General features: G+C 70.0%; 50 protein-coding genes and 2 tRNA genes (2 of these 52 only partly in view). 22 read left to right on the top strand and 30 right to left on the bottom strand.

Going from position 1 to position 55909, the window contains the following annotated elements:
• A protein-coding gene (gene tgt / locus OC550_RS20925; protein ID WP_262107878.1) for a tRNA guanosine(34) transglycosylase Tgt crosses the window boundary here: on the bottom strand, positions 1-1070 show its 5' portion. Its footprint begins 208 nt before the window's first position; only the first 1070 of its 1278 coding nucleotides appear in the window; its start codon is at positions 1068-1070; its stop codon lies off the left edge, out of view.
• A 204-nt stretch (positions 1071-1274) separates the two neighbouring features.
• Between tgt and OC550_RS20920 the strand changes: the two genes are divergently transcribed.
• Positions 1275-2339 (top strand): FUSC family protein, encoded by a 1065-nt coding sequence (locus OC550_RS20920; RefSeq protein WP_262107877.1) that lies wholly within the window; start codon positions 1275-1277, stop codon positions 2337-2339.
• A 64-nt stretch (positions 2340-2403) separates the two neighbouring features.
• Here the strand turns inward: OC550_RS20920 and OC550_RS20915 are convergent, their stop codons facing one another.
• The 4 genes from OC550_RS20915 to OC550_RS20900 form a co-directional block, all read right to left on the bottom strand.
• Positions 2404-3156 carry an SRPBCC domain-containing protein gene (locus tag OC550_RS20915; protein WP_262107876.1) on the bottom strand — a complete coding sequence of 251 codons (753 nt, stop codon included), beginning with the start codon at positions 3154-3156 and terminating at the stop codon, positions 2404-2406.
• A gap of 54 nt (positions 3157-3210) precedes the next feature.
• Positions 3211-4113, bottom strand: coding sequence for a DUF6707 family protein (locus OC550_RS20910; protein WP_262107874.1), 903 nt, complete (start codon positions 4111-4113; stop codon positions 3211-3213).
• Between the two features lie 110 nt (positions 4114-4223).
• The gene (locus OC550_RS20905) at positions 4224-4763 is read right to left on the bottom strand and encodes an NUDIX hydrolase family protein (RefSeq protein WP_262107873.1); all 540 of its coding nucleotides are present in this window, start codon (positions 4761-4763) and stop codon (positions 4224-4226) included.
• A gap of 82 nt (positions 4764-4845) precedes the next feature.
• The gene (locus OC550_RS20900; RefSeq protein WP_262107872.1) at positions 4846-5541 is read right to left on the bottom strand and encodes a VOC family protein; all 696 of its coding nucleotides are present in this window, start codon (positions 5539-5541) and stop codon (positions 4846-4848) included.
• A gap of 107 nt (positions 5542-5648) precedes the next feature.
• Between OC550_RS20900 and OC550_RS20895 the strand changes: the two genes are divergently transcribed.
• The gene (locus OC550_RS20895; RefSeq protein WP_262107871.1) at positions 5649-6239 is read left to right on the top strand and encodes a YdeI family protein; all 591 of its coding nucleotides are present in this window, start codon (positions 5649-5651) and stop codon (positions 6237-6239) included.
• Positions 6240-6311: 72 nt separating this feature from the next.
• On the opposite strand, the gene OC550_RS20890 is transcribed toward OC550_RS20895, so the two are convergent.
• From OC550_RS20890 to OC550_RS20875, 4 genes are all read right to left on the bottom strand, one after another.
• Positions 6312-7403, bottom strand: coding sequence for an ABC transporter ATP-binding protein (locus OC550_RS20890; protein WP_262107870.1), 1092 nt, complete (start codon positions 7401-7403; stop codon positions 6312-6314).
• Positions 7404-7428: 25 nt separating this feature from the next.
• Complete coding sequence (locus OC550_RS20885; protein ID WP_262107869.1) at positions 7429-9012, bottom strand: iron ABC transporter permease; 1584 nt, start codon at positions 9010-9012, stop codon at positions 7429-7431.
• 51 nt (positions 9013-9063) lie between these two features.
• Positions 9064-10116 carry an iron ABC transporter substrate-binding protein gene (locus OC550_RS20880; protein ID WP_262107868.1) on the bottom strand — a complete coding sequence of 351 codons (1053 nt, stop codon included), beginning with the start codon at positions 10114-10116 and terminating at the stop codon, positions 9064-9066.
• 133 nt (positions 10117-10249) lie between these two features.
• Positions 10250-11392 (bottom strand): glycoside hydrolase family 76 protein, encoded by a 1143-nt coding sequence (locus tag OC550_RS20875; protein ID WP_262107867.1) that lies wholly within the window; start codon positions 11390-11392, stop codon positions 10250-10252.
• Positions 11393-11571: 179 nt separating this feature from the next.
• On the opposite strand from OC550_RS20875, the gene OC550_RS20870 reads away from it, so the two are divergent.
• The 13 genes from OC550_RS20870 (at position 11572) to OC550_RS20810 (ending at position 24229) form a co-directional block, all read left to right on the top strand.
• Positions 11572-12348, top strand: a complete 777-nt coding sequence (locus tag OC550_RS20870; protein ID WP_262107866.1) for an SDR family NAD(P)-dependent oxidoreductase — start codon at positions 11572-11574, stop codon at positions 12346-12348.
• Positions 12349-12359: 11 nt separating this feature from the next.
• A complete protein-coding gene (locus OC550_RS20865; RefSeq protein ID WP_262107865.1) occupies positions 12360-12746 on the top strand; it encodes a VOC family protein in 387 nt (128 codons plus the stop codon).
• Between the two features lie 68 nt (positions 12747-12814).
• The gene (locus OC550_RS20860) at positions 12815-13501 is read left to right on the top strand and encodes an HD domain-containing protein (protein ID WP_262107864.1); all 687 of its coding nucleotides are present in this window, start codon (positions 12815-12817) and stop codon (positions 13499-13501) included.
• 140 nt (positions 13502-13641) lie between these two features.
• Positions 13642-14427 (top strand): IclR family transcriptional regulator, encoded by a 786-nt coding sequence (locus OC550_RS20855; RefSeq protein ID WP_262107863.1) that lies wholly within the window; start codon positions 13642-13644, stop codon positions 14425-14427.
• Positions 14428-14584: 157 nt separating this feature from the next.
• Positions 14585-15862: a cytochrome P450 gene (locus OC550_RS20850; RefSeq protein ID WP_262107862.1), complete on the top strand. Its 1278-nt coding sequence runs from the start codon at positions 14585-14587 to the stop codon at positions 15860-15862.
• 5 nt (positions 15863-15867) lie between these two features.
• A complete protein-coding gene (locus OC550_RS20845) occupies positions 15868-17016 on the top strand; it encodes a PEP/pyruvate-binding domain-containing protein (RefSeq protein ID WP_262107861.1) in 1149 nt (382 codons plus the stop codon).
• Positions 17017-17127: 111 nt separating this feature from the next.
• Positions 17128-19002: a PEP-utilizing enzyme gene (locus OC550_RS20840; protein ID WP_262107860.1), complete on the top strand. Its 1875-nt coding sequence runs from the start codon at positions 17128-17130 to the stop codon at positions 19000-19002.
• Between the two features lie 87 nt (positions 19003-19089).
• Positions 19090-19869, top strand: a complete 780-nt coding sequence (locus OC550_RS20835; RefSeq protein WP_262107859.1) for an SDR family NAD(P)-dependent oxidoreductase — start codon at positions 19090-19092, stop codon at positions 19867-19869.
• A gap of 27 nt (positions 19870-19896) precedes the next feature.
• Positions 19897-20217, top strand: coding sequence for a (2Fe-2S)-binding protein (locus OC550_RS20830; RefSeq protein ID WP_262107858.1), 321 nt, complete (start codon positions 19897-19899; stop codon positions 20215-20217).
• Between the two features lie 2 nt (positions 20218-20219).
• On the top strand, positions 20220-21545 hold the full coding sequence (locus OC550_RS20825) for an NAD(P)/FAD-dependent oxidoreductase (RefSeq protein WP_262107857.1): 1326 nt from the start codon (positions 20220-20222) through the stop codon (positions 21543-21545).
• A gap of 7 nt (positions 21546-21552) precedes the next feature.
• Positions 21553-22317 carry an HD domain-containing protein gene (locus tag OC550_RS20820; protein ID WP_262107856.1) on the top strand — a complete coding sequence of 255 codons (765 nt, stop codon included), beginning with the start codon at positions 21553-21555 and terminating at the stop codon, positions 22315-22317.
• Positions 22314-23864 (top strand): aldehyde dehydrogenase family protein, encoded by a 1551-nt coding sequence (locus OC550_RS20815; protein ID WP_262107855.1) that lies wholly within the window; start codon positions 22314-22316, stop codon positions 23862-23864. The genes OC550_RS20820 and OC550_RS20815 overlap by 4 nt, the downstream gene beginning before the upstream one ends.
• Before the next feature lie 56 nt (positions 23865-23920).
• Positions 23921-24229, top strand: a complete 309-nt coding sequence (locus OC550_RS20810) for a hypothetical protein (protein WP_262107854.1) — start codon at positions 23921-23923, stop codon at positions 24227-24229.
• Positions 24230-24279: 50 nt separating this feature from the next.
• Here the strand turns inward: OC550_RS20810 and OC550_RS20805 are convergent, their stop codons facing one another.
• The gene (locus tag OC550_RS20805; protein WP_262107853.1) at positions 24280-25026 is read right to left on the bottom strand and encodes a DUF427 domain-containing protein; all 747 of its coding nucleotides are present in this window, start codon (positions 25024-25026) and stop codon (positions 24280-24282) included.
• A gap of 199 nt (positions 25027-25225) precedes the next feature.
• The gene (locus tag OC550_RS20800) at positions 25226-25930 is read right to left on the bottom strand and encodes a DedA family protein (RefSeq protein WP_262107852.1); all 705 of its coding nucleotides are present in this window, start codon (positions 25928-25930) and stop codon (positions 25226-25228) included.
• A gap of 46 nt (positions 25931-25976) precedes the next feature.
• On the opposite strand from OC550_RS20800, the gene OC550_RS20795 reads away from it, so the two are divergent.
• Positions 25977-26495: an O-acetyl-ADP-ribose deacetylase gene (locus OC550_RS20795; RefSeq protein ID WP_262107851.1), complete on the top strand. Its 519-nt coding sequence runs from the start codon at positions 25977-25979 to the stop codon at positions 26493-26495.
• Positions 26496-26515: 20 nt separating this feature from the next.
• Here OC550_RS20795 and OC550_RS20790 read toward each other — a convergent pair whose 3' ends face one another.
• The 13 genes from OC550_RS20790 to tadA all read right to left on the bottom strand — a co-directional run bounded on the left by OC550_RS20790 (position 26516) and on the right by tadA (position 41995).
• Complete coding sequence (locus OC550_RS20790) at positions 26516-27418, bottom strand: FRG domain-containing protein (RefSeq protein ID WP_262107850.1); 903 nt, start codon at positions 27416-27418, stop codon at positions 26516-26518.
• 22 nt (positions 27419-27440) lie between these two features.
• Positions 27441-28373, bottom strand: a complete 933-nt coding sequence (locus tag OC550_RS20785) for an RluA family pseudouridine synthase (RefSeq protein WP_262107902.1) — start codon at positions 28371-28373, stop codon at positions 27441-27443.
• 34 nt (positions 28374-28407) lie between these two features.
• Positions 28408-30360: a DUF6541 family protein gene (locus tag OC550_RS20780; protein WP_262107849.1), complete on the bottom strand. Its 1953-nt coding sequence runs from the start codon at positions 30358-30360 to the stop codon at positions 28408-28410.
• Between the two features lie 28 nt (positions 30361-30388).
• The gene (locus tag OC550_RS20775) at positions 30389-31195 is read right to left on the bottom strand and encodes an Fpg/Nei family DNA glycosylase (protein ID WP_262107848.1); all 807 of its coding nucleotides are present in this window, start codon (positions 31193-31195) and stop codon (positions 30389-30391) included.
• A complete protein-coding gene (locus OC550_RS20770; RefSeq protein WP_262107847.1) occupies positions 31188-36104 on the bottom strand; it encodes a DEAD/DEAH box helicase in 4917 nt (1638 codons plus the stop codon). The genes OC550_RS20775 and OC550_RS20770 overlap by 8 nt, the downstream gene beginning before the upstream one ends.
• Positions 36105-36192: 88 nt before the next feature.
• On the bottom strand, positions 36193-36861 hold the full coding sequence (locus tag OC550_RS20765) for a DUF4232 domain-containing protein (RefSeq protein WP_262107846.1): 669 nt from the start codon (positions 36859-36861) through the stop codon (positions 36193-36195).
• Between the two features lie 69 nt (positions 36862-36930).
• Positions 36931-37671 (bottom strand): YcnI family protein, encoded by a 741-nt coding sequence (locus OC550_RS20760; protein ID WP_262107845.1) that lies wholly within the window; start codon positions 37669-37671, stop codon positions 36931-36933.
• 84 nt (positions 37672-37755) lie between these two features.
• Positions 37756-38343, bottom strand: a complete 588-nt coding sequence (locus OC550_RS20755; RefSeq protein WP_262107844.1) for a hypothetical protein — start codon at positions 38341-38343, stop codon at positions 37756-37758.
• Positions 38344-38426: 83 nt separating this feature from the next.
• Positions 38427-38894 carry a 23S rRNA (pseudouridine(1915)-N(3))-methyltransferase RlmH gene (locus OC550_RS20750; protein ID WP_262107843.1) on the bottom strand — a complete coding sequence of 156 codons (468 nt, stop codon included), beginning with the start codon at positions 38892-38894 and terminating at the stop codon, positions 38427-38429.
• 34 nt (positions 38895-38928) lie between these two features.
• The gene (locus OC550_RS20745) at positions 38929-40287 is read right to left on the bottom strand and encodes a flotillin family protein (protein ID WP_262107842.1); all 1359 of its coding nucleotides are present in this window, start codon (positions 40285-40287) and stop codon (positions 38929-38931) included.
• A gap of 155 nt (positions 40288-40442) precedes the next feature.
• On the bottom strand, positions 40443-41285 hold the full coding sequence (locus OC550_RS20740; RefSeq protein ID WP_262107841.1) for a thioesterase family protein: 843 nt from the start codon (positions 41283-41285) through the stop codon (positions 40443-40445).
• Positions 41286-41373: 88 nt separating this feature from the next.
• A tRNA-Ser gene (locus OC550_RS20735) sits at positions 41374-41463 on the bottom strand.
• Positions 41464-41518: 55 nt separating this feature from the next.
• Positions 41519-41995 carry a tRNA adenosine(34) deaminase TadA gene (gene tadA, locus OC550_RS20730; protein WP_262107840.1) on the bottom strand — a complete coding sequence of 159 codons (477 nt, stop codon included), beginning with the start codon at positions 41993-41995 and terminating at the stop codon, positions 41519-41521.
• 94 nt (positions 41996-42089) lie between these two features.
• On the opposite strand from tadA, the gene upp reads away from it, so the two are divergent.
• Both upp and OC550_RS20720 read left to right on the top strand, forming a co-directional pair.
• Complete coding sequence (gene upp / locus OC550_RS20725; RefSeq protein WP_262107839.1) at positions 42090-42725, top strand: uracil phosphoribosyltransferase; 636 nt, start codon at positions 42090-42092, stop codon at positions 42723-42725.
• Positions 42726-43239: 514 nt separating this feature from the next.
• Positions 43240-44094, top strand: a complete 855-nt coding sequence (locus tag OC550_RS20720; RefSeq protein WP_262107838.1) for a winged helix-turn-helix domain-containing protein — start codon at positions 43240-43242, stop codon at positions 44092-44094.
• 85 nt (positions 44095-44179) lie between these two features.
• Here OC550_RS20720 and OC550_RS20715 read toward each other — a convergent pair whose 3' ends face one another.
• The gene (locus tag OC550_RS20715; RefSeq protein ID WP_262107837.1) at positions 44180-45637 is read right to left on the bottom strand and encodes an NAD(P)/FAD-dependent oxidoreductase; all 1458 of its coding nucleotides are present in this window, start codon (positions 45635-45637) and stop codon (positions 44180-44182) included.
• 71 nt (positions 45638-45708) lie between these two features.
• On the opposite strand from OC550_RS20715, the gene OC550_RS20710 reads away from it, so the two are divergent.
• Complete coding sequence (locus OC550_RS20710) at positions 45709-46230, top strand: histidine phosphatase family protein (protein WP_262107836.1); 522 nt, start codon at positions 45709-45711, stop codon at positions 46228-46230.
• 134 nt (positions 46231-46364) lie between these two features.
• Here the strand turns inward: OC550_RS20710 and OC550_RS20705 are convergent.
• Positions 46365-46441 (bottom strand) — tRNA-Arg (locus OC550_RS20705).
• Positions 46442-46759: 318 nt separating this feature from the next.
• Between OC550_RS20705 and OC550_RS20700 the strand changes: the two genes are divergently transcribed.
• The 3 genes from OC550_RS20700 to OC550_RS20690 all read left to right on the top strand — a co-directional run bounded on the left by OC550_RS20700 (position 46760) and on the right by OC550_RS20690 (position 52708).
• Positions 46760-48598, top strand: coding sequence for a phosphoenolpyruvate carboxykinase (GTP) (locus OC550_RS20700; protein ID WP_262107835.1), 1839 nt, complete (start codon positions 46760-46762; stop codon positions 48596-48598).
• 185 nt (positions 48599-48783) lie between these two features.
• The gene (locus OC550_RS20695) at positions 48784-50211 is read left to right on the top strand and encodes an MFS transporter (protein ID WP_262107834.1); all 1428 of its coding nucleotides are present in this window, start codon (positions 48784-48786) and stop codon (positions 50209-50211) included.
• Positions 50204-52708 carry a PEP/pyruvate-binding domain-containing protein gene (locus OC550_RS20690; RefSeq protein WP_262107833.1) on the top strand — a complete coding sequence of 835 codons (2505 nt, stop codon included), beginning with the start codon at positions 50204-50206 and terminating at the stop codon, positions 52706-52708. The genes OC550_RS20695 and OC550_RS20690 overlap by 8 nt, the downstream gene beginning before the upstream one ends.
• Before the next feature lie 49 nt (positions 52709-52757).
• Here the strand turns inward: OC550_RS20690 and OC550_RS20685 are convergent, their stop codons facing one another.
• The 4 genes from OC550_RS20685 to OC550_RS20670 all read right to left on the bottom strand — a co-directional run.
• Positions 52758-53930, bottom strand: coding sequence for a globin domain-containing protein (locus OC550_RS20685; RefSeq protein WP_262107832.1), 1173 nt, complete (start codon positions 53928-53930; stop codon positions 52758-52760).
• Positions 53931-54029: 99 nt separating this feature from the next.
• A complete protein-coding gene (locus tag OC550_RS20680; protein ID WP_262107831.1) occupies positions 54030-54491 on the bottom strand; it encodes an Rrf2 family transcriptional regulator in 462 nt (153 codons plus the stop codon).
• Positions 54492-54513: 22 nt separating this feature from the next.
• Entirely contained in the window at positions 54514-54987 is a 474-nt protein-coding gene (locus OC550_RS20675) for a hypothetical protein (protein ID WP_262107830.1), read from the bottom strand.
• Positions 54984-55909 carry the 3' portion of a phosphomannomutase/phosphoglucomutase gene (locus OC550_RS20670; protein ID WP_262107829.1) on the bottom strand. 493 nt of this gene lie beyond the right edge of the window, so only the last 926 of its 1419 coding nucleotides appear in the window; its start codon lies off the right edge, out of view — the gene reads right to left on this strand; it ends in the stop codon at positions 54984-54986. The genes OC550_RS20675 and OC550_RS20670 overlap by 4 nt, the downstream gene beginning before the upstream one ends.

Genomic DNA, 55909 nt, shown 5'->3' with positions numbered 1-55909 from the left:
ACCAGCGGGGTGAAGTCGCGCTTGAACCGGGCGTTGGACAGGTTCTTGCGGCCGTCGGGGGTGTAGAAGGCCGAGTTGCGGGCGACGCGCGTGGGGGAGACGCAGTCGAAGGTGTCCGCGCCGTTCTCGATGGCGGTGAAGATATCGTCCGGCTCGGAGATACCCAGCAGGTGGCGCGGCTTGTCCTCGGGCAGTTCCTCGTTGCACCAGCGCACGATAGTGCCGAGGTTCTCCTTTTCCAAGGCGCCGCCGATGCCGAAGCCGTCGAAGTTCATGGCGCCGAGGTCGCGGCAGGCCTTGCGGCGCAGATCCTCGTACTGGGCGCCCTGGATCACGCCGAAGAGCGCCTGGTACGGCCGGTGCGAGCGTTCTTCGGTCAGGCGCTCGTGTTCGGCGACGCAGCGCTCGGCCCAGAGCCGGGTGCGTTCCAGGCTGGACTCCTGGTAGCCGCGGGAGTTCATGAGGGTGGTCAGCTCATCGAAGGCGAACATGATGTCGGCACCGAGCTGGTGCTGGACCTGCATCGAAATCTCCGGCGTGAACCGGTGGCGGTCTCCGTTGAGGTGGGACTTGAACCAGACCCCGTCGTCGTCGACGTGCGCCAGCCGTTCCTTGCCGGCGGCGACCCGGTCATCCGCGCCGGAATCAGCGGAGACGGCGTCCATATTGATCACCTTTTTGAAGCCCGAGCCCAGGCTCATCACCTGGAAGCCGCCGGAATCGGTGAAGGTGGGACCGTCCCAGTTCATGAATTTGCCGAGCCCGCCGGCCTCGTCCAGCACATCCGCTCCGGGCTGCAGATACAGATGGTAGGCGTTGGCGAGCAGTGCCTGGGCGCCGAGGTCCTTCATGGACTCGGGCAGCACGGCCTTCACAGTGGCCTTGGTGCCGACGGCGATGAAGGCCGGTGTCTGGATGGTGCCGTGCGGGGTGGTGATGGTGCCGGTGCGTCCATTGAACTCACCGCCGTTGGCCTCGATGTGTGCGGCGGTGGGGCCGGCGGTGTCGGTCAGGCGATTGCCGACGGCGAAGGAAAAGTCAGACTGGGGCACCCGTCCATTCTGCCGCATCGGCGGCGAAGCCCAAGCGGCGGCCTGAACGCGGGCCCGCAGGCTTCCTTGCGGCCGGTGGAGGCAGTTGCGCGCGGCTGTCGCCGGGCTCACGCGGGCTTGTCCGGCTGCTCACTTTTTGCCGCGAATCCCGTGCCGCCGCTGGCCGAAGGCACCGGGCAGCGCAATAGTGGGCTTATCCGAAGCAGCAGAAAGCAGGTCCGGGTGAAGGAGCATGTGCGGGAATTCTTCCGCGTCGGCCCGGCCCGGCAGGACCACATCGTGGGGCTTCGCTGTGCCGCGAGCGTCGGCCTGCCCCTGCTCGTCCTGCTGGCCATGGACCGCTTCGACCTGATGGTCTTCGCCGCCTTCGGCGCGTTCACCGGCATCTACGGCCGCGGCGAGGCCCACGGAGTGCGGCTGCGGCACCAGGGGGAGTTCGGTGTGCTGATCCTGCTGGTCATGTTCGCCGGCGCCTTGACGGCAGCGGCCGACGCCGGACCCTGGGGCATCGTCATCGGCACCACCGTGGTGGCCGGGGTGTTGTCGCTCGCGGTGAACTACTTTGCCCTGCGGCCTGCCGGAGTCATTTTCTTTACCTTCGGCTATGCTGCGATCGGCTCGATCCAGCCGATGGCCCCCCTGGGGCAGGCGATGCTGACCGGCCTCATCAGCGTGGGGCTGGCCATGCTGATCGGGGTGAGCAGCCGGCTTCGGCCGGCCTGGCGGACGTCGATGGCGCCTCCGGCCAAGCGCGTCCTGACCCCCGACCACTGGCGGGAGTTCCGGGTCGAAGCGGGGGCGAACGCGGTCGCGGCGCTCGCCGCCGGAACCATCGCGACGATGGTCGGCCTGGGGCACAACTACTGGGCGATGGTGGCGGCGGTCGCGCCCATCGCCGGTCCCAGCCTTGCCCAGCGGATCAAGAAGGGTGTGCACCGCATCCTCGGAACCTTCGCCGGTGTGGTCGCCGCGGGCCTGCTGCTGGCTCCGCACCCGGCGCCGTGGGTCCTGGTGCTGATGGTGATCGTGCTGCAGTTCGCCGCCGAGATGTTCGTGCTGCGGCACTATGCGCTCGCCCTGATCTTCATCACGCCCCTGGCGCTGATCATGACCGAACTGTCCGCTCCGACCAACCCGGAGGAGCTGATGGTGGACCGCGCCTTGCAGACCGCGATCGGGGCACTGGTCGGCATCAGCCTCGTCTACCTCATGCACCAACGCACGCTGCGGGAGAAGAACCGGCGCCGGTTCCTCAAGAGCCGCGGGGAAAACCCCGCACAGGACTAGGCGACCCGCGCCAGGGTGGTAGTCCGCGCGAGAGTAGCCCTCCGCGCCAGACCCGGCTTCCCGGTTAGAGCGGCCGCCCGACGGTCAGCTCCTCGGACGAGGGGAAGTGCCTGGTACGCCAGGAGTCCCACGCGCCCCGGATCTCGCCCAGCCGCCTGGCACCCAGGCCGTAGGTCGTGATCAGGACCTGCGTGCCGCCGTCGGGCCTTAACCGCTCATGCTTGGGCTGGGTGACGACGATGAGCAGGCCGTCCCCGTGCTCCGCATATGTCCGCACCGTCAGGCCGAGCTGCGCGTCCGTGCGGAACCAGACCTTGCCGCTGATGTTTTCGCCGGTGCTCAGTTCGGCTTCGTAGTCCTCGCCGGGCGCCGGCACGTCCTCCAGGCCGAGGCTTGCCAGGACCCCGCCCTCGGGCACCGCATCGTGCGCGAAGTACGTGGTTTGGCGCGGCGTGTTGGGATGCCGCTCAAGCGCGAAGCGCAGCTGCTGGAGGAAGCTGGTCCAGCCCTCGGTGATGTCCTGGTCCCAGTCCGCCATCTCCGAGCCGGGCTCGATCCTGCCGCGCTCCAGCGTGACTTGGGTGCCGTCGCCGACGGGCTCGAGGGTGAAAGTGTCGCCGCCGTTGGTCACCAGCTTGCGGTGGTCCGCGCCCTCGGTCGTGTTGGTGAAGTAGATTTCGTTGATCTCGTCTTCGAGGCTGTCCAGCTCCCAGCCGTGCCACTGGGCGATCCTGCTCGGCTCGCGCAGCATGACCCAGACCTGCTGGGCATCGGCGTTGATGTGGACGCTCAGCGGACTGTGGTTGCTCTCCGTCATGCGGCAGACTCTACCCCCGGCCGCTCGCGGCTGGCCAGAGCCCTGGCCCGGCGGTCAGCCGGCGGTGAGCTGCTCGTTGAGCGCGCGGACGGCGACGATCTCGTTGGCGATGCGCCGTTCGAGTTCGGCCGGTTCCAGCGTCTCGGATCCGCCGTGCGTGCGCAGGTAGGTCAGCACCGACAGCCGCTCGACCCGCCAGTCCCGCTCCGCGGCCTTGTCCGCCGCGGCCATGGCGCGGTGGATTTCCTTGTCGTAGAGGTTGGGCTCGTTGAGCTGGCGCTGCAGCACGATGGCGTTCATCTTCGCGCGCAGCGGGTCCTTCTCCTCGACCTCGTCCGGCGCCCGCATCGCCTTGGCCAGCCGCTCGGATTCCTCGGCGTTGCCGGCCTCGTGGTGGATGAAGGCGGACATCGCCAGGGCGCCCTGGATCGACTTCCACCGCCCGAAGTTCCCGTCGAAGGGAACATCGGTGATCAACTGGCAGACCCGCAGGGCATTGTCCCGGTCATCGACGTAGACGAAGAGCCGGTGGGCCAGGTCCCGCACGTCCTGCAGGTTGCTGCCGGACTTAATGTTCAGGCCCTTGCTCAGCCGCGCGGCGATGCGCTGGATGTCCATGTCCTTCGGGTGCGCCCGGGCGACGTCCACAATGACCGCCTCCGGCGTCCCCTCCTCTGCGGGTATCAGCTCGAGGTCGTCGAGGGCCAGCGCGCTGGCGGGGCCGGGGCCCGGGCGGGTGGAGGCGACGCGGAGGCTGGAGCCGTGGGCGATACGCACCTTCTTGCCGTCCTTGAGCGTGGCAATCACCAGGGCGGGGGTGCCGAAATCGTCATTGACGACGGCGGTGCCCGCCACCTCGGCGGAATGCTTGCCTCCGCGGCGGAGGAACTTGTGTCCGGGTTCGATCAACTCGGCTTTGATCGTATGGACATACGTTCGCTGCTGCTGATCGGTCATCCGGTCCTCCCTGGCTCAGGCTCAGACCACAGTATATGAATTCGTTACCTGGTTTTCCGAAGTTGCGCCGCGCGGCGCGTGTGTGGTTAAGAACTCGGGGCCGCGTTCCCTCAGCGGCACCAGCCGGCGTGCGCGAGGGCCTGGCGCAGGAGGTTGCCGCGGCCGCCGGTAAACTCCGACTGGACTTCCGGGCTGAGGGCGTCCTCGGGGCTCATCCAGGTCAGCTCCAAGGCGTCCTGCCGCGGGTCGCACTCGCCGGTGACGGGAATGAGGTAGGCCAGGGCAACGCAGTGCTGGCGGTCATCCGTCAGTCCGGTCTCCGACGGCGACGGGAAGTACTCGGCCACGGTGAACGGGGTGGGGGACGCCGGTAGCTGGGGGAAGGCGAGCGGCCCGAGGTCCTTTTCGAGGTGCCGGATCAGCGCGGCGCGGATGGTCTCGCGGTACATCACGCGGCCGGAGACGAACGAGCGGACCATGTGCCCCTGATCGGAGGCCTGCAGCAGGAGCCCGACGTCGGTTACGTAGCCCAGGGCGTCCAGCCGGACCGGGATGGCCTCCACGTACACCATGGGCAGCCGCCGCCTGGCTTCGTAGAGGTCTTCTTCGGAAAGCCAGCCTGGATTCGGGTCCGGTGTGCGCACGTTCATGTACTTGTTGTATCGCACGGCTGAGGTCGAGGTCACGCCGGAACCGCCGGTGGCGGCGCGGTTTCTCCCGAGAGCGTAAGCCTCAGCGGGGGCGGGTGACGCGCAGTTTCCCTCCGCCGGCGGCGTCCGGTCCGTCCGGGTCCGCCACCTCCAGCACAGGTCCGGCCGGGGTGTTCGACACGGCTGCTGCCAGCCCCGCATCGGTGAGTTTCCGGTGCAGGGCCGCCAGGTCGCCGTCGTACTCGAAGGCCAGATCCGCGTCCGGCGCCTGCGCCCGGCGCACGTGGATGACGCCGCCGTTCTTGGCGGTGAAGTCCGCGGCGTCGGGGCCCGAGCTGCGTTCGCGGGCACCGATGTCCGCGAGCACCTTCGCGGCTCCGGCGACGTCCGGGGTGAGCCAGACGGCGGCCACGGTCAGGGCCGGGTCCGCATTGTGCTCGTCGGCGGACTCGTTGACGGGGTCCACGATGAACTCGAGTCCGTCCGGCGGCATGACCTTGACCCGGACGCCGTGGTCCGCGGAGAAGGGCGCGGCGTGGCTGCCGGCCTCCTCGGTGCGCCGGCGGAAGGTCTCCAGGTCGCGGGCCTCGAACCCAAGGGCGGTGGTGGCGTCCGCGGTCGAGGCTGCGGGCATGGCGTGCAGGGCCAGGCGCCCGTGGCCGGCGTCGAGTTCGATCCAGGTGCCATAGTCCGCGGTGACGGCCATGCCGAGCGTCGTCAGCAGCTGCCTGAACTCCTCGGGGCGGGACGTGTAGTGGACCGGGCGGACTCGCAGCATGGCTCCTCCTTGGTTGCGGCACCGTGGCTTCGAAGACCGGCGTGCCGCCGGCCTCGTTTGCTTCCAGACTATGGTGCGGCGGCCGGATGCGCCGCTAGTGTTTGTCCATGCCCGCGGAACTTCCCGAACTGCTGCTGCCCGACGCCGATGCCTGGCGCGCCTGGCTGGAAGAGCACCACGCGGCGTCGGCCGGGGTCTGGCTGGTGCTGCACAAGAAGGGCGGCAACGTGACCGCGCTGGACTATGCCGGGGCCCTCGAAGAGGCCCTGTGCTTCGGCTGGATCGACGGGCAGGCCCGGCGCCGCGACGGGGAGTCCTCCTTCCAGCGGTTCGGCCCGCGGACCAAGCGCAGCGTCTGGTCGCTGCGGAACGTGGAACGGATCGAGGGGCTGGAGGCCGCCGGGAAAATGCACGGCGCCGGCCGGGCGGCGGTCGCGGCGGCGAAGGCGGACGGACGCTGGGAGCGGGCCTATGCGGGCCCGGCCACTGCGGAAGTGCCCGAGGACCTGGCGGCGGCGATCGCGGCCGTACCCGAGGCGCAGGCGATGTTCGACGTGCTGACCTCGCAGAACCGCTTCGCCCTGATCTTCCGGCTCAGCCAGCTGCGCACCCAGGCGGCGCGGGAGAAGAAGATCGCCGGCTTCGTCGAGATGCTGGCGCGGCACGAGGCGCCGCATCCGCAGCGGAAGAAGCCGTAGCCCAGGGCCGCCGGGCAGCCGCGTGGCCGCAATCCAGCCATTACCGGCCAATCGATGCAGGCTGGGCTGCGGTCAGGCCGGGAAGGCCACGCCCTCGCCGATCACGCGCAGGTACAGTTCGGTACCGGGTTTGGTCAGGGTCGCGTTCCAGTGCCGGATGGTGATGGTCTGCTTGTGCCCGTTGCTGGCGGCGGGGCCGTGGAGTTCCAGCTTGACCGTGACCTCGGGGCCGAAGAAGTCAGTCTCCAGCACGGTGCCGCGGATGGCGCCGGTCTCGGCGATGCGGATCTGCTCGGGGCGCAGCATCAGGTGGACCCGGCCCTGGCAGGTCGGGCGCCGGACCGGGATGCCGCCCAGCGCGCAGGTGGCCAGCGAGCCCTGCAGGTCGGCGTCGAGGATCACCGCGTCGCCCAGGAACTCGGCGGTCTCCCGGTCGCTCGGCCGCGTGTACACCACGAACGGGTTGCCGATCTGGGCCAGCACCCCGCGGCGCATGACGGCCACCTGGTCGGCGAAGGAGAGCGCCTCGCCCTGGTCGTGCGTGACCAGGATGGTGGTGACGCCGGCGGCGGCCAGGGTGCCGGCTACGGCCTTGCGGGTAGCCACGCGCAGGCCCGCGTCCAGCGCGCTGAACGGCTCGTCCAGCAGCATCAGCTCGGGTTCGCGGGCCAGCGCCCGCGCCAGGGCGACGCGCTGCTGCTGGCCGCCGGAGAGTTCGTCCGGCCGACGGTCCGCGTAGTCGGGATCCAGCGAGACCATCGCCAGCAGCTCCGCCACCCGGTTCCGGACGGCGGCGCGGCCGGCGAACTTGCGCCGGTCCAGGCCGAACGCGATGTTCTCGCCGACGCTCAGGTGCGGGAAGAGGGCGCCGTCCTGCGCGACGTAGCCCACGTTCCGGCGGTGCGCGGGCACCAGCGTCGTGCCGTCGGCCACCACCTTGCCGTCGAGCATGATGGACCCGGAATCGGGCGCCTCGAACCCGGCGATCAGCCGCAGCAGCGTCGTCTTGCCGCTGCCCGAGGGCCCGACGATCGCCGTCGTAATTCCCCGGTGCACCGAGAGGCTCACGCCGCGCAGGACCTGGGTGCTGCCGAAGGACTTCGTGACGTTGTCGATGATGAGATGGCTGTCCGGGGTGGGGGTATCAGCCGAGGCCGGGCTCACGGGGCGCAGCTCCTTCCAGGCGAGGTCATTGGCCGGCCGCCTTCTGCGACTGGGTATACAGCAGGTACGTCATGGGCAGCGAGAGCAGGATCAGGATGAGCGCGTAGGGCGCCGCCCCGCCGTAATCGATTTCGGAGCTCAGCGACCAGAACCGGGTGGCCAGGGTATTGACGCCGGTGGGGGCCAACAGCAGCGTGGCGGTCAGCTCGTTGGCGATGCCCAGGAACACCAGCGCGGCGCCTCCCGCGGCGGCCGGCGCGGTCAGCCGCAGGGTCACCCGGAGGAACGTCTTCAGCGGCGGGTTGCCCAGGGACTGCGCCGCCTCCTCCAGCTCGCGCGGGGCCTGCGCCAGCCCGGCGCGCAGGTTGACCAGCGCGCGCGGCAGGAACAGCAGCACGTACGCGGCAATGACCAGCGGAACCGTCTGGTACAGCGGCCGCAGGTAGCCGACGGCCACGGTGACGAACGCGAGCGCCACCACGATGCCGGGCAGCGAGGAGGTGATGTAGTTGGTGCCCTCGAGCAGCTTGGTGAACCCGCTCGGATACCGCACCGCCAGCCAGGCGATCGGGAAGGCCAGCAGCACGGTCAGCAACGCCCCGGCCAGGCCGAAGGCGAGCGTCTGCGCCAGCGTGTGGGCGATCTCCGGCAGGTCCCAAATGTCCGCCCCGCCGGCGACCAGCCAGCGCACCACGTTGCCCAGCGGGACGCCGAGCGCCAGCGCGGCCAGGGCCAGGACACCGACGACGGCGATCGGACGGTAGCGCCCGAGCGGCAGGATGGGCGGACGGCTGGCGACGCCGGAGCCGATCCGGGCGTAGCGGGCGTTGCCGCGGATCCGGGACTCGAGCAGCAGCATCGCCAGGCACAGCAGCACCAGCACGCTGGCCAGCATGTTGGCGGCCACGCCGTTGAAGGTGGACTGGTACTGCTCCATGATCGCCGTGGTGAACGTGTTGAACCGGATCATCGAGAAGGCGCCGAACTCGGCCAGCAGGTGCAGGCCCACCAGCAGCGAGCCGCCGGTGATCGGCAGCCAGAGCTGCGGGAGTATGACGCGGAAGAACGCACGCCAGCGGCCCAGGCCCAGCGAGGCGGCCGATTGCTCCAGCGCGGGGTCCATCCGGCGCAGCGCGGCGGCGGCCGGTATGTAGACCAGGGGGTAGTAGGAGAGCACCGAGACCAGCGTGCCGCCGGCGATGCCGCCCAGCGAGGGGATGGTGCTGACCCAGGCGTAGCTGTTGACGAACGCGGGGACGGCCAGCGGGGCCGCCAGCACGAGCGACCAGAAGCGGGCGCCCGGCAGCCGGGTGCGCTCCACCAGCCAGGCCGCGGCGACGCCGATGACGATGCACAGCGGAACGGTGGCCAGCACCAGGCCGACGGTGTTGAAGAGCAGCTCGCCCACGCGCGGCCGGAAGACCAGCTTCACCGCGGTGTCCCAGCCGGTGGCGACGGTCATGATGATGACGAAGCCCAGCGGGATGAGCGTCGCCAGGGAAATAGCGACGGCGGCGGCCACCACCGGTGCCGGCGGGCGGGAGCGGGTGCCCCGCGCCTTGGACCGGATGTTCGAGGGGCCGCTGGAAGTACCGGTAGCCGGGGTCATCGGACCCCGGCTACCGGTAGGGAAGTGCTCACCGAAATAGACTACTCCGGCTTAGAGCAGGCCTGCGCTGGTCATCAGTTCGACGACCTTCTGGTTGTTCAGCTTGGCCGCGTCGACGGGCGGGGCCTGCAGTTCCTCGAGCGGGACCAGGCCCTCGCGCGGGGCGACGTCCTTGCCCACCGGGTACTCGTAGTCCTCGCCGGTGCCAAGGAGTTCCTGGCCCTTCTTGGAGGTGATGAACTCCAGGAACTGCATGGCGGGTTCCTGGTTGTCCGAGGACTTCAGCACGCCGCCGCCGGAGATGCTCACGAAAGCGCCCGGGTCTTCGTTCTTGAAGTAGTGCGGGGCAACATTGCCGGAGTTCTCGCCGGTCTTGGCCTGGTCCGCCGCGTAGTAGTAGTGGTAGATGACGGCGCCGTCGACCTCGCCGGAATTCACGGCCTTCATGGCCGCGCCGTTCTTCGGGTAGACCTTGGCGTTATCCTTCATCGCCTTGAGCCAGTCGGCCGTGGCCTGCTCGCCTTCGAGCTCGAGCATCGCGGAGACGATCGCCTGGAAGTCGGCGCCGCCGGGGGCGGCGCCCCACTTGCCGGCCCACTCCGGCTTCGCCAGGTCCATGATCGACGCCGGCAGGTCGCCTTCCTTGACCGCTTCCTTGTTGTACACGAAGACGGTGGAGCGGGCCGCGACGCCGGTCCACATGTTCGACGACGGGCGGTACTGCTCCGGCACGTTCTCCTGGACCGCGGGGGAGACCTCGGCGAACAGCCCGGCGTTCTCCACCTGCGTCATCGCGGGGGAGTTCTCGGTGATGAAGACGTCGGCGGGGGAGGCGTCGCCTTCCTGGATGATCTGGTTGCTCATCTCCGTGTCGCTGCCCTGGCGGACGTTGACCTTGATGCCGGTTTCGGCGGTGAACTCGTCGACCCAGGCCTGCGTCATGGACTCGTGCTGCGCGTTGTAGACGGTGATTTCGCCGGCGGCCGAGCCCTCAGGCGCCGATGAACCCTCGGGGGCCGAGGAACCGGAGCCGCAGGCGCTGAGCGTCAGGGCCGCCGCCGCGGCGATGGCCGCGGCAGGCAACTTCGGGAAGCGGATCTTCATGGAAAGCCTTTCGGGAATGCGGGCCGCGCGGGCCCGGCCGGGCGCCGCTGCGGAAGTAAGGCAAGCCTTTGCTTGCCCGGCCATTGTGGACTACCGCACACTCAATACACAACACGGATGTTACGTAATGACGTTAAGCAAGCGTGGCGGCGGCCTCCAGCACCATCCAGGCCTGCAGCTGCGTGGATAGCTCCACGGGTTCCCCGGGCGGGTAGGACGTCTTGGCCGCTAGCGCCGGATCCTTGGCGAAGACCAGCACCTCCCAGCTGCGGTGGTTCTCGATCCGGCGGCCGGCCCAGAACCCGTCCGCGGTGTTCGCCACCAGCGACCGGGCGAGCGTCCGCGTGGCCTCGGGCAGCCGGGCCGAGTTCGCGGCCAGCGCCAGGTAGCGGGCCAGGATGCCGGTGAAGAGCCCGCCGTCCCCATCCCCGTGCGTGCGCAGCACCGGCCTGCCCTCGTGCCGCACCGTCAACTGCCCGGCGACAGCGTCGATCAGCCCCGCAGCATGGTCCAGGTCCTGCGGCCGGCCGAGCTCCAGCAGCGCCCCGAGCACCGGCCCCTGGTTGTAGGTGTAGATGTCGGACACCATCACCGCCTCGCCGCCCGCCATCCGCAGCCCGTCGAGGTAAAGCCCGGCACCGCCGTCGTACAGTTTCTCCCGCAGCCAGTCCACGAGCGCCTCGGCGCGCTCCCCCTGGCCGGAGCGGGCGAAGAACAGCGCCGCCGGGGCCGTCGCCGGGACGTTCTTGAAGTCCCGCTGGGTGCTCCAGAACAGGCCGCCGCCCAGATCTTCGGTGTGCGCCGATTCGAGCGCCGGACGGAGCGCGCGCAGCGCAGCCCGGTTGAGGCGGCGCGGCTTCCCGGCCGCCTCCGCCAGCGCGTCGAGGCGCCCGGCCGCGAGGGCCAGCCAGGCCATGTCGTCGTAGTAGGAGTTCGTGAAGTTCAGCAGGTTGCGCAGCCGGATGGTGCGCAGGAGTCGCGCGCCGAGGGCCCCCGCGTCGAAGCCGACGTCGTAATACTGGCCCCGCTCCATCTCCCGCCAGCCCGCGTCCACCAGGCAGTCCAGGTAGTGGGCCTGCCACCAGTAGTGCCACGGCCGCCCGAACGGCCAGAGCCCGCCCTCCGGACGGCGCACGGCGCCGATGTGCGTGAAAGGAAGGCCGAAGAGGCGGTGGCCGAAATGGCCGATGACGGCGCCCGCGGCCTCGTCCGCGCGGCCGGAGGCACGGGTCGTGACGGATGCGCCAGGAGCGGGCGGACGGATTTCGGCAGCCATGGTCCCACCCTAGCGGCCGGCCGCGGCCCGCCGGAGGGGCATTGGGCCTTGTCCGGGGCCCGGTTCGCTGGCGCCGGCTTCCGGCCGGATCCTGAGCCTGCCGGAATCGTGGGACGGGCCACACTATGCTGGCAGTGCGGCCGTCCGAAACGGCCGGGACCGCCGAGCGAGGAGGAATCTTGGAGCTGACCGGAGCCGTAGCCCTGATCACCGGAGGCGCGTCGGGCCTAGGTGCCGCGACCGCCCGGCGGCTGTACGACGGCGGTGCCTCCGTGGTGCTGGTGGACCTGCCGCAATCCGCTGGCGAGGCTTACGCGAAGGAACTCGGCGAGCGTGCGGTGTTCGCGCCCGCGGATGTGACGAGTGAAGCGGACGTGCAGGCCGCGGTCGATGCGGCCGCGGGACTCGGGCCGTTGCGCGTGGTGGTCAACTGCGCCGGCGTGGGGACGCCCGGGAAGGTGCTCGGGCGCAACGGGGTGCTGCCGCTGGCCGACTTCGCCCGGGTGGTGCAGATCAACCTGATCGGCACCTTCAACGTGGTCCGCCTGGCGGCCGCCGCGATGGCGGAGACCGAGCCGGTCGCCACCAGACTCGGTGGCCCCGAGCGCGGCGTCATCGTCAACACCGCCTCCGTGGCGGCGTTCGACGGGCAGATCGGCCAGCCCGCCTATGCGGCATCGAAAGGCGGCGTGGCGGCCATGACCCTGCCGCTCGCCCGCGAATTTGCGCGCTCGCTGATCCGGGTGGTCACCATCGCTCCCGGCATCTTCGAAACGCCGATGATGGCCGGCCTGCCGCAGGAGGCCCAGGAGTCGCTCGGGCACCAGGTCCCGCACCCCTCCCGGCTCGGCCGGCCTGCGGAGTACGCCAGCCTCGCGGCCCACATCGTCGACAACGCCATGCTCAACGGCGAGACCATCCGGCTGGACGGCGCCATCCGCATGGCCCCCAAGTAGGCGAGGCCGGGATGATCACGGCAGTGCACGCTCTGATCTACTCCGAGGACGCGGAGGCTACCCGAACCTTCCTGAGGGACGTGCTGCAATGGCCCTCGGTGGAGGATCCTTCTTCCGGGGCCGGCTGGCTGATCTTCCGGACCGGTCCGGGCGAGCTGGGCGTGCATCCGACGGTCGGGATGTGGGAAGGCGAGGAGTATTCGCACCCGCCCGGGCACCGGATTGCGCTCATGTGCGATGACCTGTCCGTGACCATGGGCGAGCTGGCCGGCCGGGGCGCGGCCTTTACCTGCGGGCCCGAGGATATGGGCTTCGGTGTCGGAGTGATGCTGCAGCTGCCCGGGGCGGAGGACATCCTGCTGTACGAGCCGCGGCACCCCACGGCCTATGGCCTGTAGTCCGCCGCCTTCCGGCCAGCGGAAGAGGGCGCTTGCGCGGCGGCGCCCTGCAGGGCCACGGTGGGAGCATGACGAAGATGAGGCCATCGGCGAACCACTTCGGCGGCGACGTGTCTGCTGGCATCGAGGAAGAGCCGGACGGCGTCATCGCGCTGGAGCCCGAGCTGGCGAGGGTGTGGAAGCTGGCGGCGCCGCTGCTGGCGGTCCGGGACAACGACGCGCACACGCTCTACGCCCTGGGCCTGGCCCGCACCCTGCTGCACGCGCACCCCGAGGCGGATGCCGCCGTCGTGCTTCCCGCGATGATGCTGCACGATGTCGGCTGGTCCCGGGTGCCGCCGGAGGAAGTGCTGGCGGCCATCGCGCCAGGCGGCGGGAGGCCGGACCTGGTGCTGCTGCACGAGAAGGAAGGCGCCCGGCTGGCCGCGGGGATCCTCGAGCAGGTCGGCTGGGACGCCGCGCGCGTGCCGCAGATCCTGGAGATCATCGACGGCCATGACTCGCGCAAAGAGGCGCTGTCCATCGAGGACGCCATCGTGAAGGATTCGGACAAAACCTGGCGGCTGAGCCCGCACGGCATCGACACCGTCATGGAGTGGTTCGGGCTGGAGCGCGGACAGGCCCTGCGGCTGTGCAGCCAGCGGGTGCACGGGCACCTGTTCACCGAGGAGGCCGCGACGATCGCCCGCGCTCTCTCTGCGCTGGAGTCCGTGACGCAGTGGCCCGAACGGCAGGACCTGCTGGCCGGAAGCTGATCCGCGGGCCGTCTTCCGCCTTCGAGTCGCGGAGCCCTCCGGCCGGCGACCAATCGTTCCGTCCGCTTGCCGCGCCGGGACACTGTGGGCGCGGCTAGACTCGTCGGTGCCGGCGAAAACGGCGACGGAGAGGAGGCTGCGTGGCGGGCGGAAACCGGGAACCCGGGAGGACGGTGACGTCCAAGGTCCTCGCTGTTCTGGAGGCGTTCGAGAAGTCCCGCGGCGCCCTGAGCCTGACCGAAATTGCCGAGGGCTCCGGGCTGCCGCTGAGCACGACGCACCGGCTGGTCGCCGAACTCACCGACTGGGGCTTCCTCTCCCGCAGCGCCACTGGCCGGTACCAGCTGGGCATCCGGGTCTGGGAACTGGCACAGAACACAGGACGGCAGCTGCGCGAGGCCGCGCGGCCGTTCGTGCAGGACCTCTTCTCGCTGACCGGCGAGACCTCGCAGCTGGCCGTCCGGGCCGGCAACGAGGTGCTCTACATCGAGCGCATCTACGGGACCAAGCGGGTGCCGCGTGCCTCCCGGGTCGGCGGTCGGCTGCCCATGCACGCGACAGCGGTGGGCAAGGTGATCCTGGCCTACGAAGAGGTGTGGGTCCGCGATGCGTACCTGCACCGCGAGCTGGAGCAGGCCACTGCGCATACGCACACCAATCCACGCCGGCTGGCCGAGGAACTGGTGCAGATCCGCGAGCAGGGCTACGCCACCACCCTGGAGGAGGTGCGGCTGGGGTCCTGCTCGATCGCAGTCCCGGTGTTCCACACGAAGAGGATCGGGGCCGGCCTCGGGCTGGTACTGGCCTCGGCGCAGGCGGCCTCGATGACCCGGCATCTGCCGGTCCTGAGGGGAGTGTCCGCCCAGATCGAACGGGCGACGGCGCACATCCCGCTGGAATCGCTGCTGGGCCTGAGCCGGCGCTGAACCCGCCGCACAGCCAAGCTGCCACCCGGTAATCCGGTTTCTACTCAGTGGAAGGCTGTGGTGCGCATCTCAGGGTGATATGCGCAACACTGGATAGCGAACGAACCGCCGACGGCATCCCCTGCCGGAAGCGGGAGACGATATCCAAGGAGCACAGATGTCACCCTCGACTGAGACGGCCCCCCGTTGCCCGTTCGGCCACGGCGCCGAGGCCCCCGCGGGGCACCACGGCTACCAGCCGTTCCAGATGAAGGACCCGTTCCCGGCCTACGCCGAACTCAGGGCAGAGCAGCCGGTTATGTTCGACGAGCGCATCGGCTACTACGTGGTCACGCGCTACGACGACATTAAGGCTGTCTTCGACGACTGGGAGACCTTCTCCAGCGAGAACGCCCAGGCGCCGGTGCGCGAGCGCGGCCCGGATGCCAAGAAGATCATGGAAGAGGGCGGATTCACCGCCTACTCCGGCCTCTCCGCCCGGCGCCCGCCGGAGCACACCCGGATCCGTTCCGTGGTCCAGAAGGCCTTCACCCCGCGCCGGTTCAAGGTGCTGGAGCCGTTCATCCGGCAGAACGTCGTGGACCAGCTGGAACGGATGCTGGCCAACCCGGAGGGCCGCGGCGACATCTTCCGCGACCTCGCGTACGACGTCCCCACCGTCACGATCCTGACGCTGATCGGCGCCGACGTGGAGCAGGTGGATAAGTTCAAGCGCTGGAGCGACTCGCGCGCAGCGATGACCTGGGGCGACCTGTCCGACGAGGAGCAGATCCCGCACGCGCACAACCTGGTCGAGTACTGGCAGGAATGCCAGCGGCTGGTCCGCGTGGCCCACGAGGAGGGCGGCGACAACCTCACCGCGGACCTCGTGAAGGCCCAGCAGGACGGCGCCGAGATCACCGACCACGAAATCGCCTCGGTCCTCTACAGCATGCTGTTCGCTGGCCACGAGACCACCACCACGCTGATCTCCAACGCCGTGCGCGTACTGCTGGCCCACCCGGAGCAGTGGCAGCAGCTGGTGGCGGATCCCAAGAAGATCCCGGCCGCGATCGACGAGGTCCTGCGCTACGCCGGTTCCATCGTCGGCTGGCGCCGCAAGGCGCTGAAGGACGCCGAGGTCGGCGGAGTCAAGATCCCGGAGGGCGCCGGCCTGCTGCTGCTGATGGGCTCGGCCAACCGCGACGAGACCCGCTTCACCGGCGGCGAGGAGTTCGACATCTCCCGCCCCAATGCCCGCGAGCATCTCTCCTTCGGCTACGGCATCCACTACTGCCTCGGCAACATGCTCGCCAAACTCCAGGCGAAGATCGCGCTGGAGGAAATCGTCCGGCTGGCACCCAACCTGAAGCTGGACCACCCGGAAGCGATCGAGTTCCGCGAGAACCTCTCCTTCCGCGTTCCCGAATCCGTCCCCGTGGCTTGGGAGGCCTAAGCACCATGGAAAGCAACCAGTACATCCAGTTCTTCGACGGCGGCATCGAGCCCACGCTTGAGGCGCTCGGCGGCAAGGGCTCGTCCCTGGTCACCATGACCTCGGCCGGCATGCCGGTCCCTCCCGGCTTCGTCGTCACCACCGCGGCGTTCGACGAGTTCATGTCCGAGGCCGGCATCACGCAGGAGATCCACGACCTCTTGGAAGGCCTGGACCCGGAAGACGTCGCCGAGATGGAGAAGGTCTCGGCCGGCATCCGCGCCGACATCTGCTCCAAGCCCGTGCCGGAGAGCCTGCGGGCCCAGACCCTGGCCGCCTACGAGGCCCTGATGGCCCGGTTCGAGGAAGCCGTCCCGGTGGCGGTCCGCTCCAGCGCCACCGCCGAAGACCTGCCCGATGCCTCCTTCGCCGGCCAGCAGGACACCTACCTGTGGCTCGAAGGGGCCAAGGCCGTCACGGAGCACATCCGGCAGTGCTGGGCCTCGCTCTTCACCGCCCGCGCCATCATTTACCGGCTGAAGAACGGGATCCCCAACGAAGGCCTGTCGATGGCCGTCGTGGTCCAGAAGATGGTCAACTCGAAGGTGTCCGGGGTCGCGATGACCCTCGACCCGGCCAACGGCGACCGCTCGAAGATCACCATCGACTCGTCCTACGGCGTCGGCGAGATGGTCGTCTCCGGGCAGGTCACGCCGGACAACATCGTGCTAGACAAGGTGACGCTCGCCGTCGTCAGCGAACACCTCGGCGACAAGCATGCCGAACTGGTCCCGGACCGCTCCGCCCACACCCTGGTGGAGCGCGAGGTCGACGAGGATCGCCGCGGTCGCCGCAGCCTGAGCGACGACGAACTGCTCGCGGTTGCCTCGATGGCCAAGCGTGCGGAGAAGCACTACAAGTGCCCGCAGGACATCGAGTGGGCGCTGGACGAGGACCTGCCCGACGGCGAGAACCTGCTGCTGCTGCAGTCCCGCCCGGAAACCGTGCACTCCTCCAAGCCGGCCGCGCCCAAGGCCTCCACCGGCGGCTACGCGGCTGCGTTCGGCGCGGTCCCCGCTGGAACCGCCGGAACCGCCGGATCCGGAACCCCGGCCGCGGGCACCGGCTTCAGCCTGGGCAGCATCACCGCCTCGCTGCTCAAGACCACCGCCTGAGCAGCACCGGGTGAGCAGCACCGACCGACCAGCACCGTCGAACCACAGCACCACTGCACTGCAAGTTTGCCAGCCAGGGCCCGACGCCGAGCCCGCACCGAAAGGACGCCCATGTCCATGAAGTCGTTCCCGAAGCCTTCCGAGCTGCCGGTTCCCGCCGGCGCCGAGGGCTGGGAGAAGCTGTACCCGTACTACCTGGTTTTCCAGGACAAGCTCAAGGAGGCCGAGGACGCGAAGTTCTGGTTCTGCGATAGCCAGCACTGGCCCACGGTCTTCAAGCCGTTCGAGACGATCGGCGGCGAGTTCGCGGTCAAGTGCCTGGGCCAGTACAACGCCCGGCACCTGATGATCCCGAACGCCAACGGGATCGAGTTCCGCATCCACCTGGGCTACCTGTACATGTCGCCGATCCCGGTCCCGGAGGAGAAGATCGCCGCGCGCGTGCCGCTGTTCGAACAGCGCGTCGGCCACTACTTCCAGAACTGGGAAGAGCTGCTCAAGCAGTGGCACGTCAAGGTCCGCGGCACGATCGACGAGATGGAGACGCTGTCCTTCAACAAGCTGCCCGACATGGTCCCGATGGAGGACATCACCACCGGCAAGGCCAAGGACGGCTCGGAGGTGCTGCTGGAGAACTACGACCGGCTGATTCAGCTGGCCTACCAGAACTGGCAGTACCACTTCGAGTTCCTGAACCTGGGCTACATCGCCTACCTGGACTTCTTCAACTTCTGCAAGGAAGTCTTCCCGAACATCCCGGACCAGTCGATCGCGACCATGGTCCAGGGCGTGGACATGGAGCTGTTCCGCCCGGACGACGAGCTCAAGCAGCTGGCCAAGCTGGCCGTGGAGCTGGGCATCCAGTCCGCGTTCGCCAACACCGACGACGTCGAAGCGACCCTGGGCGCGGTCCGCGCCTCGGGCGGGGGAGAGCGGTGGATCAGCCAGTATGAGGAAGCCCAGGACCCGTGGTTCAACTTCACGGTGGGCAACGGCTTCTACGGCCACGACAAGTACTGGAAGGAACACCAGGAGATCCCGCTCGGCTACATCGCCGACTACATCCGCCGGCTCGACGAGGGCCAGGAGATCATGCGGCCCACCGAGGAGCTCATCGCCGAGAAGGACCGCATCGTCGAGGAGTACCGCGACCTGCTCGAGGGCGAGACCCAGGCCCTCTTCGACGCCAAGCGCCAGCTGGCCGCCACCGCGTACCCGTACGTGGAGAACCACAACTTCTACATCGAGCACTGGACCATGGGCGTGTTCTGGCGCAAGATCCGCGAGCTCTCCCGGATGATGCACGCCGAGGGGTTCTGGAACGAGCCGGAGGACCTGCTCTATCTGGGCCGCAACGAGGTCCGCGACGCGCTCTTCGACCTGGTCACCGGGTGGGGGGTCGGCGCGCAGCCGATCGGCCCGACCTACTGGCCGGAAGAGATCGAGCGGCGCCGGGGCATCATCGACGCGCTCAAGACGGCCCGCCCGCAGCCGGCGCTGAACACCCCGCCGGCCTCCATCACCGAACCGTTCACCCGGATGCTCTGGGGCATCACCACCGAGCAGGTCCAGCAGTGGCTGGGTGCCGGCGAGGAGGTCGAAGGCGGCGGCCTGCGCGGCATGGCGGCCTCCCCGGGCGTGGTCGAGGGCCTGGCCCGCGTCGTGACGGACTCGGACCAGCTCTCCGAGGTCCAGCCCGGCGAGATCCTGGTCGCGACCGTGACCGCCCCGAGCTGGGGCCCGATCTTCGGCAAGATCAAGGCCACGGTCACCGACATCGGCGGCATGATGAGCCACGCCGCGATCGTCTGCCGCGAGTACGGCCTGCCGGCGGTCACCGGCACCGGCTCCGGCTCCACCACGATCAAGACCGGCCAGCGGCTCCGGGTGGACGGCACCAAGGGCACCGTCCAGATCCTGGACGCCGAGGAAGCCGGCGAACCGGCCATCGCCGGCCCGGGCGCGCACAGCCACAGCCACGTCTGAGCCGTTCCCCCAAGCGGCCAGGCGTTCCCCGCCGGACCGGGGCGGCACCCCCATCGCCCCGGTCCGGCCCCTACCGAAAGATCTGACATGACGCAGGAAACCACCCCGACCGCCCCCGGAGCGCACAGCGCGCGCACGGTGCTGATCACCGGCGCCGCCGGCGGACTCGGCCGGGCCTTCGCCCTCGGCTTCGCCGGCCGCGGCTACCGCGTGGCGGTGGCGGACGTGAACCTCGCCGGCGCAGAGGAGACCGCCCGCCTCGTCCGCGAGACGGGTGCTGAGGCGGCAGCCTTCGAGGCCGACGTCACCAGCGCCGAATCCACCAGGGTCCTCGCCGAAAGGTGCGCCGAATTCGGCAACGGAGGGATCGACGTCGTCCTTAATAACGCCGCGATCTACGCCACCGTGACCCGCAGCCCGTTCGAGGAGATCGACCCGGACGAGTGGGACCTGGTGATGAACGTGAACCTCAAGGGCCCGTGGCTGGTCACCCGCGCCGCGAGCAAGTACCTGGCCGAGGGCGGCCGCGTCATCAACCTCTCCTCGGCGACGATCTTCTCCGGCTCGGAGCAGTGGCTGCACTACGTGGCCTCGAAGGGCGGCGTGGTCGCGATGACCCGGGTGCTGGCCAAGGAACTCGGCCGGCGCGGCATCACCGTCAACGCGATCGCCCCGGGCTTCACGCTCACCGAGGCCAGCTACTCGCTGATGGAGAACGCGGAGAACTACGGCGTGGACCGCGGCGCCCTGAAGCGGGCCAGCCAGCCCGAAGACATCGTCGGCGCCGCGCTGTTCCTCGCCGGACCCGACTCCTCCTACATCACCGGCCAGACCCTGGTGGTCGACGGCGGCCGGCAGTTCATCTAGACCTACACAACCGAGAAGGAGATCCCCATGCCTACGGTTCATTTCACCGACGCTGAAGGCGCCGTCCGCGACATTGAAGGCAACATCGGCGACTCGGTCATGGAGACCGCGGTGCGCAACGGCGTGCCCGGCATCGTCGCCGAATGCGGCGGCTCGCTGTCCTGCGCCACCTGCCACGTCTTCGTCCGCGAGGACTGCCTCGACCAGCTCCCCGAGATGGAGGAGATGGAGGACGAGATGCTCTACGGCACCGTCGTTGACCGCGAGGACAACTCGCGCCTGTCCTGCCAGCTGCGCCTGGCCGAGGACACGGACCTTTACGTGACCACCCCGGAAGCCCAGGTCTGACCATGGATGCCACCAAGACAAGCACGACGGCGGCACACTCCGCAGCTGCGGATGGCACCGTCGCCGACGGCGCCGTGCGCACCGGGCTGCTGATCGTCGGGGCGAGCCAGTCCGGCGTGCAGCTGGCGGTGTCGCTGCGGGCGCTGGGCTTCGACGAGCACATCACGCTGCTCGGCGAGGAGGACCACCGGCCCTACCAGCGCCCGGCCCTGTCCAAGGAATTCCTGCAGGGCACGGTGGAGAGCGAGTCGCTGATCTTCCGGTCCAACGAGTACTGGGACGAGCACAACGTCGCCCTGGTCAAGGGCGAGCGGATCGTGCGGATCGAGCGGGAAGCCGACGGCTCCGGCGTGGCGCATGCCGCCTCCGGCGCGCGGTTCCCGTTCAAGCGGCTGGCGCTGACCGTCGGCGCCCGCGCCCGGAAGCTGGACCTGCCCGGCGCGGAGCTGGACGGAGTGGTGTACCTGCGCAATGCGGATGACGCGCTGGCCCTCAAGGCGCAGCTGGACGGCGTCCGCGAGGCCGTGGTCATCGGCGGCGGATTCATCGGGCTCGAGGCCGCGTCCAGCCTGCACAAGATGGGCAAGGCTGTCACCGTGCTCGAGTACGGGCCGCGGCTGATCGGCCGCGCTGTCGGCGAAGAGACCAGCGAATACTTCCTCAACGCGCACCGCGAACGCGGGATGGACATCCGGCTGGACGCCCGGATGAACCGCCTGGTGCCGGCCGAGGACGGAAGCCGGGTGGCCGGCGTCGAACTTTCCGATGGCACCGTGGTGCCCGCGCAGCTGGTGCTGGTCGGCATCGGCGTGGTGCCGAACACCGAGCTGGCTGAACAGCTGGGCCTCGACGTGGACAACGGGATTGTCGTGGACCGGCATGCCGTGGCCTCCGACGGCACCACCGTGGCCGTCGGCGACGTCGCCAACATCCCGAACCCGCTGCCCGGCGCGCCCGAGGGCGAGCGCATTCGGCTCGAAAGCGTCAACAACGCAATCGAGCACGCCAAGGTCGCCGCCTACTCGCTGATGGGCCGCAGCGAGGAGTACGCCGGCATCCCGTGGTTCTGGTCCAACCAGGCGGACCTGAAACTCCAGATCGCCGGGCTGACGCTCGGCTACGACAGCACCGTGGTCCGGCGCGACAACGAGCGCGGCAAGTTCTCCGTCCTGTACTACCGGGACGGCCGGATCATCGCCGCGGACTGCGTGAACGCGCCGCTCGACTTCATGGCTGTCAAGAACGCCCTCGCCAAGGGCCAGAACATTCCCGCGGACGCGGCGGCGGACCCCGCCGTGGTCCTGAAAACCATCGTCACGGACGGCTGAGGAACTGATGAGCACCCCCGAAACGCAGACGCACACCAACGACGGCGCGCCCGCCTGGCCCGGGCAGGACCCCGGCGCCCACGCGGCGGACCCCCGCGCCCGGGCGTTCGCCGAATCCCATCCGGTCCGTCCGGTTCCGGCCACCGGCCCGGTGGACACCTCGCCGGCGTCGCTGACCCCGGCCGCGACGGACCTCGATCGGCTCTGGAAGACCGTGGTGTCCGAGACCCGCGCCCGCGGCAACGACATCCACCTGCCGATCTCGCTGGCCTACGCCGAGCGGCTCTGCCGGGCCCACCCGGAGGCGGACGCGGAGCTGGTGCGCGTGACGATCGTGCTGCACGACACCGGCTGGGCGCACGTGGACGAGTCCCGGATCCTCTCCGAGGGCTTCACCGGCGACTGGCGCAAGGCGGCGATCCGGTACGAGCATGAGGCCGAAGGCTGCAAGGTCGCCCGCCGCGTGCTGCCCGGCCTCGGGTACTCGGCGGAGTTCATCGAGCGCGTCTGCGAGATTATCGACGGGCACGACACCCGGCACGTGGCGTACTCGATTGAGGACGCCCTGGTCCGCGACGCCGACCGGCTGTGGCGCTTCGACCACGCCGGTATCGCGCTGGCCTCGTCCTGGTTCGGGATGACCCCGGACGTCTACACGGACCGGCTTGCCGCCGAAATCATCCCGGAACTCATTACCGATGCCGCGGTGCAGATGGGCACGGCGGACCTGGCGCGCTCCAACGCGCTGCTCAAGACTGGAGTGATCCGATGACTACCATCCCGCATGCCCCGCAGGCAGCCAACCCGGCACCCGGCCAGGCGCCGTCGTCGTTCTCCGGCCCGGCGATCGACGCGCGCGCCGCGCTGTCCCTGCCGTACACCCACGTCGACGACGTCTTCATCGACGGCGCCTGGAGGACGGCGGCGGGCACCGGACGCAACGACGTCACCGACCCCGCGACCGGCCAGGTCTGGGGCTCCGTGCCGGACGGCACCGCCGAGGACATCGACGCCGCCGTCGGAGCCGCGCGCCGCGGGTTCGACGGCGAATGGCCACGGCTGGCGCCCTCGGAACGCGCCGCCTACCTGCTGCGGATCGCCGATGAGGTGGAGAAGCGCGCCACCGAGCTGTCGCTGACCAACACCCGCGAGAACGGCCAGCCTGTCTCCGAATCCTCCGGCGCGGCTGCGAATGCCGCGGGCATCCTCCGGTACTTCGCCTCCCTGGCCGACTACCTTGAGCGCGAGGACGTGCGGCCCTTCCCGCGTGGCGGCGGCGAGTCCGTGGTCCGCCGGGATCCGGTGGGGGTCTGCGCGCTGATTGCGCCGTGGAACTTCCCGATCAACCTGATGGTGATCAAGCTGGCGCCGGCGCTGCTGGCCGGCTGCACCGTGGTGATGAAGCCGGCATCCCCGACGCCGCTGTCCTTCCGGATTATTGTCGACGCCGTGGCCGCCGCGGGCGTGCCCGCCGGCGTGGTCAACCTGGTCACCGGGTCGGGCAGGCTCGGCGACGCGCTGGTCAAGCACCCGGGCGTGGACAAGGTGGCGTTCACCGGTTCGACCCCGGTGGGCCGGAAGATCGCCGCGGCCTGCGGTGAGCTGCTGCGCCCGGTCACGCTGGAGCTCGGCGGCAAGTCCAGCGCCGTGGTGCTGCCGGACGCCGACCTGGACGCCATGTCCCAGGTGCTGATCCGTTCCTGCATGCGCAACACCGGGCAGACCTGCTACATCTCCACCCGCATCCTGGCCCCCGCCGGACGCTATGACGAGGTGGTCGACATGGTCACGGCGACGATCGCGGCCGGCCGGCAGGGTGACCCGCTGGATCCCGCCACGGTCTTCGGCCCGGCGGCCACCGCGTCGCAGTACCGCACGGTGCTCGAGTACGTGGAGTCCGGCCTGGCCGAAGGCGCCCGCGCCACCACCGGCGGCCGCGCCGCCCGGCTCGGCGGCGGACTGGAGCACGGCTACTTCGTGGAGCCCACGGTCTTCGCCGACGTCACCCCGGACATGCGGGTCTCCCGAGAAGAGATCTTCGGCCCCGTGATCTCCGTGCTGAAGTACTCCGACGTGGACGAGGCCGTCGCGCTGGCCAACAACACCGAGTTCGGACTCGGCGGGCTCGTGTTCGGCCAGGACCAGGATGCGGCCCTGGCGGTCGCGGACCGGATGGACACCGGCTCGGTCGGCATCAACTTCTTCGCCTCGAACCACTCGGCACCCTTCGGCGGCCGGCACGATTCGGGCCTCGGCACCGAATACGGGATCGAGGGGCTGAATGCCTACCTCTGCTACAAGTCCATCCACCGGAAGTAGCCGGGCGCTGCTCTTCGCAGCTCTTCCTGTCCGCCCGCGTTCGCTACAGTAGGCCCATGCCGTCCTTCCGAGCCCGCCTCGACATCACCGGGCTCCGTCCGGACCACACCCCGCCCAGCGTGATGGAGGCGGCCACGGACGCCGTCGGCTCCTCCCATGTGGTGGAAGGGCACCAGCTGGATGTCGTGGGCGGAGTCCCGCGGATCACCGTGCGCTTCACGGTGGAGCCGGGGGCGTACGACGACGAGAACCGGCAGGCGCTCCGGGCTGCCGGAGATCTGCAGGACGCCGTGGAAGAGGTCGCGCACAGCCGGAACCTGACCGTGCTGCGCCGCAGCCGCGGCCGCTGGCATCCGCTGGCCTGACGGCGTTGGCGACGCCGCCGCTAGAACTTAAGAGCCCGGCGCCGCCGTCGCTATTGGGGGAGTGACCAGGCGGTGTCCGGGTGTTCGAGGCGTTCGCCGTCCACCACGAGGTCGGTCCGTTCGCTGAAGAAGGCCAGCAGGTCCTTGATCTTGGGGTTCTCCGGGATGGGCGCCGGATAGCTCCAGGCGGCGTCGGGGACGAACGTGTCCCCGGCCCGGATGGACCAGTAGCGGGCCTCGCCCTTGTACGGGCAGCTGGTCACCGTGTCGCTGGCTTCGAGCAGCTCAGTGCGCACGTCCTCGAAGGGCAGGTAGTAGCGGGTCGGCAGGTGGGTTTCGAAGAGCAGCAGCGGCCGGATGCTGTCGGCGATCAGCGTGTCCCCGGCATAGACCTGGACGCGGCGCGAGCTGCGCAGGGTGTCCACGCGCTTGTACGGATCCCTGGCATGGACGAGGACGCGCTCATCCTCCTCGTACCACTCCAGTTGGCGCCAGGAGAAGGTGACGTGGCCAGCCAGCGCCGCCGTGGGGCCGCTCGGATCGGGGTAGGTCCACGCCGCAGCGTCGGCGCGCTTGTTCCCGGCCGTGACGGTCCAGCGGGTCTGTCCGCCGGCCGTCGATTCCCCGGACAGGGCGTCCGGACGGACATCCTCGAGCGGCAGGTAATAGGTCGGCAGGCCGGTCTTGCCGTACTGGACCAGCAGCAGGGCGCGGGAACTGTCGGCGATCAGGGACCCGCCTAGGCGAACCCGGATCCGGCGCGGGGAGGGCTCGGCAAAAGGCTCCGGTGTATACATGCGCGGCAGTCTACGCCGCTGCCCGGCCCCGCGCACGGGTTGAGGGGCCGAGCAGCCCGGCACCGCGGGCGCCGGCCAGCAGGCAGAGCACCAGGCCCAGCGCCACCGCGGCCCGGAGGACGTTGTCCGTGGCCAGGACGCCGCGGGCGCGGCGGAAGTAGGGCCTAACGGAGCCGGGGAGCGGAACCGACGGAAGCGGCTACCGCGGCTCGGAGGCGGGGCAGGGACTGTGGCCGGGCCGGCGGGGACTGTGGCCGGGCCGGCGGGGACGGTGGCGCGGTCGGTGGGGACGGCGGCAGCCCGCCGGCACCGCCCGGAGGGCAGCGGACCGGCGGCGCAGGCGGATGACGGCGGCAAGGACCATGCCCACCAGTATGCCGACCAGCGTCCCCAGCGCAACGTTGGCCCACAGCGGCAGGTCCGTGGCGAGTCCGCTCGCGAGCCCCAGCCCGGTCATCCACACAGCCCAGATGGCCGAGCCCGATGCCGAGGAAATCAGGAACGGCTTCAGCGGCACCTCGGCCAGCCCGGCGGCCGCCACCGACGCGGTCCGGCCTCCCGGAATAAAGCGGGCCGCGACGATGGCTGCGTAGGTGGAGGACTCGCCGGCCTTCTGCAGCGCCGCGGTCACGCCGCGGTCAACCAGTCGGCCCCAGCGCCAGCGGTTGAGCCAGGCATTGAGGCCGCCCCGGAACAGCAGGAACAGCAGCGCGTCGCCGCCGAAGCTGCCCGCGAAGGCGGTAAGCACCACCAGCGGAAGGAGGAGCTCGCCGTGGGCCAGCAGCGTGCCACCGCCGATCACCAGGACTTCCGAGGGCGACGCCGGCACGGGCGCGTCCGCGATGACGAGCACCAGGGTCATCGGATAGTAGAGCCATTGCCACGGCCCCTCGGGGATCTCCACCCCAACAACCTACCCCGCGGCCCAGCGCGGTGACAGACTGGGGAGCGTGGAGATCCGGATCCTCGAAGACGACATCACCCGGCGGCACGTGGACGCGATTGTCAACGCAGCCAACTCGTCGCTGCTCGGCGGCGGGGGAGTGGACGGCGCCATCCACCGCGCCGCCGGGCCCGAACTGCTCGCCGCCTGCCGCGAACTGCGGACCGGCCCCTACCCGCAGGGCCTGCCCACGGGCGGCGCGGTGCATACGGAGGCGTTCAACTTGCCGGCCCGCTGGGTCATCCACACCGTGGGGCCCAACCGCCATGCCGGCGAGACCGATCCGGCGCTGCTCGCCTCCTGCTTCCGCGGCAGCCTCGAGGTCGCGGACCGGCTCGGCGCGCTCTCCGTCGCGTTCCCGGCCATCAGCGCCGGCATCTACGGCTGGCAGCCGGACACCGTAGCGCGGGTCGGGCTGACGGAGGTTTTGGCGTACGACGGCGGTGTGCAGGTCGTGGAGTTCGTGCTGTTTTCGGCCGGGCTGGCCGAGGTATTCCGCTCGGTGCACGCCGAGCTTGCCGCGTAACTGCCCCGCAGGGGGAGGGGCTAAGGAGCCGGCGGGCCCGGTAACTCGGGGACCGCGGGCATGACACGTTGGACTGAATCCGAGGCGCCGCCGTCGTTGTTTTGTTGCTGCAAGTCCTGGTCCCGCCTGCTGTAGTAGCGCCGAAGCCACAGCGACAGGCCGTCCAGCCCGGGGAACAGCACCCGTTCGGTGACATTCACTTGGTCCAGATGGTCCCGGACGCGCCACTTGAGCCTCGCCGGAATGATGACTTTCCGGTGCAGCTCCGGATGGCGCGCGAGCCAAGCGCCGAGCCCGGCTTCGGGGCCGGACATGGTGGAGAAGATAGCCGCCTGGTTGACAATCCGCTCGTCCAGCGAAGGTGGCTCGAAAAACAAGGGGATGCGCTCGCCGTCGTCGTCCCGGAAACGATCGAACTCCGTGAGGGTGTAGGCCGCGCGGGACAGCGTCTCGGTAGTGAACAGGCCGCCACCCAACGGCTCGACGACGCTTCGCAGTTCGTCGGGCAGCAGCTCGTGCACCGCCGCGTAGTCCACGCACCAGATGGCGCCCGCCTCCTGGTTTCGCTCGGGCAGCCGCGTCGCGAAATGCAGGGCGACGTAGGGCGAGTGGGACCAGTCCAGCAGGCGGGTGGGCAGGCCGTGGTGCTGGGCCACGCTGAGCCAGTTCCAGTCCGAATCGCCGGGTGAGGTGTCACGGTGCGCGTATTTGCGGAAGTTGCGCAGAATATGGGGTTCGACGGCGGCGCTTGAGTCCCCGCGCAACCGGAACAGCCCGGTGTTCAGGTCATGGGCGGCGGCAGAATGGCCGCGGTAGGCCACCGGGAGGCGTGTCCGGTGTCGCGAAGGCTGCCAGTCGCCGCTGGTCAGGACCTCCAGGAGGCCGAACAGGTCATTCTCATCCACCTCGACGACGTTGTCCATGGCGGCTCCCTTCGCTTCCTGATCAGCCGGCCAGCGCCGGCTCCGGCTCGGCGGCCCGGGCCCATTCGGAGAGTTCGAGCCGGCTGCGGAAGCCGGTTGCGCGGCCGGTGAGCGGGTCCGTGAATTCGATGCCCCGGGCCAGCAGCTGCAGCGGGCGGGTGAAGTCGTCCGGCGCCTTGTCCAGCAGCACCGGGTAGAACGGGTCGTGCAGGATGCCGATGCCCAGCGACGCCATGTGGACGCGGAGCTGGTGCGTCTTGCCGGTGTGCGGCAGCAGCCGGTAGCGGCCCAGCCCCTGGTGCTCGGCGGCGAGTTCGAGGCGGGTTTCGGCGTTCGGTTCGCCGTCGACGACCTCGGCGAGCAGGTAGGTCCGCGACTTCACCATGCGGTTCCGGACGATCCGCGGGAACTCCAGCTCCTCGGATACGGGGGCGATCGCCTCGTATTCCTTGGCGACCTGGCGCTTCTCGAACAGCACCTGGTACTTGCCGCGCGTGGCCGGGTTGGTGGAGAACAGCAGCACCCCGGCGGTCAGCCGGTCCAGCCGGTGCATGGGGATCAGGTCCGGCAGGTCGAGCTGGCGGCGGAGCCGGACGAGCGCCGACTCCTGGATGTAGGTGCCGCCCGGGGTGGTGGGCAGGAAGTGCGGCTTGTCCACGACCAGGATGTTCTCGTCCTGGTGCAGAATGCCCAGCTCCACCGGCAGGCGCTCCTCGGCGGGCAGGGTGCGGTAGTACCAGATGAAGGTATGGGCTTCGAGCGGCGTGCTGCGGTCGAGCCGGACACCGCCTTCGCCGACGATCTCGCCGCGGTCGAAGCGGTCCAGGATCCCGTCCGGGTCGACGTGGCCCCAGCGGTGCAGCATGTAGTCCAGCGCCGTCTCCCACGGACCCGTCGCGGGCAGGCGCAGGCGGGTGGCGTTGACGCCATCGCGCACGGGAAGCGGGGATTCCATCACCCATCAAGGGTACCGGCTCGGCCCCCGCACCTCAGCCGCAGCCGACCACCTGGTACAGGGCGGCACGGCCCTGGGAATCGATGAGCTTGAAACCATTGGCTTCGGTGAGGTCCTGCAGCCCGGCGGCGACTGAAGTCTCGCCCGGGTGCACGGAGCTGTTGCCGAAGTCCAGGACGTACCGGACGCTCTGGTCGCGCGCGGCCTCGCAGATTGCGGGATCCCCGGTCATCTCGTCGAGCCGGCCCATGATGAGCTGGCCCTCCGTGGTGGGGGAGCTCTGGCCGGAGGGAACGAGGGTGGGACGGTCCGTGTAGGAGTACGAGAGGGAAGCGCCGGTCATCGGGTTGCCCGCGATCACGGCTCCCGGCGGAACGTGTTCGGGGATGCGCTTGATCAGGGCGAGTTCGTCCGTGGTCAGCAGGTACGAGCTGTCCGTGAAGCGGTACTTGAACTCCGCGTCTTCGATACCGCGCTGGGCGGCGAAGAGCGGTGCGACCGCCAGCGCGACGACGGTGAGGACTGCCGCGGCCACCGGCCGGAGCCACGGCGGCTGTTTCTTGTCGCGGCGCGCGAGCCAGGCGCGGAAGAAGGACCGGGCGGTGCCGGCCAGGGCGACGCCGCCGAGGGCCGCGATGAGGATGCCGGCCACCGGCAGCATGGCGCTGATGCGGAAGAAATCGTTGTACCAGATGCCGGAGACCAGCCAGCGGAACTCCGGCGCTTCCTTCCAGTTCCCCACGACAAAGAGCACCGCCGCGACCAGGTAGACGCCGATGGTCCAGCGGTCCCGGCGGACATTGAGGACCACGGCGACGCCGACGATGGTCAGCGCGGTCGCCAGGACCGCCATCGGGCGGTCGAGCGGGGCATGGAACACGACTTCGTAGAGGGCCCGCAGGACGTTGCCGAGGTCGTCCCAGTTGGCGGAGCTGCTCCTTGCGGGCCGCAGCAGTCCCCAGAGGAACCCGGCGACGACCAGGTAGGCGACGGCGCCGAGCGCGGCATTGCGCTTGTCGCGGCGGGTGCCGCCGCGGTAGAGGCCGTAGGCGGCAGCGATGACCATGGGCGTGGCCAGGGCCAGCAGCCCCATGATGGTGGCGGGGTGCGCCAGCGCCAGGCCGGGCAGCAGGCCGGCGAGCAGGACGAGGTTGCCCTCCACCGAGATGGACGACGGCTGGCCTATCCGCAGCAGCTGGATGACCAGGCCGAGCGCCACCGGCAGCATGGCGATGGACAGCATGAACGGATACACGACGCCGAATTCCAGCAGCAGGTACGGGAAGCTGCTGTAGGCGGTGGAAAGGACCGCGGCCACCAGCAGCGGCATCATGCGTTCGCCGGTGAGCCGGCTGACCAGGAAGAGGCAGCCGGTGCTCCAGATGCCGGTGATGATGACCAGGTTCGTCACGTTGATGGCCACCGGGACCGGCACGCCGCTGGTAATCATCACCAGCGAGACGACGTCGTGCCAGCCGGCCGGGTAGAAGATGCCCGCGTCGATGGCGCCCAGGTAACCCAGCTCCAGCGAGGAGGCGTTGGACGTGTCCGCGATGTAGCGGATGGCGTTGAGATGGAAGATGTTGTCGTGGGACTGCGCGATGTTCTCCGGGGCCCCGATGATCCACAGGATGTAGGCGGCCAGCGGGAGGGCGGAGACGGCCCACGTGATGAGCACGGTCCGCCACGGAGCCGGGCTCGCGCCCGCCACATGTGCGTGGTGCAGGCGGTTGCGCATAAGCCGGCGCAGCAGCCAGAGCGCGGCCGCCACCAAGACGGTGACCGTCAGCACCAGCGGCCACGACCAGGGCAACCCCGTTAGATTGCCCAGCTCGGCCGCGACCACGATGGCGGTGACGCTGAACGGCCCGGCCACCGCTACCAGCGTCAGGCGGCGCAGGCCGAGGACGGCACCCCAGATCAGGCCGGGGCCGAAAATGAGCACCACGGCCACCACAAAGGCCGGAATGGTCTCGACCCAGGTCATTGTCCCCCTCGTATGTTTCTGCTGCTCATCATATGGTCTCGGGCTGGCAGCGCGGGCAGAAGTACAGGTCACGCTCGGTGAGCTCGGTGTCGCCCAGCAACGTGTGGACCACGGGCGTGCCGCAGCGCAGGCAGGGTTTTCCGGCCCGCCCGTAGACCCAGACCGGGCTGGCATTCCGGCCGCCTGGCCCGCCGACGGTGTTGCGGCGGCTGCGGTCCTTGTTCGCCTCAAGCAAGGTCTTGGCGAGCTGCACGATCCGCGGCAGCTCCGCCACCCGGCCGACGGGGGCCAACGGATGGACCCGGGCCAGGAAGCACAGCTCGGCGCGGTAGACGTTGCCGATCCCGGCCAGGTTCCGCTGGTCCAGCAGCGCAAGGCCGACGGCCCGGTCCGGCTGTGCCGTCAGCCGGCGGAGCGCCTCGGCGGCGTCCCAGTCCGGTCCCAGCAGGTCCGGTCCGAGATGCCCGACGGCGCTGCCTTCCTCCGCCGTGGGCAGCAGGTCGAGGATGCCGAGCAGGAAGCCGACGGCGGTGGCCTGCGCCGTCCGCAGCACGATCCGCGCCTGGAAGGCCGGTTTGTTCCAACGCTGGTCCGGCGCGTAGACCCGCCAGCTGCCCTCCATCTTCAGGTGCGAGTGGATGCTCAGGGCACCGGCCGGCCCGCTGGTGCGGATGAGCAGGTGCTTGCCGCGCGAGACCGCCTCGTCCACCGTGTTGCCGGCCAGGTCCGCCGTGGCATAACGCGGCACGCGGAAGTCCGACGCCGTCAGTTCCTGTCCGGCGAGGGCACGCTGCAGGACCCCGGCCGTGCGCCAGATGGTGTCCCCTTCAGGCACGGAACCTCAGTCCCCGCGGCGTGGTGTAGAAACCGGCGCCGGTCAACGCCCGCGCAGCCTCCGTGTCCAGCACCGGGACGCCGTTGACCTTCTCCACGGCCATCTTGTCCGCGGCCCCGCGCCGGATCACCGCCACCAGGGCCGCGGCGCAGAGCGAGAGGTCCTCCGGATCCTCGGTGAAGGTTAGCAGCGTCTTGCCGCCGCGCTCCACGTAGAGCACCAGTTCGCCGTCGACGAGCACCACCAGCGCGCCCGCCTTGCGGCCGGGCCGGTGCCCGCCGTCCTGCGCCGGCCAGGGCAGCGCGGCCCCGTAGGGATTCGCCGGGTCCGTGGCGGCCAAAGCGACGGCGGCCCGCGGCTGCTCGGCCAGCTGGGCGTCCCGGTTGAAGGACCGCAGCCGGTCCACCGTCGCCGGGACCGCGAACTGCGCGGCGCCGAGGTGCTCGATGAAGTAGCCCCGGCGGCAGCGCCCGGTCTCCTCCAGTTTCGCCAGCACCTTGTACAGCAGCCCGAAGCCGCCGGGGACCCCCTCGCTAACGACCGACCCGCGGGTTACCACGCCGTAGCGGTCCAGCAGGAGCTCGGCGGTCGCGTGGGCGTGGACCGTCGTATCCGGCTCGGGGGAGGGCAGGAGCGACCAGCGCCCGCCGGCCAGCGGGGGTGCACCGCGTGGCGGCTGGCCGCCCGCCTGGCCCGGCCGCAGCCCGGACCCGCCGAGCGTGTGCATCCGGCCGATCCGTCCCAGCCGGGCGGAGCGTGCCCGCGGCGCGGACGGCCGCTGCCGGTGCGCCGTGCTCCCGCCGGCGAGGAGCGCCCGCACGGGGGCAAAGGTGTCATTGGTGATCCGCCCGGCCCAGACCAGTTCCCAGAGGGCGGTAACGACGTCGGTGTCCGCGGCCTGGGTGCCGGCCGCGGCGAGGGCGTCGGCGAGCTGGCGGAAGAAGAACGCGCCGCCGCCGTACTGGCCCTGGGCTGAGAGGACGTTCAGCAGTTCGTACTGCAGCACGCTCGGCTCGAAGTCGGGTTGCGGGTTCAGCGTCAGCGGCGCGTTCTCGGCCAGCTGCAGGCTGATCCAGCCGTCGTTGCCGGGGAGCGAGCCGGCGCCGGACCAGAGCACCTCGCCGGTGGCCATGAGCTCGTCCAGCATCGCCGGCGCGTAGTTCGCCACGCGGGAGCCGAGGACCAGCGGCTCCCAGGCCGAGGCCGGGATCGGCACTCCGGAGAGCTGGTCGACCACGGTGGCGATTCCGTCCAGCCCGCGCAGGCCGGAGCCGACGTTCTGCCATACCGGCAGGAACCGGCCGTAGGTGGCGGCGTCCACCGGCTCCACTTCCTGGCGCAGCGCGGCCAGCGAGCGCCGGCGGATCCTGCGCAGGACTTCGACATCGCACCACTCGGTCACGCCGGGCTGCGGCGGCCGTTCGCTGTCCGGCGGCCGGAACTCCCCGTCCGCCACCCGGCCGTCCTTGAGCAGCCGCCGGAGCGCGGTGTCCACCACGGCCACGCCCAGCCCGAGCCGCTCGGCGCATTCCGGCGCGGTAAACGGACCGTGCGTGCGCGCGTACCGGCCCACCAGGTCCCCGAGCGGATCCGCGACCGGCTCGATAAAGGCCAGGGGCACGCCCATCGGCAGCGGGACGCCGATGGCGTCGCGCAGCCGGGCGGCATCCTCGATGGCCGCCCACCGCTCAACGCCGGCGATGCCCACCTTGAGCGCGCGGTTGGCCTGCGCCAGCTCCGCCAGCAGCGGCTCCACATCGGCAGCATGGGCCGAGCCGGCCGCAGCGGCAGCGGCGCCGTTCGGCCCGATGTCCCCGGGCCCGGCGCCGTTCGGCCCGATGTCCCCGGGCCCGGCCCCCTCCAGCGCCTCCGGGCCACCGGGCCCGGCTCCCTCCGTCGTCTCAGCCTCCGGAGGCCGGACGCGCTCGGCGACCTCCGCCGTCGTTAGCGGTCCCAGCAGCCGGAGCAGGTCCGCGATGCCCTCCGCGCCGCGCACCTTCCGGTCCTCCGTGAGCCGCTGCAGCTCCCGCTCCGTCCGCGCGATGATGCCGGCGTCCAGCAGCTCGCGCAGTTCGGCGCGGCCCAGCAGGTCATTCAGCAGCGTCGGGTCCAGGGAGAGCGCCGCGGCGCGGCGCTCCGCCAGCGGCGAGTCCCCCTCATAGAGGAAGGAGGCGACGTAGCCATAGAGCAGCGAGCGGGCGAACGGCGAGGGCTGCGGCGTGGCGGTCTCCACCAGCCGCAGCTCGCGCCGCCCGATGGCCGCGGCCAGGTCCTTCAGCGCCGGCAGGTCGTAGACATCCTGCAGGCACTCGCGCACGGTTTCCAGCACGATCGGGAAGGTCGGGTACTTCCGGGCGACGTCCAGCAGCTGGGCCGACCGCTGGCGCTGCTGCCACAGCGGCGTGCGCTTGGCCGGGTTCTGCCGCGGGAGCAGCAGGGCGCGGGCGGCGCATTCGCGGAAGCGCGAGGCGAACAGCGCCGAGCCGCCCACCTCGGCGGTGACGATCGCGTCCAGCTCCTCCGGGTCGAAGAGGAACAGGTCCGCACCCGGCGGCTCATCCTCCATCATCGGCACCCGCAGCACGATCCCGTCATCCGCGGCCATCGCGGAGCCGTCCATTCCGTATCGCTGGTGCAGCCGGGCGCCCACGGCCAGTGCCCACGGCGCGTGGACCGGCAGCCCGAACGGGCTGTGCAGCACCACCCGCCAGTCGCCGAGCTCGTCGTGGAACCGCTCGACCACCAGCGTGCGGTCGCTCGGGATGACGTCCGTGGCCTGGCGCTGCTCGGCCAGGTAGGCGGTCAGGTTGTCCGCGGCCCAGTCGTCCAGCCCGCTGGCCCGCAGCCGCTCGAGCGCGGTCTCCGGCGCGGCGGCGGTCACTTCCCGGACGAACGCGCCGAGGGCCCGGCCGAGCTCCACCGGGCGGCCCAGAGAGTCGCCCTTCCAGAAGGGCAGCTTGCCGGGCTGGCCGAACGCGGGGGAGACCAGCACCCGGTCATGCGTGATGTCCTCGATCTTCCAGCTGGTGGCGCCGAGCGCGAAGACATCCCCGACCCGGGACTCATAGACCATCTCCTCGTCGAGTTCGCCGACCCGGCGGCCGCCCCTGCTCTTGGAGGTGCCGACCGTTCCCGGGTCCTCCGAGCCGACCAGGTAGACGCCGAAGAGCCCGCGGTCCGGAATCGTGCCGCCGGAGGTGACGGCCAGCCGCTGCGCTCCGGGCCGGCCGGTGATGGTGCCGGCGACGCGGTCCCAGACGATCCGCGGGCGCAGCTCGGCGAACTCGTCGCTGGGGTAGCGCCCGGCGAGCAGGTCCAGGGTCGCGTCATAGGCGGAGCGCGGCAGGGTGGCGAAGGGCGCGGAGCGGCGTACGACGTCGAACCATTCCTCCACGTCGATGCTTCCCAGGGCGGTGGCCGCCACGGTTTGCTGCGCCAGGATATCCAGCGGATTCGCCGGGATGAAGAGCGGCTCGATCTTGCCCGCGAGCATCCGTTCCACCGTGACCGTGGTGTTGACCAGGTCCTGGCGGTGCTTCGGGAAGAGCACGCCCTGCGAGGTCTCGCCGACCTGGTGCCCAGCGCGGCCCACGCGCTGGAGGCCGCTGGCCACCGACTGCGGGGACTCCACCTGCACTACCAGGTCCACCGCGCCCATGTCGATGCCGAGCTCCAGGCTCGACGTGGCGACGACGCAGCGCAGCCGCCCGGTCTTCAGGTCATCCTCGATCTGGGCGCGCTGGTCCTTGCTGACTGAACCGTGGTGCGCCCGCGCCAGCACCGCCTCGGCGCCGGACGTCGAACCGGCCTGGGCCATGATCTGAGCCGGCGGGTTGGCCGGGGCAGGAACCGGGGCGGTTCCAGCCTCGGCAGCCGGCCCGTCCGGGGACGGGGAAGGCGCCGCCTCATCCCAGACGGAGGGGGCCAGCCGCTCGGCCCAGATCTCGTTCAACCGAGCCGTGAGCCGCTCGGCCAGCCGGCGGGAGTTGGCGAAGACGATCGTCGACCGGTTGGCGGCGATCAGGTCCACGATCTTCTCTTCGACGTGCGGCCAGATCGACGCCGGCTGGGCGCCGGGGCCGAGTTCTTCCTGGCTCGGCGCGGCCAGGGCGGTCATGTCCTCGACCGGAACGGTGACAGTCAGGTCCCAGGACTTGGTGGCCGGCGGCGCGACAATTTCCACCGGCGCGCTGCCGCCGAGGAACCGGGCGACGGTGTCCAGCGGTTCCACGGTGGCGGACAGCCCGATCCGCTGCGCGCGGCCGGGCAGCATCGCGTCCAGCCGCTCGAGGGACACCGCCAGGTGGGCGCCGCGCTTGGTGCCGGCGACGGCGTGGACCTCGTCGATGATGACGGTGTCCACCGCCGCCAAAGTCTCCCTCGCCTTGGAGGTCAGCATCAGGAACAGGGACTCCGGCGTCGTAATCAGGATGTCCGGCGGGTGGGTCAGGAGCCGGCGCCGTTCGTTGGCCGGGGTGTCCCCGGAGCGGACGCCGACGGTGATGTCCGGAGCCGGCAGGCCGAGGCGCTTGGCGGTCTGCGTGATGCCGATCAGCGGGGCGCGCAGGTTCCGTTCGACGTCCACGCCGAGGGCCTTCAGCGGCGAGATGTACAGCACCCGCGTGCCGGTGTTCCTGGGCGGCTTCTTCCGGGCAGGCTTAAGGTCCCCGGGCGGTAGTTCGGCCGGAACCTCCGCCTTCGCGATGAACGTGTCCAGCGCCCAGAGGAACGCGGCCAGGGTCTTTCCCGAACCGGTGGGCGCAACGACCAGGGCGTGCGAGCCCGAGGAGACGGCCTGCCAGGCGCCGGCCTGGGCGTCCGTGGGCGCACGGAATGCGCCGGCGAACCACTCGCGGGTGGCCGGCGTGAAACGGTCCAAAACCGCTGCGGCGGCTGGCTGCTGTCCCATCGTGCCCAGCCTACGCCCGGGGACCGACAGTATTCGGATTCTCCCGGCCGCCGGCAGCCGGAGAATCGGGGCCGCGCTGCATGGTGAGTCAGGCCGGCTGGAAGGTTCCCACGGTCATCAGCACGATCTCGTCGTTGGCGCAGCCGACCGTCTGCTGCGCCGCCTCCAGCCAGGCCGTGTCGTTGGGCGGGTAGACGCGCACCGCCGCGACGTCCGTCCGGTCGCATTCGGGGCCGTAGTTGTCCGCATTGGTCTGCTGCAATTGGGCCACGGCAGAGGCGCCGGGAGCCAGCGGCACGGTCACCGGCTTGGCCGCCGGATCGCGGTCCGCGGGTGCACCGATCTGCTGGTCCGCGGCCCCCACATAGGAAACGCCGGGATAGCCGCGAACTGTGCAGTCGGCGGAGCCCGTGTTGGTGACGATGAAGCTGCGGTAGACGCTGCCCGCCGCACCGCCGCCCGGCTCCGTGCGGATTTCCGCCGCCAGCTGGTCGGCCTTGCACTCGCCGCTTTTCGCCGCCGAGGTGGTTTCCGGCGCAGCGGCGGTAGTTTCCGGCGCAGCAGCAGTCGTGCCGGGGACGGATTCGGCGGCCGGAGCGGAGGACGAGTCGGACCCCGCCGGGGTGGAGGCAGGAGACGACGCCGGTGTGGTCTCGGCCGGCGCGGTTTCCTGAGGCTGGCCGCAGCCGCCGAGCAGGAGGGCCAGACCGACTACCGATACCGCGGCGGATGCCTGCGCAATAACTCGTTTCACCATGCCTCCACCCTTACCGCGCCCCGGGCCCGAGTCAACGGAAGCGGACCCGGGACGCGCCGAAAGGCAGGATTATTTCTTCAGCCCGCGGGTCCGTGCCAGCGCCGTGGCGCCGGCGGCGAGCCCCAGCAGGCCGGCGCCGAGCCCGACCCAGCCCGCGGCGCCTGCGCCGCCGTCGCCCGCCGGGCTGGTGGACGCTGCCGCCTCGGTACCGGTACCAGCGCCTTCCTGTGCGGCCGGCTCAGCCGCAACGTGGCCGTGGTCCTCGGCCTGCGCGGCGGTGACAATCAGGGTCGGCGCCGGGGATTCGAGGTTGTGGCCGTCCTGTCCCTCTTCGGCCACCTGTGCCCAGTCGGTGGAGCCCTTTTCGCAGGTCTGCAGCACCGGGAACGCCAGCGTCTCGCCCTCGGCGTTGGGCAGCTGGACCTTCACCGAGAGCACGTCCCGCACGCCGTCCGCCAGCGGCTCCTTCGCCGTGTAAACGATCTGGCTGACACGCTCGGTAACGGAGGCACCGCCCTCGACCTTCTTGGGTGCGTCCAGCTTTTCGGTCACCTTCTCCACGGTCCAGCCGGGGTGGGCGGTGGGCGTCGCATCGTCCAGCTGCTCGGGCAGCGTGATGGCGATCTTGGTGGTGGGCGATCCTTCGCAGCCGTGGGCGAAGTCGAAGCCGAGCACTGAACTGGATCCTGCGGCGGTGCTGTCCGGATTGACGTGGACGTGGGCGGAGGCCGAGCCCGCGCCGAGGCCGGCCAGGCCGATTGTGGCGGCAGCGGCGAGCGAGGTGCGGATGGCCAAGCGGGTGGTTTTCATGGCAAGTCCTTTCAGGGCGCGCCGGAGTGGCGCAGGGTGCGCCGAGGAGGCGCGCGGTGATGGTGCCCGAACGGGCGGTATTGCTTACTGAAAGGACGGCGCGGGCGGCCCGCGCAGCGGATGGAGTTCGAGCTGGCACAGCGTGCGCAGCAGCCGCGGCGTCGCAGCCGGGCTGGGGCGGCCGGGCACAGGCTGGACGACGGCGGAGGGCAGCCGGACCAGGGGGCGCAGCCAGGCTGCGAGCGCCCAGAGCGCTTCTTCGCCCCGGGCCAGCATTAGTCCGATGAAGGCCGTGGCGATCACATGGGCGGCGAGCATGGCTGCCCCGTGATCGGCAGCCGAGTGCGAAGCCGCGGCGACGCAATCGAGGGACCCCGCCCCCGCATGGCTGTGCCCGCCCGCCTCGGTGCAGTTCGACGTCGAACTCAGGACGGTAAAGGCCTGGTGCAGGAGCAACTGGCTGGCGCCGAGGGCGGCGGCCGTGGTCGCGGCGCCAAGTTTCCGTCCGGCCAGCACCATGACCGGCAACAGGGTCAGCGCGCCGAGGGCAACAACGACGGCGGTGGCCGGCAGGGTGCCTCCGCCGGCCACGTGGGCGGCGGCGGAGAGGCAGAAGGCAGCGGCGCTGAACCCGCCCGCGCGCAGCAGGCGCAGCGGTGCCTTGCTCTCCATGGCCGCCTCCTCTGCGCCCGTTTCTACAATTCGTAAAAGTCTAGCTGCATTAGCCGCGGACTCCGTAGCCGCGGATTCCGCGGCTACTGGTGATGGTAGGGACGGCCGCTTGCAATTTCCTGAGCCCGGTACAGCTGTTCGATGAGGATCAGCCGCACCAGCTGGTGCGGGAAGACGAGCTTGGAGAGGGACCAGACGAAGTCCGCGCGCCGGTGGATGGTCTCGTCCACTCCGTAGGCCCCGCCGATGATCAACGTGACGTTGCGCGAGCTGTCCAACGGGGCCTGGAGGGTCCGGGCGAGCGAGGGGGAATCGATGTTCCTGCCGCGCTCGTCCAGGAGGATGACGAAGTCGCCGGCGTTCCTGCCGGAGAGCTTGGCCAGGAGCTGGGTGGACTCTTCCTTCCGCGCCGCGTCATTTTCGCGGGCGGAGTGGGGGATCGGCAGCCACGTGACATCGAAGGGCTTCTTCAGCCGTTTCTCGTAGCGGTCGATCCCTTCGGCCACCCAGCTCTCATGCTTTCGGCCGATGGTCAGGATGCGCAGGGACATGGACCCATTGTCCCAGCCGCCGACCGGTCGGGAATCAGTGGCTCCTTTCCCCGTTCGAGGAAAGGACCGGGGCCTCCGAGAAGCGCTCGGGCGCGGCGGTCCGGCTGCCGTCCTTGTGGGCGAGGTTCCGCGCGAGGTCGGCCAGGTCGACGCCCGTCAGCGACTTGAGCATGGAGAGCGTCTCGGCGAGGTTGGCGGTCACGCTCTGGCTGAGCTTGCCCGCGCCGTCGTTCGATATGACCGTCAGGTCCTTGATCTGGCCGTACGGAGCCGCGAGCTCGCGGGCGACCTCCGGCAGCGTGGCCAGCATCCGGTCGAGTACGGCGGCATCGTTAAACTGCTTGTACGCCTCGGCCTTCGCCAGGGTGGCGGACGCCTCGGCCTCGCCCTGGGCACGGACGGCCGCCGCGTGCGCGGCGCCTTCGAGCTCGACCGCCTGCGCGTCCGCCCGGCGGCGCGCCAGCTCAGCCTCGGCGGCCAGGAACGCGGCGGCCTTCGCGGCTTCGGCGATCTGGACCTGGCGGTAACGCTCGGCATCGGCCGGACGGCGGACCTCGGTGTCCAGCTGCTTGGCCTTCAATTCGGCCTGCCGGACGGCCACCAGCTCCTCCTGCTCGAGGATGCGCTGCTGCTGGGCGGCTTCGGCCAGCGGGCCGGCGGCGTTGGCGCTGGCCAGGCGGGCGTCCGTCTCTTCCTTGATCTCGGCCTGCTTCAGCGCCAGCGTCTGCTGAGCCACCGCGACCTTCTCGTCCGCCAGGGCCTGGGCCTCGGCGGCTTCCCGGGTTGCCTGGGCCTCGGCAATGGCGGCCAGCTTCGCGACCTCGGCGGCCTGCGGGCGGCCCATATTGGTGATGTAGTCGCCCTGGTCGTCGACCGACGAGATCTGGAAGGTGTCGATGACCAACCCCTGGTTGTTCATCGAATGTTCCGCTTCCTCCGAGACGGAGGCGGCGAAGGAGGCACGGTCCTGGATGATCTGTTCCACTGTGAGGGTGCCGACGACGGCGCGCAGCGAACCGGCCAGGATTTCCTGGGTGTAATGGTCGATCTGGTCCTGCTGGTTGAGGAAGCGCTGGGCGGCCCGCCGGATGGAGACGTCGTCCCCGCCGACCTTGACCTGGGCCACGCCGGTCAGCTGCAGCTGGATGCCGTTTTTGGAGATGCCTTCGATGTCCACCCGGATCTGCCGGGAGGCCAGCGACATGCTGTAGGCCCGCTGCACGAACGGATAGACGATGACGCGGCCGCCGGAGACGACCTTCTGGTCCTCCTGGCCGCCGCGGCCGGTGATGATGAGTGCCTCGGACGGGCCGGCGACGCGGTAGGCACGCATGATGCCCACCAGGACGACGAGGACAATGACGACGATGGCGGCCAATAAGCCAAGTTCCATGGCGATGCGACTTTCGTTGAGACTGGACGGATGATGCGGTGACCGCCGCGGATTCGCATCACGCCGGTACCCCCGCTTCCGATCCTAGCCGCCGGCCGATTGGCGTTATCGTCCCGTGATTCCGGCTGTGGAAAGGGCAAGCCGCACATGCCGGCCTAGCCTTCGGGTGAGGGGAACTTCCGGACCGTGAGGATCTGCGCGGCGCGTCCCACGAGGCCCTGTTCGTCGAAGAGGTCCGAGGCCGTCAGCCCGACCCCGTCGGGCCCGAAGTGCACGCGCGTGTCCAACCCCGTCCAGCCGCCCGCAGGCTGGCGGAACAGGTGGACGGTCAGGTCGACGTTGGGGAACATGTACTCCCTGGGATCCTGGCGGACGGCGATGCCGTTGGCGGTGTCCACGAACGCCAGGAAACGCGCCACGGGCTCGGAATCCTCGCCGTCGACCAGGGTGTACGGGCCGCGGACCCAGACTGCCCCGTTTCCGGGACCGCGGTCCGCGACGCTGCGGAACTCGGTCGAATGGATGAACCCGCCGTCCCAGACGGAGCTGACCGCAGCGGGCGGACACTCATGCGGCGCAGGCAGGGCGCCGCCGTCGCCCCCGGCCACCTCCGCCGTGTCCCCGGTCAGCAGCCGCCAGACGAAGGCCCGGATGGCCGGACGGCCGTTGCCGCTCATCGTCGCCTCGATCAGTTCAATGGTGCGCCCCGGGCGGATCACCTCGGTGGTCACCTCGACCTCGCCGCCCGGAATGATGCCCAGGATCTCGAAGGTCACCTGGCTCAGCGCCATCTCAGGCCGCGGATGGTTGCGCTGCACGGCGTGGACCAGCAGGCCGGACGCCGGCGCCATGTGCTGTTCGTGGTCGTTCCAGGCGCCCTGCGAATGCAGCGTGGAGTGGAAGCGGGTGGCGTCCAGCCGGACGTAGTAGGAATCCGGAACAGGTTCGCTCTGCGCGCCGATGTGCTCGGTGGCAGAGGTCATGATGGAGTCGGCCATCCTCCCACTGTAATGACAGGGCGGGGCAAAGGCGCCGGACAAAGCAGCAGCCCCGCACCGGATAACCGGGGCGGGGCTGTGCACTAGCTGGCGGTGACGGTGGGATTTGAACCCACGTTGGCTGTTACACCAAACAACATTTCGAGTGTTGCACCTTCGGCCGCTCGGACACGTCACCAACGCAGACCAACTTTACCGGGTGATGGCCCAATGACCCAAAACGTCCTTGTCGGCTAGCTGTGCTGGCCCCGGTGGGCCTCGAAGAAGCGGCGCAGGACGTCGCCGCACTCGTCCTTGCGCACGCCGGGGTAGACCTCCACCCAGTGGTTGAGCCGGCGTTCGCGCAGGATGTCAAAGACGCTCCCCGCCGCTCCGGCCTTGGGATCCCATGCCCCGAAGACCACCGAGGGGATGCGGGCCAGCACCGTGGCACCGGCGCACATCGCGCACGGCTCCAGCGTGACCACGAGGGTGCAGCCGTCTAGCCGCCAGGAACCCAGCACCCCGGCGGCCTCCCGGATGGCGACCACCTCGGCGTGCGCGGTGGGGTCGTGGCGCGCCTCGCGCTCGTTGCGCCCGGTGCCGATCACCGCACCGTCCGGGCCAATAACGACGGCGCCGATCGGCACGTCTGCCGTGTCCAGTGCCGCGCGGGCCTCGGCCAGGGCCAACTCCATCCAGGCGCCGTGCCGGCGGTCCATTTCGGTCATTGCCCCATTCTCGCCCAGCACCGCGGGCAGCATTTCCGATTCGCGTGCAGGAGCGATGTTTGTGCTGGACAGGGGCCGCCGGTAGTTTTGTGGCATGCGCGTTCTCGAAGTGGACCACCCCCTTGTTGCCCATAAACTCACGGTGCTCCGCGACAAGACCACCCCATCGCCGGTGTTCCGCCAGCTGACCGAAGAGCTCGTCACGCTGCTGGCGTACGAGGCGACCCGGGATGTGCGCACCGAGCCGGTGGAGATCGAAACGCCGGTCACCCGCACGGTGGGCACCGCCTTCACCAAGCCAACGCCGCTGGTGGTCCCGATCCTTCGCGCCGGACTCGGCATGCTCGAGGGCATGACCAAGCTGGTCCCCACCGCCGAAGTCGGCTTCCTGGGCATGGCCCGCAACGAGGAAACCCTCGAAGCCATCACCTACGCCGAACGGCTGCCGGCCGATCTCACCGGTCGGCAGGTCTTCGTGCTGGACCCGATGCTCGCCACCGGCGGCACCCTCCGCGAGGCCATCAAATTCCTGTTCCGGCGCGGCGCCGCGGACGTGACCTGCATCTGCCTGCTGGCCGCACCCGAGGGCCTGAAGGTGCTTGAGGAAGAGCTCGGCGGGACCAACGTGACCATCGTGGTGGCCTCCATCGACGAGAAGCTCAACGAGAAGGCCTACATCGTTCCCGGCCTCGGTGACGCCGGCGACAGGCTCTACGGCGTCGCGGGCTAACCCGCGACCGGCTTCGCGGAACCCGGCGGAAACGCCGCCCCAACGGGACATGTCCGGATATTGAACGGCTTGCATGCTAAGCCAACTTGTGTTCGTTCAAAAATGAAGCTATTTCACCCGGCCTGCATAACTATTCAGCCCAAGCCGCGGGGTTTCATCCACAGATGGCCTATATTTATTCACCCTCCTGATTGTGACTTGCAGCACGTTATGCGCTGAACTGTCCGAATAGTGAGACAAGCCGTCTATTGTTACTTGCACGTACGGAATATTACGGCGAAACTCAGAGACGTGAACAACATTCCAGCCGCACTTGCGCAGGCAGAAATCCATCCCGGTTCCGATACCGGCTGGACGAAGTGCTGTTGTCGAATGCAGGCCTGACTCACCACCCCTTCGAGATCATTCAGGCAATAAATCCAGCGTCCCAATGGCGGGCAAAGAGCATCCCGTGCGGGGCACACCATGCATTCGCGCCGCGATGACGGCCATTCACACAAAGGTTTTAGGGAACATGTCAGTTTCATCCGGATACGTCCACATCTCCGTACGCAACGCCCAGAACCGCGCCGCCGCAGCGCAGCGCCAGGGTGCAGCCCGGCCGCCCTACGGCGGCCAGCAACCCGCGGGACATCCCGGGCAGCAGCAGTACCGCGTGCTGCGTTCTGTTCCCGGGCAGTACGACGGCGACAGCGCGGCGCCCACCACGGCGCCGACCCCGGTGGTCACGCCTAACGGCCTCCCGGGCCCGCAGGCGGTCTCGGCTGACACAGTGGCCCGCGGGTTCGTCCTCTATGTAGGCCTTGACGAGTCCGCCGCGGCGGCGGCCGGCACCTCGCTGACCAAGCTCGCGTCGCAGATCCGCTCCTACGTCCAGAGCCTGGTGCCCGGAGCGCAGAGCCACGCCGCCGTCGCCATCGCTCCGGCCGATGCGCCCGGCGAGAATATCGACGTCGTCCGCCAGGCCCTCGGAGACCCGACGGCCGGCCGCCGGCCCCGGACAGAGGTGCAGCGCACCCCGCAGCCCGCCCAGCAGTCGGCCCGGCCCAGCGGCGTGCTGATCGACCTCTCCCGCCGCGAAGTCCACCTCGACGGGGAGTCCCTGAACCTCACGTTCAAGGAGTTCGAGCTGCTGAACTACCTGGTCGAGAACGCCTCGCGGACCGTCGGCCGCGATGAGCTGCTCTCCGGCCTGTGGAAGAACGCCGAGGAAGTCCCGAACGAACGGACCATCGACGTCCACATCCGCCGCCTCCGCTCCAAGCTGGGCCGCCTGGCCAACACGGTGCGGACCGTGCGCGGCCAGGGCTACCGCTTCTACGAGCACCCCGAGGTCGTCGTCTGGGCGGCCCCGGAGTACTCCATCTAGGTCCGGCCCGAACCTCCGGCCCGCCCGCAGCCCCTTCCGGAACCGGCTAAAGCAGCCGCCCGGCCGGTTCTGCGGGCGCGTCCGCTTAAAGGCCGTACTCCTCCAGCAGCCGAAGCCACACTTCGCTGATGGTCGGGTAGGCGGGCACGGCATGCCAGAGCCGCTCCAGCGGCACCTCGCCGACGACGGCAATGGTGGCCGCATGCAGGAGCTCGGACACATCGGGGCCGGCGAACGTGGCGCCGAGCAGCACCTTGCGGTCCTCGTCCACGACCAGCTGCGCCCAGCCGTCGTAGCCGTCCGCGTGCAGCGCGGATCCGGCGACGGCGATCGGGAGTTCGGTTGCCGAGGCGTCCAGGCCGTGCTCCCGGGCCTTTTCGAGCGTCAGCCCGACCATCGCCACCTCGGGATCCGTGAAGACGACGGACGGGACTGCCCGCTCGTCCGCCGTCGCCGTGTACTTGCTCCAGGCGGCCGGTTCGTTGCCGGCGGCCAGCCTCCCGGCGGCCCGCGCCGCGATCGCGTCTCCGGCGGCCCGGGCCTCGTACTTGCCTTGGTGGGTCAGCAGTACCTTGCCGGCGGCGTCGCCGACCGCGTACAGCCATTGTCCGGGGACGCCGGCGACCAGCCCGGTGGCATCCGTCGTCAGCTCCTCGGGGACGAGCCCCACGTGTTCCAGGCCCAGCGCGGCCAGGGCCGGCCGCCGCCCGGTGGCGACCAGCAGCCGCTCTGCACTAACCGGGCTAACCGCGGTAGCCGTCGTGCCGCCGTCGCTAGCGGCCGGAAATTGCGCCCGTACGCCCGCTCCTTCCCGCGCCACCGACTCCGTCGCAGTGTGCAGCCGCACGTCCACGCCGTCGGCCCGCAGCCCGGCCTCGACCAGCCGCTGTGCCGGCTCCGGATACGCGGACAGCAGGCCTCCGCGGGCGACCAGCGTGACCGTGGAACCGAGCCGCGCGAAGGCCTGCGCGAGCTCGGCGCCGGAGACGCCGCCGCCAAGCACCAGCAGGCTCCGCGGCACCTCCCGCGCTGCGGTGGCCTCCCGCGTTCCCCAGAACGGCACCTCGTCGAGCCCCGGGACCCGGGGCACCGAGGGTGTCGAACCTGTTGCCAGAACGACGGCGTGGCGCGCCTCGATCGCGGTCGTGCCTTCGTCCGTGGCCACCTCGACCTTGTTCCTGCCCGCCAGGCGCGCCGTCCCGCGCAGGAGCTCTATGCCGGCGCCGCGGACCCAATCGACCTGGGACGAGTCCTCCCAGCCTGAGGTGAAGGCGGTCCGGCGTGCCAGGACGGCGTCGCGGTCCAGCACGCCTGTGGCGGCCTGCCGGGCTCCTTCGACCCGCCGGGCGGCCGCCAGGGCGGTTCCGGGGCGCAGCAGGGCTTTGGAGGGCATGCAGGCCCAGTAGGAGCATTCCCCGCCGACCAGGTCCTTCTCCACCAGGATGGTCTTCAAGCCGGCCGCCGCGGTGCGTCCCGCGAGGTTCTCGCCGACGGCGCCGCCGCCGATCACCACGACGTCCGCGGCCAGTGTCTGGTTGGTCATGGACCGAGCCTCGCAGGTGGGGGAGGGCGGCACAAGGCCCTATCGGGGGCGGGCGGAATAGACTGGCGGGCATGAGCGCCCACCATCTACGGAAACTGATGATCATGCGCCATGCCAAGTCGGCGTGGCCGCTCGGCGTGGAGGACCACGAACGGCCGCTGGCCCAGCGCGGGAACAATGAGGCGCCGATGGTAGGGCGGTGGATGGCCAAGCACCACCATGTACCGGACTTCATTCTGTGTTCGTCGGCGCTGCGGACCCGGCAGACCTGCACGTGGGTCTGCAGCGAGCTCGGCGACAAGGCGCCGACGGCGATGCTCTCCGACGCCCTCTACGACTCGACTGCCACGCAGGTGCTCAGCGAGATCAACCAGTTGCCGGACACGATCACCAGCCTGCTCGTCATCAGCCACATGCCGGCGGTGCAGGACCTGGCCATGCGGCTGGCCTCGGTGGAATCGGACGAGGAGGCGGTGATGAACATGGCCTCGCACTATCCGACATCGGGCCTGACGGTCCTGGAGCACGGCAAGAGCTGGGCGGAACTGGACGGCCGGGATGCGAAGGTCACGGCCTTCATCGTGAAGCGCTGACGCTGGCCCCGACCCGCTGCGGGGGCAGCGGCTTCGGCCACGCCCCCCGCAGCGGCCGAAGACCTGGCCTGGGAGCTGAACCGACGGTCGTCGGGAAACGCAGAAGGACCCGGCCTAAGCCGGGTCCTTCTTGATGGTGCGCCCAGAGGGATTCGAACCCCCGGCCTTCTGTTCCGTAGACAGACGCTCTATCCAGCTGAGCTATGGGCGCTTGGCCTCGCGGCCGGATATAACTCTAGCCTGTTTACCTCCCGGTCACCAAATCGGCAGGGGTGTGATCTGCGCCGCCCCTCTGCAGCCGCGGAATTCCGGGGCTTTGGGCCCTTCCGGTGTCCGATTGGCTCAATATGAACTAGACCGGTCTATATGACCTTAATCACATAACCAGTACCTGCGAGACGTGGAAATCCGCGGAATCTCGCGGGCGAAGCAAAAAGAGGGGCGGAATGTGACGGACAACAACAATTCCGCCCAACAGTGCGACCCCTAACATCAATAAACACCACTGGCCCGATGGAAGGGAAGAGTCATGGGCATTACCGCGCGTCAGCCGCTTCTTGACGAATCGCTCGAGAACGCACCAACTACACACGCCAAGCTTCTGGCCTGGGTTGCCGAAGTTTCCGAGCTGACGCAGCCTGACTCTGTCTATTGGGTCGACGGTTCCGAAAAAGAGAACACAAGGCTCACGGACGAACTGGTCGAGGCGGGCACATTGCAGCGCCTGAATCCGGAACTCTTCCCCAACTCCTTCGCCGGTTCTTCGGATCCGAAGGACGTCGCCCGGGTCGAGGAGCGCACATTCATCTGCTCGGAGAACGAGCGGGATGCGGGATTCACCAACAACTGGATGGATCCGGCCGAAATGAAGGCCATCCTGACGGAGCGCTTCAAGGGCAGCATGCGCGGACGCACGATGTATGTGATTCCGTTCGTGATGGGCCATCTGGACGCCGAGGACCCGAAGTTCGGCGTGGAGATCACCGACAGCGCCTACGTGGTGGCGTCCATGCGCATCATGGCCCGCATCGGCACGGACGTGCTGCGGAAGATGGAAGAGACGGACGCGTTCTTTGTCCCGGCCCTGCATTCCGTCGGCGCCCCGCTGGAGCCGGGCCAGAAGGATGTCCCGTGGCCGTGCAATGAGGAGAAGTGGATCGTGCACTTCCCGGAGGAGCGTTCCATCTGGTCCTTCGGCTCCGGCTACGGCGGCAACGCGCTGCTGGGCAAGAAGTGCTACTCACTGCGCATCGCCTCGGTGATGGCACGCGATGAGGGCTGGCTCGCCGAGCACATGCTGATCCTCAAGCTGACCAGCCCGGAAAACAAGAGCTACCACATCGCGGCCGCCTTCCCTTCCGCCTGCGGCAAGACGAACCTGGCCCTGCTCGATCCCACCATCGACGGCTGGAAGGCCGAGACCCTGGGCGACGACATCAACTGGATGCGTTTCGGCAAGGACGGTGAACTGCGCGGGGTGAACCCGGAGGCCGGGCTGTTCGGCGTCGCTCCCGGAACCGGGTGGAGCACCAACCCGAACGCCATGCGGGCCATCGCCAAGGGCAACTCCATCTTCACCAACGTTGCGCTCACCGACGACGGCGGTGTCTGGTGGGAAGGCATGACGGAGGAGACCCCGGCACACCTGACCGACTGGCAGGGCAACGACTGGACCCCGGAATCCGGCCGTCCGGCCGCGCACCCGAACTCCCGGTTCTGCACGCCGATCGAACAGATCGACATGCTCGCCGACGACTACCACGACCCGGAGGGCGTCAAGATCGACGCGATCCTGTTCGGCGGCCGCCGCAAGACGACCGTTCCGCTGGTCACCGAGGCGCACGACTGGGCGCACGGCATCTTCATGGGCGCCACACTGTCATCGGAAACGACCGCAGCGGCCGCCGGCGCCGTCGGTGTGGTCCGCCGCGATCCGATGGCGATGCTGCCCTTCATCGGCTACGACGCGGGCGACTACCTCAAGCACTGGATCACCGTCTCGGGCAAGAGCGACCCGGAGCACCTGCCCAAGATCTTCCTGGTCAACTGGTTCCGCCGCACGGCCGACGGCGGCTTCGCCTGGCCGGGCTTCGGCGACAACTCGCGCGTGCTGAAGTGGGCCATCGAGCGCATCGAAGGCAAGGCGGACGCCGTCGAGACCCCGATCGGCTTCATTCCGACCCCGGATTCGCTGGACCTGACCGGCCTGGACATGACTCCGGCCGACGTCGAGGAAGCCGTCAAGGTGGACCCGACGGAGTGGCACGAAGAGGTCAAGGGCATCGAGGAGTGGTTCGCCCGCTTCGGCGACTCCCTGCCGGCCGAACTGGCCGCGCAGCTGGACGAGCTGAAGGAGCGCTTCGCCTGATCCGTCCCGCAAAGGCGGCCGAGACTGACTGAGCACGGCCGCCTGGACACCTCAGGCTGGCAAGGAGAGGACCTCCGGCGGACAACGTCGGGGGTCCTCTCCTTTGTCGTCCTGGTTCCTTGAGCCCTCCCGGGAGCCGGCGTAGCTTGTAGGAACCACCCGTTTCCGAAGCCGAGGCGAAGCACATGAAGGCCACCGCCGGCCCAGGCCGCCGCGTCGCGGTGCCGCCGGCGCTGCGGAGGGCCCTGCCGGGGCTTTTGGCCGTCATGATCCTGGCGGCCCTCGACCAGACCATCATGGCGGCTGCCCTGCCGGCCATCGCCGGGGACCTCGGCGGGCTCGACCAAATGTCCGCCATCATCACCGGCTACCTCGTCGCTGCGGCGGCCGCGATGCCCCTCGGCGGCAAGCTCGGGGACGCTTACGGCCGCAAGCGGGTGCTGCAGGGGGCGCTGGTGGTGTTCCTGGCCGGCGCGGCGCTTTGCCCGCTCGCCCGGTCCGTCCTGGCACTGGTCGGCTCGGCCTACATCGCGGCTGCGGTGGCGGGGCCGCTGGCCGGCGGCGCCGCCGTGGACCTTCTCTCCTGGCACTGGATTTTCTACGCGTACCTGCCGCTTGGCCTCGCGGCGCTGCTGGTGGTCTCGCTGACCCTGCATCTGCCGGCGGTTCCGCGCGGCCGGAAGATCGATTTCCGCGGCGCCGCTCTCCTGACGCTGGCCATCGTCGCCTTTGTCCTGCTCTGCAGCATGGGGAGCTACCCCGGTCCTGCCTGGCTCGCACCGGCGCTGGCCGTGCTGGCCGGGGCGGGAATAGCCGGCTGGCTGCTCTCGTCGCGGCGGGCCGCGGATCCGATCATCCCGCTGGTCCTTTTCCGGGAGCGCGGGTTCGCGATCCCCGTGGCTATCAGCTGCCTGATCGGCTTCACCATGTTCGGCGCCGTCAGCTACCTGCCGGCCTTCCTGCAGGTCGGTATGGGAATGTCGGCGACGGGCTCGGGCGGCCTGCTGCTCGTGCTCATGCTGGCGGTCCTGTTCTCAGTCGTTGTGTCCGGGCTGCTGATCACGCGCACGGGCCGCTACAAGATCTTCCCGATCGCCGGCACACTGTCGGCCGCGGGCGGGATGCTGGTCTTCGCCGGGGTGCGGCCGGGCAGCAGCCTTGCCCGGATCGTGCTGTCGGTAGCGCTGATCGGCCTCGGCATCGGGCTGGTCATGCAGGTCACGGGCCTGGTGGTGCAGAACACCGTCCCCCGGACGGACCTCGGCGCGGCCACCTCCATGGTGACATTCCTGCGGCAGATCGGGGCCGCCGTCGGCGTCGCCGTCCTAGGGACCCTGATCACGCTGCGGTTCAACGCCGCTCTTCCCGACGCGGTGGCTGCGGGCCTCAGCGGCCGGCTGGACTCGGTCACGCCGGAACTGCTGGCGCAGCTGCCGGCGGCGGCCCGGGCCGCGGTGGCGGTGGCTTTCGCCGATGCCGTTCCTCCGCTGTTCGGCTATACCGGCGCGATCCTCGCGGTGGCCTTCGTACTGACGCTGTTCCTGCCCGAGCGCCGGCTCCGGACCACCGCGTATTCCGAGGAGCTGCCGCCGGAAGGAACCTCCGATGCGTGAGGAGCTGACGGCGCCGCTGGCGGACTTCGGGGCGGCCGACGTGGCGGCCGCGGGCGGCAAGGGGGCCAACCTCGGGAAGCTGGTGCGCGGCGGCTTCCCGGTGCCGCCGGGCTTCGTCGTCACCACCGCCGCCTACCGGCTGCTGCTCGCAGAGACCGGGCTGGGCGGGGAGCTGGCGCGTCTGTTGGAAGCCGGCGGCGAGTCCCGCCCGCCGGGTACGACGCGCAGCGGGGCGGACGGGATGGCTGCCGGGCCGGCGGGGCAACCGGCCACCGGCCCGGACGGCGCGGCGATCCGGGATCTCTTCGCCGGCGCCAGCATGCCCGACCGGGTGCGCGCCGCGGTCATCGCCGCCTACCGGGAGCTGGGCGGCGGCCCCGTGGCGGTGCGTTCCAGCGCGACGGCGGAGGACCTGCCCGGCGCTGCGTTCGCCGGCCAGCAGGACACCTTCCTCGACGTCGACGGCGAGCAGGCCGTGCTCCGGGCCGTGGCCGGGTGCTGGACCTCGCTCTGGACCGACCGGGCCATGGCCTACCGGACCCGGAACGGGATCGACCCGCACGAGGTGGGCATCGCCGTCGTTATCCAACGCATGGTGCCGGCGGAGGCCGCGGGCGTCCTGTTCACGGCGAATCCCGTCACCGGAACGCGCGGTGAGCTGGTGGTGGAGGCGGCCGCCGGACTCGGCGAGGCCGTCGTCTCCGGAGCGGTCACGCCGGACAGCTACGTGCTGGACGTCCACGGCGCGCTGCTGCGGTTCACGCCGGGGCAGGGCGGGGCAGTGCTGGGCCCGGCGCAGCTGGAAGGGCTGGCCCGCCTGGCCGGGCGCGTGCAGGAGCTCTTCGGGCGCCCCCAGGACATCGAGTGGGCCCTGGCGGACGGCGGCCTCCACGTGCTGCAGGCCCGGCCGATGACCGCGCTGCCGCCCGAGCCACCGCGCCTGAACCGCCTGCAGCGGCTGGTGGGGCCGTTCTTCCTGGAGATGTTCCAGCAGCGGCCGTACCCGCTGGATGTGTCGGGCTGGATGCAGCACGGGATCGGGGCGATGCTGGAGCGGATGGCTGGCAGCGTGGGCGCGCGGTTTCCGCCGCTGCCGCGGCTCCTGCCGGAGGAAGACGGCGTGGTGGTGCAGCTGATCCTGCCGCTGCCGCGCCCAACGCTGCGGATGCTGGCAGCGCCGCTGTCCGTGCTGCGCCGCGCGCGCCGGTTCGATGCGGCGCAGTGGACCGAGGACCCGCGGTTTGCGGCTTTCCTGGCCGAGGTCGAGCGGCTGCGGGCGGGGGACCTTGCCGCGCTGCCGGCGCGGGCCGTGCTGGGCGCGGCGGAGGATGCGCTGTCGGCGATGGCGCTGATTACCGAGCTGCGGGTGTCCTATCTGCCGTCCGCGTTCCTGCCGCTGGGGAAGCTGCGGCTGCTGCTGGCCCTGCTGGGCGCCGGGCGGCTCGGATCTGCGCTGGTTGCCGGCGCCGAGACCCGCACCAGCCAGGCCAACCGCGGGCTGGAGGCGCTGGCCGAACGGGTGAAGGCCCGGCCGGCCCTGGCGCGCGCCTTCCGCGAGCTCGAGCCGGCGCAGCTGCTGGTCCGGCTGCGGCAGGACCCGGAGTTTTCCGGCTTCCGGGAGGCCCTCGACGCGTTCCTGGCCGAGTACGGGCACCGCGAGACCGTGAGTATCGTGCTCAGCAGCGCGCCGACCTGGGCCGAGGCGCCGGAGGTGGTGCTCGGCCTGGTGCGCACGATGCTGGGGGAGCGGCCCGCGGCGCGCGACCGGTCGGGGGAGGCGCTGGCCCGGCTGTGTCGGCACCCGGCGCTGCGGTTCGCCCCGCTGCGCCGCGCCGTCCTGAGCGCCGTGGCGGAGGCGAAATGCGGCATCGCGTTCCGCGAGAATACGCACTTTTACGCCACCATGGTGCTGCCGGTGCTGCGCCGGGGATACGCCGAGCTCGGCCGCCGGCTGGGCCGCGCGGGCGTACTGGCGGACCCAGCGGAGGTGTACCACCTGCGGTTTGGCGAGCTGGGGGAGTTGACCCGGCAGGCGGACGACGGCGGCGCGCTGCCTCCGGCGGCGGCGGAGCGTTACCGGGCGGTGGTGCGGGCGCGGGCGGCGAAGCGCCGCGAGCTGCAGGGCGTCCCGTTGCTGGATCCGGCGGTCCTGTTCGCCCGCCGCAGGCCGCAGCCGGGGTCGCTGGTGACCGGGACAGGCGCGAGCCGCGGCCAGGCGGCCGGACGGGTGCGGCTGGTCCGGGGACCTGAGGAGTTCGGACTCCTGCGCAGCGGCGAGATCCTGGTCTGCCCGTACACCAACCCGTCGTGGACGCCGTTGTTCCGGCGGGCGGCGGCCGTGGTGGTGGACTACGGCGGGCTCGGGTCGCACGCGGCGATCGTGGCGCGCGAGTACGGCATCCCGGCGGTGATGGGGACCGGCAACGGCACCGCCGTGCTGCGCGACGGGCAGCACATCATGGTGGACGGCAACCGGGGCACCGTCACCGCCGGTTAAACGAGGGCGGCCGCCCGGAGGGGTTCCGGGCGGCCGGTGCGGGCCGGGACTAGTTGGCGGAGGCCAGCCACAGGTCGGGTCCGAAGACCTCGTAGTGGATCCTGGTCGCCGGAATGCCGGCTTCGATGGCCTGGCTGCGGATGGACTTCATGAAGGGCAGGGGGCCGCAGACATACACGCTGGCCTCGGCGGGCAGTTCGACGTCCTGCAGCGACATGAAGCCGCTGTTGTACCCCTCCGTCGGCTCCTCCAGCCAGAGCTGGAGGTTGGCGCCGTCGAGCTGCTCGATGTCGCCGACCATCTGCTCGCGCAGCGCCCAGGCCTCGAGGCTCTTCTCGGCATGCAGCACCATGACCTCGCGGTCCGAGCCCCGCTGCGCCAGCGAGCGGAGGGCCGAGGCCGAGGGGGTGCAGCCGATGCCGGCCGTCGCGAAGACCAGCGGACCGTCGCCGTCGTCCAGGGTGACGTCGCCGTACGGGTTGGACAGCTCCAGCACGTCGCCCACCTGCACGTTGTTGTGCAGCACCGGGGAGACCTCGCCGCCATCGTCGCGCTTCGTGGTGAAGACGCGGCGCGTGGTCGAATCCACGTCGGCGGAGAGCGAGTACTGCCGACACTGCCGCAGCCCGTCGGGCAGGGCGACCTTGACGCTGACGAACTGGCCGGCAACGGCCCGGGTGACCGGGGTGTCGTCGGCGGGTTCGAGGACGAAGGTGACGCAGCCTGCGCCGGCAAGGGTCTTCTCGACGACCTTCCAGGGGGCCCACATCTTGTCGTTGGCCTGCCGGGCGTAGAGGCCCTTTTCGATCTTGATCAGGGCGTCGGCCATCAGCCAGTACACCTCGGTCCAGGCCTCCGCGATCTCGGCGCTGATGACGTCGGCGAGTTCTTCGGCGATGGCTTCGAAGAGGTACTTGTACACAATCTGGTACTGGTCCTCGGTGATGCCCAGGGAGGTGTGCTTGTTGGCGATGCGGCTGAGCATCTGCTCGGGTGCGAGGTCCGGGGTGGCGACCAGCGCCGACGCGAACGCGGCGATGGAACCGGCCAAGGCCTTCTGCTGTTCGCCGTTGCGCTGGTTGGCGCGGCTGAACAGGCCGTCTAGCAGTTCGGGGTGGGCAGCGAACATGCGCCGGTAGAAGTTGGGGGTGATGGCCCCGAGCCGCTCGCCGACGAGGGGAAGAGTGGCTTCGATGATGGGGCGGGACTTCTCCGAGAGCATCGTTACTCCTTGGGTCAGAGGTGTTTGACGCCTCAAAAGTAGCACCGGAAATGCGGGTTTAAATCCATGTTTCTACAACGTGTAGAAAAGTCCTTTGAATTAGCGGGGAAGCTCCGGCCGGCGTGTGTGCAACATCACAAAAACCGGCTCCATTTGTGACTGGTGCGGCAGGCTCGAGACGACGATGCCGTCGAGCTCACGGTAGAAGGCCTCGCGGGCCCGGCGAAGGGCCCCGCGCAGGCCGCAGTTGTGGTTCAGCGGGCAGCTCCTGCCCTCGGTGCTCTCGCACTCGACGAGGTCTTCGCGCTCGTCCAGTTCGCGCAGCAGCCAGCCCACCGTCGTCGTGCGTCCCCGCGCGCTCAGCCTCACGCCCCCGGAACGTCCGCGGACGGCCTCGACGAGTCCCAGCGAGCGCAGCTTGAGGACCGCCTTGCTGACGTGGTTGTACGGGGTGCCGACGCCGTCGGCGATCGCCTGCGTCGTCAGCAGCTCGCCCTCCGGCGACGCGCTGAGCAGCATCAGGGCGCGCAGGCACACGTCGGCGAAGGCATTGATCCGCATGCTGGCATTTTAGCCCCGCGGGTCAGTTGCTGCCGCCGCCGGCCGGCCAGACGATGCGTTCCTGCGGGTCGATGAAGGGATCGGGATAGATCCACCGGCCGGTGTCATCCGTGCTGTAGGGCTGGATGGCGGCGATGGCCGTGCCCCAGCTGTGTTCGGTGGCGACGTGGATCGCGTCCGTGTCGTGGTCCGGCAGGTAGATGTCGCTGATCACGGCGACGGCGCGGAAGCCGTCCTTCTGCTGCTGCAGCGCGGCGTAGATGTCCTGGATCATCGCGTCCGCGTCGACTTCGCCGGACTCTTCGCCGTCCCCCGGCTCCGGCGGCGCGACGGCGATCAGGCGCAGCTCGCCGTCGTTGTCCAGGACCAGGGCGGCGGGCAGGAAGGCGCCGTGCTCTTCCAGCTGCTCCTGCGCCATGCCCAGGCCGGTGCCGAAGAGGGTGTCGATGTCTTTCAGGATTTCGGGATCGACGCCGTCGCGCCAGGACACGCTCATGCGCCCTGCCTGACGAGGGCGAGGACTTGGTCGCGGATGCGTTCCATGGTGGCCCGGTCGCGGGCTTCGCCGTTGTAGCGGAGGAAGGGTTCGGTGTTGGAGGGGCGGAGGTTGAACCAGAAGGAGCCGTCGGTGGCGGTGACGGTGGTGCCGTCGAGGTTGTCGATGGTGACGTCCTGGCCGAGGCAGGCGTCGAGCACGTGTTCGATGGCTGAGTCCTTGTCCGCGACGGTGGAGTTGATCTCCCCGGAGGCGTGGTAGGGGCTGTATTCGGCGGCGAGCTCGGAGAGCGGCTTGTCCTGGTGGCCGAGGGCGGCCAAGACATGCATGGCGGCGAGCATGCCGGTGTCGGCGTTGAAGAAGTCGCGGAAGTAGTAGTGCGCGGAGTGTTCGCCGCCGAAGACCGCCTGCTCGGCGGCCATGACTGTCTTGATGAAGGAGTGGCCGACGCGGGTGCGGACCGCGCGGCCGCCGTCCGCGGTGACGAGTTCGGGCACGGCGCGGGAGGTGATCAGGTTGTGGATGATCACGGGTTCGGGTTCGCCGGCGGCCTTGGCGCGGGCGATTTCTCGGCGGGCGACGAGCGCGGTGATGGCGGAGGGGGAGACCGGGGCGCCGGTTTCGTCGATCACGAAGCAGCGGTCCGCGTCGCCGTCGAAGGCCAGGCCGAGGTCGGCGCCGTGGGCGGTGACGGCGGCCTGCAGGTCGGCGAGGTTTTCCGGTTCCAGCGGGTTGGCCGGGTGGTTGGGGAAGGTGCCGTCGAGTTCGAAGTAGAGCGGTTCGATCTCCAGCGGCAGGGCGGGGAGGATGGCGTCGCCGAGGACGGCGGGGGTGGTCAGCCCGGCCATGCCGTTGCCGGCGTCGACGACGACCTTCAGCGGCCGGATGCCGGTGAGGTCGACGAGGGAGCGCAGGTAGCCGG

Source organism: Arthrobacter sp. Marseille-P9274 (assembly GCF_946892675.1).
GTDB lineage: Bacteria > Actinomycetota > Actinomycetes > Actinomycetales > Micrococcaceae > Crystallibacter.
Note: the sequence above shows the minus strand (reverse complement) of the source record. Positions and strands in the feature narration are given on the sequence as shown.

Bases quoted from the DNA above. Each gene is read 5' to 3' on its own strand.
- OC550_RS20700 (WP_262107835.1), top strand. From the start codon at position 46,760: ATGGGCATTACCGCGCGTCAGCCGCTTCTTGACGAATCGCTCGAGAAC.
- OC550_RS20750 (WP_262107843.1), bottom strand. From the start codon at position 38,894: ATGTCCCTGCGCATCCTGACCATCGGCCGAAAGCATGAGAGCTGGGTG.
- upp (WP_262107839.1), top strand. From the start codon at position 42,090: ATGCGCGTTCTCGAAGTGGACCACCCCCTTGTTGCCCATAAACTCACG.
- tadA (WP_262107840.1), bottom strand. From the start codon at position 41,995: ATGACCGAAATGGACCGCCGGCACGGCGCCTGGATGGAGTTGGCCCTG.
- OC550_RS20675 (WP_262107830.1), bottom strand. From the start codon at position 54,987: ATGAGCGTGTCCTGGCGCGACGGCGTCGATCCCGAAATCCTGAAAGAC.
- OC550_RS20905 (WP_262107873.1), bottom strand. From the start codon at position 4,763: ATGAACGTGCGCACACCGGACCCGAATCCAGGCTGGCTTTCCGAAGAA.
- OC550_RS20765 (WP_262107846.1), bottom strand. From the start codon at position 36,861: ATGGTGAAACGAGTTATTGCGCAGGCATCCGCCGCGGTATCGGTAGTC.
- OC550_RS20715 (WP_262107837.1), bottom strand. From the start codon at position 45,637: ATGACCAACCAGACACTGGCCGCGGACGTCGTGGTGATCGGCGGCGGC.
- OC550_RS20840 (WP_262107860.1), top strand. From the start codon at position 17,128: ATGTCCATGAAGTCGTTCCCGAAGCCTTCCGAGCTGCCGGTTCCCGCC.
- OC550_RS20845 (WP_262107861.1), top strand. From the start codon at position 15,868: ATGGAAAGCAACCAGTACATCCAGTTCTTCGACGGCGGCATCGAGCCC.
- OC550_RS20810 (WP_262107854.1), top strand. From the start codon at position 23,921: ATGCCGTCCTTCCGAGCCCGCCTCGACATCACCGGGCTCCGTCCGGAC.
- OC550_RS20880 (WP_262107868.1), bottom strand. From the start codon at position 10,116: ATGAAGATCCGCTTCCCGAAGTTGCCTGCCGCGGCCATCGCCGCGGCG.
- OC550_RS20785 (WP_262107902.1), bottom strand. From the start codon at position 28,373: ATGGAATCCCCGCTTCCCGTGCGCGATGGCGTCAACGCCACCCGCCTG.
- OC550_RS20825 (WP_262107857.1), top strand. From the start codon at position 20,220: ATGGATGCCACCAAGACAAGCACGACGGCGGCACACTCCGCAGCTGCG.
- OC550_RS20690 (WP_262107833.1), top strand. From the start codon at position 50,204: ATGCGTGAGGAGCTGACGGCGCCGCTGGCGGACTTCGGGGCGGCCGAC.
- OC550_RS20815 (WP_262107855.1), top strand. From the start codon at position 22,314: ATGACTACCATCCCGCATGCCCCGCAGGCAGCCAACCCGGCACCCGGC.
- OC550_RS20860 (WP_262107864.1), top strand. From the start codon at position 12,815: ATGACGAAGATGAGGCCATCGGCGAACCACTTCGGCGGCGACGTGTCT.
- OC550_RS20710 (WP_262107836.1), top strand. From the start codon at position 45,709: ATGAGCGCCCACCATCTACGGAAACTGATGATCATGCGCCATGCCAAG.
- OC550_RS20820 (WP_262107856.1), top strand. From the start codon at position 21,553: ATGAGCACCCCCGAAACGCAGACGCACACCAACGACGGCGCGCCCGCC.
- OC550_RS20915 (WP_262107876.1), bottom strand. From the start codon at position 3,156: ATGACGGAGAGCAACCACAGTCCGCTGAGCGTCCACATCAACGCCGAT.
- OC550_RS20745 (WP_262107842.1), bottom strand. From the start codon at position 40,287: ATGGAACTTGGCTTATTGGCCGCCATCGTCGTCATTGTCCTCGTCGTC.
- OC550_RS20850 (WP_262107862.1), top strand. From the start codon at position 14,585: ATGTCACCCTCGACTGAGACGGCCCCCCGTTGCCCGTTCGGCCACGGC.
- OC550_RS20805 (WP_262107853.1), bottom strand. From the start codon at position 25,026: ATGTATACACCGGAGCCTTTTGCCGAGCCCTCCCCGCGCCGGATCCGG.
- OC550_RS20720 (WP_262107838.1), top strand. From the start codon at position 43,240: ATGTCAGTTTCATCCGGATACGTCCACATCTCCGTACGCAACGCCCAG.
- OC550_RS20835 (WP_262107859.1), top strand. From the start codon at position 19,090: ATGACGCAGGAAACCACCCCGACCGCCCCCGGAGCGCACAGCGCGCGC.
- OC550_RS20865 (WP_262107865.1), top strand. From the start codon at position 12,360: ATGATCACGGCAGTGCACGCTCTGATCTACTCCGAGGACGCGGAGGCT.
- OC550_RS20740 (WP_262107841.1), bottom strand. From the start codon at position 41,285: ATGGCCGACTCCATCATGACCTCTGCCACCGAGCACATCGGCGCGCAG.
- OC550_RS20790 (WP_262107850.1), bottom strand. From the start codon at position 27,418: ATGGACAACGTCGTCGAGGTGGATGAGAATGACCTGTTCGGCCTCCTG.
- OC550_RS20900 (WP_262107872.1), bottom strand. From the start codon at position 5,541: ATGCTGCGAGTCCGCCCGGTCCACTACACGTCCCGCCCCGAGGAGTTC.
- OC550_RS20895 (WP_262107871.1), top strand. From the start codon at position 5,649: ATGCCCGCGGAACTTCCCGAACTGCTGCTGCCCGACGCCGATGCCTGG.
- OC550_RS20760 (WP_262107845.1), bottom strand. From the start codon at position 37,671: ATGAAAACCACCCGCTTGGCCATCCGCACCTCGCTCGCCGCTGCCGCC.
- OC550_RS20830 (WP_262107858.1), top strand. From the start codon at position 19,897: ATGCCTACGGTTCATTTCACCGACGCTGAAGGCGCCGTCCGCGACATT.
- OC550_RS20695 (WP_262107834.1), top strand. From the start codon at position 48,784: ATGAAGGCCACCGCCGGCCCAGGCCGCCGCGTCGCGGTGCCGCCGGCG.
- OC550_RS20910 (WP_262107874.1), bottom strand. From the start codon at position 4,113: ATGACCGATCAGCAGCAGCGAACGTATGTCCATACGATCAAAGCCGAG.
- OC550_RS20875 (WP_262107867.1), bottom strand. From the start codon at position 11,392: ATGGCTGCCGAAATCCGTCCGCCCGCTCCTGGCGCATCCGTCACGACC.
- OC550_RS20780 (WP_262107849.1), bottom strand. From the start codon at position 30,360: ATGACCTGGGTCGAGACCATTCCGGCCTTTGTGGTGGCCGTGGTGCTC.
- OC550_RS20680 (WP_262107831.1), bottom strand. From the start codon at position 54,491: ATGCGGATCAATGCCTTCGCCGACGTGTGCCTGCGCGCCCTGATGCTG.
- OC550_RS20685 (WP_262107832.1), bottom strand. From the start codon at position 53,930: ATGCTCTCGGAGAAGTCCCGCCCCATCATCGAAGCCACTCTTCCCCTC.
- OC550_RS20755 (WP_262107844.1), bottom strand. From the start codon at position 38,343: ATGGAGAGCAAGGCACCGCTGCGCCTGCTGCGCGCGGGCGGGTTCAGC.
- OC550_RS20770 (WP_262107847.1), bottom strand. From the start codon at position 36,104: ATGGGACAGCAGCCAGCCGCCGCAGCGGTTTTGGACCGTTTCACGCCG.
- OC550_RS20885 (WP_262107869.1), bottom strand. From the start codon at position 9,012: ATGACCCCGGCTACCGGTACTTCCAGCGGCCCCTCGAACATCCGGTCC.